General features: G+C 71.6%; 38 protein-coding genes, 1 tRNA gene and 1 pseudogene. 24 read left to right on the forward strand and 16 right to left on the reverse strand.

The window, feature by feature from the left end; genetic code table 11:
• Positions 1-562: 562 nt before the first annotated feature.
• The 5 genes from LUZ64_RS34655 to LUZ64_RS34675 all read right to left on the reverse strand — a co-directional run bounded on the left by LUZ64_RS34655 (position 563) and on the right by LUZ64_RS34675 (position 6718).
• A complete protein-coding gene (locus LUZ64_RS34655; RefSeq protein ID WP_232390530.1) occupies positions 563-2578 on the reverse strand; it encodes a PE-PGRS family protein in 2016 nt (671 codons plus the stop codon).
• A 472-nt stretch (positions 2579-3050) separates the two neighbouring features.
• Positions 3051-3488: a MarR family winged helix-turn-helix transcriptional regulator gene (locus LUZ64_RS34660; protein ID WP_095584999.1), complete on the reverse strand. Its 438-nt coding sequence runs from the start codon at positions 3486-3488 to the stop codon at positions 3051-3053.
• Positions 3489-4226: 738 nt separating this feature from the next.
• Positions 4227-4913, reverse strand: coding sequence for a mycothiol-dependent nitroreductase Rv2466c family protein (locus LUZ64_RS34665; protein WP_211305189.1), 687 nt, complete (start codon positions 4911-4913; stop codon positions 4227-4229).
• 48 nt (positions 4914-4961) lie between these two features.
• Positions 4962-5738: an ABC transporter permease gene (locus LUZ64_RS34670; protein ID WP_095584998.1), complete on the reverse strand. Its 777-nt coding sequence runs from the start codon at positions 5736-5738 to the stop codon at positions 4962-4964.
• Between the two features lie 2 nt (positions 5739-5740).
• On the reverse strand, positions 5741-6718 hold the full coding sequence (locus tag LUZ64_RS34675; RefSeq protein WP_095584997.1) for an ATP-binding cassette domain-containing protein: 978 nt from the start codon (positions 6716-6718) through the stop codon (positions 5741-5743).
• Between the two features lie 541 nt (positions 6719-7259).
• Here LUZ64_RS34675 and LUZ64_RS34680 point away from each other — a divergent pair.
• The 3 genes from LUZ64_RS34680 (at position 7260) to LUZ64_RS34690 (ending at position 8951) form a co-directional block, all read left to right on the forward strand.
• On the forward strand, positions 7260-7649 hold the full coding sequence (locus tag LUZ64_RS34680) for a hypothetical protein (protein WP_232390529.1): 390 nt from the start codon (positions 7260-7262) through the stop codon (positions 7647-7649).
• A 111-nt stretch (positions 7650-7760) separates the two neighbouring features.
• On the forward strand, positions 7761-8048 hold the full coding sequence (locus LUZ64_RS34685; protein ID WP_095584995.1) for a hypothetical protein: 288 nt from the start codon (positions 7761-7763) through the stop codon (positions 8046-8048).
• Positions 8049-8225: 177 nt separating this feature from the next.
• On the forward strand, positions 8226-8951 hold the full coding sequence (locus tag LUZ64_RS34690; RefSeq protein ID WP_095584994.1) for an SMI1/KNR4 family protein: 726 nt from the start codon (positions 8226-8228) through the stop codon (positions 8949-8951).
• Positions 8952-9244: 293 nt separating this feature from the next.
• On the opposite strand, the gene LUZ64_RS34695 is transcribed toward LUZ64_RS34690, so the two are convergent.
• Positions 9245-10138 carry an NADP-dependent oxidoreductase gene (locus LUZ64_RS34695; protein WP_095584993.1) on the reverse strand — a complete coding sequence of 298 codons (894 nt, stop codon included), beginning with the start codon at positions 10136-10138 and terminating at the stop codon, positions 9245-9247.
• A 70-nt stretch (positions 10139-10208) separates the two neighbouring features.
• Between LUZ64_RS34695 and LUZ64_RS34700 the strand changes: the two genes are divergently transcribed.
• Positions 10209-10784, forward strand: coding sequence for a TetR/AcrR family transcriptional regulator (locus LUZ64_RS34700; protein ID WP_095584992.1), 576 nt, complete (start codon positions 10209-10211; stop codon positions 10782-10784).
• Positions 10785-11073: 289 nt separating this feature from the next.
• Here the strand turns inward: LUZ64_RS34700 and LUZ64_RS34705 are convergent, their stop codons facing one another.
• The 4 genes from LUZ64_RS34705 to LUZ64_RS34720 all read right to left on the reverse strand — a co-directional run bounded on the left by LUZ64_RS34705 (position 11074) and on the right by LUZ64_RS34720 (position 14639).
• Complete coding sequence (locus LUZ64_RS34705; protein WP_095584991.1) at positions 11074-11646, reverse strand: GNAT family N-acetyltransferase; 573 nt, start codon at positions 11644-11646, stop codon at positions 11074-11076.
• A 281-nt stretch (positions 11647-11927) separates the two neighbouring features.
• Positions 11928-13124 carry a fatty acid desaturase family protein gene (locus LUZ64_RS34710; RefSeq protein ID WP_095584990.1) on the reverse strand — a complete coding sequence of 399 codons (1197 nt, stop codon included), beginning with the start codon at positions 13122-13124 and terminating at the stop codon, positions 11928-11930.
• 302 nt (positions 13125-13426) lie between these two features.
• A complete protein-coding gene (locus LUZ64_RS34715) occupies positions 13427-13573 on the reverse strand; it encodes a hypothetical protein (protein ID WP_170116960.1) in 147 nt (48 codons plus the stop codon).
• Positions 13574-13634: 61 nt separating this feature from the next.
• Positions 13635-14639: a DUF2156 domain-containing protein gene (locus LUZ64_RS34720; RefSeq protein WP_232390528.1), complete on the reverse strand. Its 1005-nt coding sequence runs from the start codon at positions 14637-14639 to the stop codon at positions 13635-13637.
• A gap of 320 nt (positions 14640-14959) precedes the next feature.
• Between LUZ64_RS34720 and LUZ64_RS34725 the strand changes: the two genes are divergently transcribed.
• The 4 genes from LUZ64_RS34725 to LUZ64_RS34740 all read left to right on the forward strand — a co-directional run bounded on the left by LUZ64_RS34725 (position 14960) and on the right by LUZ64_RS34740 (position 18509).
• Positions 14960-15043 (forward strand) — tRNA-His (locus LUZ64_RS34725).
• A gap of 129 nt (positions 15044-15172) precedes the next feature.
• Positions 15173-15898: a hypothetical protein gene (locus LUZ64_RS34730; protein ID WP_143593472.1), complete on the forward strand. Its 726-nt coding sequence runs from the start codon at positions 15173-15175 to the stop codon at positions 15896-15898.
• Positions 15899-16148: 250 nt separating this feature from the next.
• Positions 16149-17636, forward strand: coding sequence for a glycosyltransferase family 39 protein (locus LUZ64_RS34735; protein WP_232390527.1), 1488 nt, complete (start codon positions 16149-16151; stop codon positions 17634-17636).
• 405 nt (positions 17637-18041) lie between these two features.
• On the forward strand, positions 18042-18509 hold the full coding sequence (locus tag LUZ64_RS34740) for an NUDIX hydrolase (RefSeq protein ID WP_095585153.1): 468 nt from the start codon (positions 18042-18044) through the stop codon (positions 18507-18509).
• Between the two features lie 159 nt (positions 18510-18668).
• On the opposite strand, the gene LUZ64_RS34745 is transcribed toward LUZ64_RS34740, so the two are convergent.
• The 4 genes from LUZ64_RS34745 to LUZ64_RS34760 all read right to left on the reverse strand — a co-directional run bounded on the left by LUZ64_RS34745 (position 18669) and on the right by LUZ64_RS34760 (position 23929).
• Positions 18669-19889, reverse strand: coding sequence for a beta-ketoacyl-[acyl-carrier-protein] synthase family protein (locus tag LUZ64_RS34745; RefSeq protein ID WP_095585152.1), 1221 nt, complete (start codon positions 19887-19889; stop codon positions 18669-18671).
• Positions 19890-20186: 297 nt separating this feature from the next.
• Entirely contained in the window at positions 20187-21272 is a 1086-nt protein-coding gene (locus LUZ64_RS34750) for a beta-ketoacyl-ACP synthase III (protein WP_232390526.1), read from the reverse strand.
• On the reverse strand, positions 21269-22252 hold the full coding sequence (locus LUZ64_RS34755) for a ferritin family protein (protein ID WP_095579972.1): 984 nt from the start codon (positions 22250-22252) through the stop codon (positions 21269-21271). The genes LUZ64_RS34750 and LUZ64_RS34755 overlap by 4 nt, the downstream gene beginning before the upstream one ends.
• Positions 22253-22789: 537 nt before the next feature.
• Positions 22790-23929: an acyl-CoA dehydrogenase family protein gene (locus LUZ64_RS34760; protein ID WP_095579406.1), complete on the reverse strand. Its 1140-nt coding sequence runs from the start codon at positions 23927-23929 to the stop codon at positions 22790-22792.
• A gap of 462 nt (positions 23930-24391) precedes the next feature.
• Here LUZ64_RS34760 and LUZ64_RS34765 point away from each other — a divergent pair, with 462 nt between their 5' ends.
• From LUZ64_RS34765 to LUZ64_RS34795, 7 genes are all read left to right on the forward strand, one after another.
• Positions 24392-25237 (forward strand): hypothetical protein, encoded by an 846-nt coding sequence (locus tag LUZ64_RS34765; RefSeq protein ID WP_232390525.1) that lies wholly within the window; start codon positions 24392-24394, stop codon positions 25235-25237.
• A gap of 354 nt (positions 25238-25591) precedes the next feature.
• A complete protein-coding gene (locus tag LUZ64_RS34770) occupies positions 25592-27217 on the forward strand; it encodes a thiamine pyrophosphate-binding protein (RefSeq protein WP_232390524.1) in 1626 nt (541 codons plus the stop codon).
• 129 nt (positions 27218-27346) lie between these two features.
• A complete protein-coding gene (locus LUZ64_RS34775; protein ID WP_267897153.1) occupies positions 27347-27973 on the forward strand; it encodes a DUF6192 family protein in 627 nt (208 codons plus the stop codon).
• 603 nt (positions 27974-28576) lie between these two features.
• Positions 28577-29116, forward strand: a complete 540-nt coding sequence (locus LUZ64_RS34780) for a MoaF-related domain-containing protein (protein WP_232390522.1) — start codon at positions 28577-28579, stop codon at positions 29114-29116.
• Positions 29113-29721: an NADPH-dependent F420 reductase gene (locus LUZ64_RS34785; RefSeq protein ID WP_232390521.1), complete on the forward strand. Its 609-nt coding sequence runs from the start codon at positions 29113-29115 to the stop codon at positions 29719-29721. Before LUZ64_RS34780 ends, LUZ64_RS34785 begins: the two co-directional genes overlap by 4 nt.
• A 94-nt stretch (positions 29722-29815) precedes the next feature.
• Entirely contained in the window at positions 29816-30688 is an 873-nt protein-coding gene (locus tag LUZ64_RS34790) for a TIGR03620 family F420-dependent LLM class oxidoreductase (protein ID WP_232390520.1), read from the forward strand.
• A gap of 38 nt (positions 30689-30726) precedes the next feature.
• Positions 30727-30918: a helix-turn-helix domain-containing protein gene (locus LUZ64_RS34795; RefSeq protein WP_095578685.1), complete on the forward strand. Its 192-nt coding sequence runs from the start codon at positions 30727-30729 to the stop codon at positions 30916-30918.
• A gap of 25 nt (positions 30919-30943) precedes the next feature.
• Here LUZ64_RS34795 and LUZ64_RS34800 read toward each other — a convergent pair whose 3' ends face one another.
• Positions 30944-31408, reverse strand: a complete 465-nt coding sequence (locus LUZ64_RS34800) for a hypothetical protein (RefSeq protein ID WP_095578682.1) — start codon at positions 31406-31408, stop codon at positions 30944-30946.
• Positions 31409-31568: 160 nt separating this feature from the next.
• On the opposite strand from LUZ64_RS34800, the gene LUZ64_RS34805 reads away from it, so the two are divergent.
• The 3 genes and pseudogenes from LUZ64_RS34805 (at position 31569) to LUZ64_RS34815 (ending at position 33949) form a co-directional block, all read left to right on the forward strand.
• On the forward strand, positions 31569-32822 hold the full coding sequence (locus LUZ64_RS34805) for a sensor histidine kinase (protein ID WP_095578681.1): 1254 nt from the start codon (positions 31569-31571) through the stop codon (positions 32820-32822).
• Positions 32813-33460 carry a response regulator transcription factor gene (locus tag LUZ64_RS34810; RefSeq protein WP_095578680.1) on the forward strand — a complete coding sequence of 216 codons (648 nt, stop codon included), beginning with the start codon at positions 32813-32815 and terminating at the stop codon, positions 33458-33460. The genes LUZ64_RS34805 and LUZ64_RS34810 overlap by 10 nt, the downstream gene beginning before the upstream one ends.
• A 58-nt stretch (positions 33461-33518) precedes the next feature.
• Positions 33519-33949: pseudogene (locus tag LUZ64_RS34815) on the forward strand (phosphatase domain-containing protein).
• A 66-nt stretch (positions 33950-34015) separates the two neighbouring features.
• Here the strand turns inward: LUZ64_RS34815 and cynR are convergent.
• Entirely contained in the window at positions 34016-35143 is a 1128-nt protein-coding gene (cynR, locus tag LUZ64_RS34820; protein WP_232390519.1) for a transcriptional regulator CynR, read from the reverse strand.
• A 189-nt stretch (positions 35144-35332) separates the two neighbouring features.
• Here cynR and LUZ64_RS34825 point away from each other — a divergent pair, with 189 nt between their 5' ends.
• The 6 genes from LUZ64_RS34825 (at position 35333) to LUZ64_RS37395 (ending at position 40457) form a co-directional block, all read left to right on the forward strand.
• A complete protein-coding gene (locus LUZ64_RS34825; RefSeq protein ID WP_095581074.1) occupies positions 35333-35986 on the forward strand; it encodes a carbonic anhydrase in 654 nt (217 codons plus the stop codon).
• Between the two features lie 226 nt (positions 35987-36212).
• Positions 36213-36683, forward strand: coding sequence for a cyanase (gene cynS, locus LUZ64_RS34830; RefSeq protein WP_232390518.1), 471 nt, complete (start codon positions 36213-36215; stop codon positions 36681-36683).
• Positions 36684-36849: 166 nt separating this feature from the next.
• Positions 36850-37350 (forward strand): nucleoside deaminase, encoded by a 501-nt coding sequence (locus LUZ64_RS34835; RefSeq protein ID WP_095585015.1) that lies wholly within the window; start codon positions 36850-36852, stop codon positions 37348-37350.
• 85 nt (positions 37351-37435) lie between these two features.
• Complete coding sequence (locus LUZ64_RS34840; RefSeq protein ID WP_095585016.1) at positions 37436-37678, forward strand: type II toxin-antitoxin system Phd/YefM family antitoxin; 243 nt, start codon at positions 37436-37438, stop codon at positions 37676-37678.
• Positions 37675-38121: a PIN domain-containing protein gene (locus LUZ64_RS34845; RefSeq protein ID WP_095585017.1), complete on the forward strand. Its 447-nt coding sequence runs from the start codon at positions 37675-37677 to the stop codon at positions 38119-38121. The genes LUZ64_RS34840 and LUZ64_RS34845 overlap by 4 nt, the downstream gene beginning before the upstream one ends.
• A 356-nt stretch (positions 38122-38477) precedes the next feature.
• Complete coding sequence (locus LUZ64_RS37395) at positions 38478-40457, forward strand: FAD/NAD(P)-binding protein (RefSeq protein WP_308251463.1); 1980 nt, start codon at positions 38478-38480, stop codon at positions 40455-40457.
• Positions 40458-41017: the final 560 nt, after the last annotated feature.

Below are 41017 nucleotides of genomic sequence, written 5' to 3' on the forward strand. Positions count from 1 at the left end.
CATCGCCGCGTCCTGCAACTACGCGGCCGACAAGTACGGCTCGATGGACAACGTCAACTCGGCCTACTGAACCGGCCCAGCCCAACCCGCTCCTGCTGTACGAAAGGGGGCGGCGGCACCCCGCACAGGGGGTGCCGCCGCCCCCTTTCCCTATTCCCGAAGTGCCCCAGCCCCGGAACACAGGCCAGGTAAACGGCTCACCTCCGCGTGCGCGGAGCGGGCGGCTTCGGCCTGCGCCTCCGTTTCGGTCGGGTCCGGGCCCTGACCTGCGGAGACTTTGTTGGGAGTGAGGCAGGTTTCACCAGTCCGGGCGGCATTACGCCGCAGGGCGCACTCCGCGGACTGCCTCCGGTGCCCCGTCTCCACAGACCCAGCGAAGTCCAGCGCCAGGTCGCGGCGTACGGCGAGGGCGAACTCCCTAGCCAACCCGCTCGTCAACACGTTCGGACGCCTCAGGTCGGCCCCCGGCAGCAGGCCGTCGGCCATCTCGCGGCCGTGGCGTGAACGGGCGCTCACCGCCGCGGGTCGCGGGGCTGAGGACCGCGCCCCGGGCCCTCTCACTTCAAGCCGCGAGCAGCTGGAGCATTTCTCGCATGGCCCCGACCGGCAATGATGGATTCGCCGCCGCGGTCTCGGCTGTCTCGACGTCGCGCAGGAGCCGGATCAGGACCCGCGCGGGCGGGTGGGGATGCAGCATTGCCGCCCGGCGGACGGCCCCGCTCGGGTCGTCGAGCAGCCGCACCGCGGATGCGGTGGTCAGGCGCGGATCCTGCGCCGCCCGCAGCCGCACTTCCTCGTCCCTGTCACGGCTGAACCGCTCCACGAGCTCCACGCTCGACGCGGGGTCGTCGAGTGCCAGCCGGCGCATGCGCGGATCCGGGTCACCGGCGTAGCGGAGGAGGCCGTGGCGGGGGAAGTTGGGGTGACCGCGGGGCCGGTCGGGATGGGTGAGGCTGCCGGTCCACCACCGCCACACGCGCAGCAGCATGTCGGCGGGCGCGTCGTCGCAGGATTCGGCGAGGAAGAGCTGGACGACGCGGTCCTCGTCCTCGGCGAGCAGCGCCACGACATCCTCCGGGAGCCGCTCGGCACGAGCCACGCTTCTGCGCACCACCGGGTGGGAGGAGGCCGCCAGACGGCGCATCGCCCCTGGATCGGTGTGGAGCGTAACCACCCAGTCGAGGGGGAACGTGAGGGCACCCGGGTCGAAATCGATGCGGATGTCCGCTCGCTGCGCTTCGGTGAGGTCGGGGCGTAGGGACACTGTGTACCGGACGCCGTCGTCCGGGTCGCGGGCGAGGAGGGCGGTGATGTCCGGGGCAAGATCAGGGTTGCCCGCGAGCATGCGGCGTTGGTCCACGTTTCCCTGGTGGGCCAGGCTCCGGGCGAAGTCCCGGTCGAGGCGGCAGCTTTGCAGCGCCGAGACTTCGAGGCCTTCGGCTTCGAAGGCCGCCCGGGACAGGGGATGTTCCGCGTGGTGCCTCAGCATGGCCGCGGTGCGGACCTCGGGGGCGGTATCAGTCAGCAGTCGCTGTCGGGCCGGTCCGTCCAGGTGCGGCCATGCGGGCCGGCAAGCCGATGCCCGGACGGTGGGCTCGGGGTCCGCGGCCAGGGCTGCCAGCAGCGGGGCGGGCAGGGCCGTGAGGCGCGCGGCTTCTGCGCGGGTCCGCGCGGCGGGGTCCGTGGCGAGGCGCTCGTAGGCCGGGCCGGTGAGCTCTTCACGGCGGTCCCCGGCGAGCGTCGCGAGGATCCAGCGCTGCCGCGGGTTCTGTTCGGCGAGAACGAGGCGTGTCCACTGCTCGGGTGTGACGGTGGGCCGGGCCTCCGCGAACAGGCCGCGTACCCGCCACTCCGGGTGCGCGAGCCCGGCGTCCACGACCGACGGCGGCAGGTCCGAGCGCCAGGGCAGATAGTGCGAGTGGCCGAGCAGGCTCTTCAGGACGTCTTCGGTGGCGGCCGGGTTGTGGGCCAGTCCTGCCGCCCACTTCTCGCCCAGCGCCTTTATGAGCCCCGACGCCCGGAAGTCCACGGAACCCGGCCCCCGGAAGAACGACGCCCACGCCGCCTCCTGCCCCTGAGGGGTCTCCTGGGCCTCGGCTTGCGCGGCCGCTTCCCGCTGCCTGCCGAGCTCGGTCACGGCGACGATCCAGACCTCGTACTCCTTGGTCGTCACACCCAGCAGGGTGTCCCCGTCGGCAGACAGGGTGACGAACTCCGGCTGCCCGGGGCGCTCGCCCAGCACTCCGGCCAGATCCCACCGCGGGGCGAGCTGGACGCGCGTCCAGCCGCGGGCCGTGGGGTCCCACCGGCTCCCCGCCACGTTGATCAGGAACGCGCCGTCGGCGCCGATGAGCCCGTGCTCGCTCGCGAGCCGGTGCCAGTGTGTGTTGAGCTCAGCGACGAGGCCGGGGTGGTCCCGCCGGACGGTGACAGCCGGAACGGCGTCCGCCGCGATGACGGGCCGCCAGGCGGCCCGGGGCCGGAGAAGGGCGTCCTCGACGCCCCCGGCGTCCCCTGCTTCCAGACCGGCGCCGGCGAGTAACTGCGCGAACGCGGTGACTTCTCTTCCCCCTGACATGAGACGCATTCTGCCGGAGAGACAGGGACGCCGGACGGGCCTGTCCACTGAGGAAACCTCGGTCACGCGCGTACCCATCGATCCGGGAAGCGCCGTGCCTGGTCACGACGGCACTCCCGCCTGCGTGGCTCTGGTGTCAGAGCAGGTGAGATGCCTTGTGAGGAAGTCGGGGATCGCGTGACCTACGGGCCGTCAGGCTACCGGGCTTGTCGGCGTCGATGGCCTGGACCGGCGACGGGGTGTCGGCGGGCACCGGTTGGTCCCGGTCGCAGTCGGTCAGCGCCATCGTGCCTGCGTTGTCTCCCTCTCGGACGACCCGGAACGAGTACGGCTTGCCCTCGGCAGGCATGTAGACCGTGATGAGACCGCCCTAGTTCACCACGGGAACAGTCTTCTTCCCGCTGATCACGGCGACCTTGCCCTTGGTGAGCTTCCCGCCGGATGCCGAGCGGACGTTCTCCTGGAGCCTCTGTCAACGGGCGGGCAGCCATGCCTCGTCGTCGGTGGCATGGGCCAGGACGCGCTGCAGGAGGCTGCGCAGGGTTTCGGCCTCGTCAGGGGCGAGGCCGCCGAGCAGCTCCGCTTCCACCCGTTCCAGCGGCCCGTCGATCCGGGTCAGCAGGTAGTGCGCGGTGTCGGTGATCTCCAGTCGACGCGAGCGGTCGTCGGCGCCCGGTCGTCGGCGCACATGACCCGCTTCGACGAGTTCGCCGACGAGCTGGTGGACCGACTGCCGGGCTATGCCCAGCTGACGGGCCAGCTCCGCCATGGTCAGCTCGGGTTCGAGCGACAGCTGGGCGAGCAGGCCGTACTGGCGTACCGTCAGGTCGTACGCTGTCAGCCGCTCGTCCACCCGACGCGTCGCGACGGTACTCGCCACGGCTAAGAGATAGGGGATGTGCGTCCTCAAGGCGACTTCTCCTCAACCGTCGGAGACCGTGATCTTTCCGCTCCGACCGTATGTCATGTGCCGCTCCGGGGACCGTGACCGGTCACCGGCTGTTCGAGGACCGGAATGGTCCCGGCAGGCGTCGGTGTCCCGGGCGTTTCGGTGCGTACCCGTGCTGCCGCGTGCGCGAACTCAGGGTCCTGAAGCATCCGCGTCACCATCGCACGCAGTCGGCCGGTCGTGAGGGGCTCGGGTGGACACGGCGGGGCGACTCCGGCCGCCAGGGCCCGCTTGGCACGCGGGTGTCGCACCACAGCCGAGCCGGAACGACGATTTATGGCACCTCATGGGCCGGGGCGGTCAGGAAGGTGCCCACCCCGCCGTGGCAGTGATCGCCTCGCAGCGCGGCACCAGCTCGTGGGGCGGGACGAAGCTGACCGCCCGGACGTTCGGAGGCAGCGGGCCGAGGGCGTTGAGCTGCCCGGCGTTGAGAGCGTGGCCACGATCTGCCGTTCAAGTCGGCCCCGGTCTCCAGCGGCTCGCCGACCGACACCTGGTCTCACCGACCACCTCCCGGAAGGAGACGCCGAGGGGCGAAGCAGATCCGGCGCTGCCCGGTGGGCTCGTCCAGCCGGCCGGGCAGCGCCGGAACCCGGGCAAGAGGACCGGCAGGGCGAGGGAGGCGGGCGCTGGGTACGGCGGGTTCCTGGCAGATCCCCCCGGGCCGGTACACCATCCCTGAGGAGCTGGCGGGCCGGGTCAGGACGGATCGATGTCCTGTCCGGTCACGTCGGGGTCCGGGTCGGCGGGTCTCCCCTTGAGCTCGTGGAACCCGGGGGTGCCGGTCACCAGCAGTGTCCCGTCCCACAGCTGCCCGGCCTCCTCCCTTCTCGGTACGCGGGAGATGACCGGTCCGAAGAAGGCCGGCGGGGACCGGTGAGGCTCTTCCGGTTCCTCGACGGCGACCACTGGTGTTCCGGTCCGCGGGCCGAGAAGCCGCAGGGCCCGCGTGTGTGAGTCCCGCAGTTCCTCGTCGTAGACGGTGGAGGTCCCGACCTCCGCCAGCTCCGCCGGCAGCTCCGCGTCGGCCAAGGCCAGGGCCGGGTCGTTGATCCACTTCCCGGTGTTCCCGCCGTGCTCCCCGGGGGGCCCGAGGTCGGCCCACAGCGAGGCGTGGAACCGGGCCAGGGCCCGCTGTCCGTGGTGGTGCCGGACGGCGGTACCGATCCGCACCGGGACCATCAGATACCCCTCGGGGTCGTCGTCGCGGCCCTTGTTGAGGAGGGACAGGCTCATCAGGTGCCAGCGCAGCTCCAGCGGGCGGACCCGGGCGGCCTCCCGTAACCAGCAGACGGTCAGCCAGGTGTAGGGACAGGCGGGGTCGAACCAGACGTCCACGGCGCGGGGCCGGGGATACGGGGTGCTCCGGAAGGCTTCGGCTCTCACGGTGCGGTCCTCCTTCGCGTTCGGGCTGGGACGGCGCTGGGCGGCGCGTCACACGGAAGCGTTGCGCATGCCTCGGATGCCCGCGATGACCCCCAGCACCGCGACGGCCACCGCTGCGAGGACCCCGTACAGCACACCCGCCTCGGCGAACCGGCCGTCGAACAGGGCTCGTTCGGCCTCGACCACGTAGGTCGCGGGGTTGATCCGGCTCAGGACGTAGAGCCACGAGGGGGCCGAGGCCTCGGTGATGGGGAGCAGGACACCGGAGAGCAGCAACAGAGGGAAGAAGACCATCTGCTGCACCCCGTAGAACAAGGTCTGCTGCTTGCGGGAGTGGAGCGCCAGGGTGAAGGAGAGGGTGCCGATCCCGATCCCGAAGACGGTCAGCAGCGCCAGACCTGCCAGGGCGCCGAGCGGGCGGAGCCGGAAGTCGGTCGGTAGCAGCAGGGCGAGGATCAGCAGGGCCTGTGCCAGCAGGATCACGACCTCCTTCAACGCCCGCCCGACGATCATCGAGGCCCGGTTCAGCGGGGTCACTAACATGCGTTCGAAGGCCCCGGAGGGCATCTCGTTGAGCAAGGAGGCCCCGGCGCCGGCGGTGGCGGAGAGAGCCAGCAGGACGAGCGTGCCCGGCACGAACCACTGCCAGGGGGAATCCGTGTTCATGCCCCCGCCCGAAGGATGGGCCATGCCGGAGAGCAGGGGTGCGAAGAGGACGAGGAAGAGGAAGGGCAGCAGCATCGTGAAGAGGAGACCGGCCGGCTGGCGCAGTTCGGGCCCCAGCTCTCGGGCGAAGGCGGTTCGGGTGTCGTTGAACACCTTCATGGTTACGCTCCGTCGTGTGTGGTGGCGTCGGCGCTCTCCCGCAGCGTGCGGCCGGTCAGGCCGAGGAAGACGTCGTCGAGGGTGGGGCGAGTGAGCCGGGCGGTGACCGCCCGCACGCCGGCCACCTCCAGGTTCCGTAACAGGACCGGTAGCTGGGTGTCTCCGTGGGGGGTGCGTACCCGCACCTCCGTGTCGTCGGCGATGGCCTCGTGGACGGCGGGTAGGGCGCGGGCGAGCCCGGCGGCCCGCTCGGCGTCGGCGCGGTCGGCGGTCCCCAGGGTGATGCGGTCGCCGGCCAGGTCGGCCTTGAGCTTGTCGGGGGAGTCGTCGGCGATCACCCGGCCGTGGTCGACCACCATCACCCGTCGGGCCCAGAGATCGGCTTCCTCCAGGTAGTGGGTGGTGAAGACGATCGTGGTGCCGAGCTCCTTGTGCAGCCGCAGCACGTGCTTCCAGATACCGGCGCGGCTGTGCGGGTCGAGTCCGGTGGTGGGCTCGTCGAGGAAGAGTAGCTCCGGCTCGTGGACCAGGGCCATGGCGATGTCCAGGCGGCGGCGCTGGCCGCCCGAGAGGGTGCCCACCGTCCGCTTGGCCAGGCCCTCCAGTGCGAGCGCGGTCAGCAGGCGTTCCACCCGGGCGCGGGACTCCGTGCGGTTCAGACCGTACGCGCGGCCCTGGGTGATCAGCTCGTCGCTGACCCGGAAGTTGCTGCCGGCGCTGTTGCCCTGACCGAGATAGCCGATGCGCCGGCGGACGCCCGAGGGGTCGGTGAGCACGTTGTGACCGGCGACGACGGCGGTGCCCGAGGTCGGCGGGAGCAGGGTGGTCAGCATCCGCAGGCTGGTGGTCTTCCCGGCGCCGTTCGGGCCGAGGAAGGCGACTACGGAACCGGCCTCGATGTCGAGGTCCAGGCCGCGCACGGCCTCGACGGTCTCTCCTTTGACGTGGAAGCTGCGAGTGAGCCCGCGAGTGTGGATCATGGGTTCTCCCGTACGCGGTTCATGGGGGATGGAGCTGGGGCTTCTCGGCCCTGATCCGGACCGGCCGGCTCGGTTCCGGGGCAGAACAAAAGAAAGTCAGATGCTCTGGGCTCTTGACTTCTTCGAGCTTAGAAGCGCAAATAACGTCATTGTCAGCTTCCCTGACAGTCTCGGCCTGCCGCGCTGCACTGCTCTACGTACCGCCCGGTCCGGCTCCACCGCGCCGTTGGTATCGAGGCGTCGGAGTTCGTACGGACACTGCCGGCCTCGCCGGTCACCATGCAGGCAGTTCAGTCAAATCCCACGCGTCGTCGTGGAGCCTTCCGCCGTCAGGACCAGCTGGTGCAGTTCGGCCGCCGAGCATGACGGAGACCGCGCCGGCTCCGTTCCCTTGCTGTTTCTCGAACGCGGCACGCTCTACCTCGGCCTTTGCAGGCTGAAGCCTGTCCCGAATAGGCGCATGAGCTGGGGATTTGCCTGAGGGTATGGTCATCGGGTGGAGTCGGAAGAGCTGGGTGATTGCCCGTTGCACGGGGCCGGCGTGCACCCTGAGTACCTGGTCGGGCGGCGGCTTGAGCAGGTAGTCGCTTCGTGGCACCTGTACGGCTCAAAGGCCCCGTCCGGCCCGTTGGACGTGTGGCTGATCGACAGCGGGCAGGTCTCCACCCATGTGACGACCGGGTCGGACTGGTGCCTGACCGTGGAGAGGTCGGCCCCCTACGCGAGCTACGACATGGCGGAGTCGGGCCGCGTCGAGGTGGCCCCGGTCCGTGGCCGGACCCCGTTCGCGGACCATCTCGGCGAGACGGTGCGGGCGGTCAGCGAAGAGCGGGATCCGAACACCGGACGGGTCGCGCTGGAGATCGCCTTCGACTCCGGACGTGTCCGGTGCGATGCTCCGTCCGGGAACCTCCGCCTGTCCAGCAACTGACCTGCCGCATACGGCCCGATACCTGGCCCCGCAGCAGCCCGCGCACAGTGGCTGGGCGAGTTTCTCCAGGCGGAGTCGGACCGGCTCCCCGACGATCTCCCGGGCACGGGCTTGCGCGCAGGAGACGGCGAATCACCGGCCTGGTCCCGGACCGGCGCGGACAAGCGGCTACAGATCTGTACCGCGACCACGGAGCCGGGCCCGGACGCGAAGCTCGCCGGGCACTTCATCAGGGTCAGCGGACTTCCCCGACTGGAGGTCCTGTTCGACGGCATGACCGGCGAAGGCATACCCGCCACCGGCTGGCGAGACAAGACGGTACTCAGCGAGTCAACCGCCCTCGCGCGCACCGACCGCAGTGAGAACAAGGCCGTCTTCTTCCAGCACCTCACCGAATAACGTTTCCTCGCCATACCTCCCACTGGCTTCGTCGGTGTGAGGCGGGAACGGTCGATGCCGGGTTCGGGCAGCAGATGTTGATCAAGCGGGTCAAGAGTGTTGTCGAGTTCTAAGAACACTGTGTCGGCGTGTCGGAGCGTGGCGGGGCCTGATGAGCGGGACGGATATCGTCCTGGCATGAATCAGGAGTTCGAACTTGCTGCGTCTCTTGCCGGAGGCGTCGAAGGCCGTCGTGGTGCGTGGAGCTTCATCCAGGGCTTCGCTGCCCACTGGGCTGGTGTCCTGGAGAGCGGTGACGGGTGGGCGGAGGCCGATCTGGTCGCTGCCGAGGAGAGACTGGGGGTCCGGCTGCCGACGGCGTTGCGTGAGGCGTATCTGCTGTTCGGGCGCCGTCGAGACCTCACCAGCAACCACGATGTGCTGCTCAGCCCGGCCGAGCTGTATGTGGATGACGTCAAGGAAGCCCTGGTCTTCCGTCACGAGAACCAGGGAGCCGCATCCTGGGGCGTCCTCCTCGACAGCCTCCGAGATGACGACCCTGCGGTGTTCATACGACCTGACCTTGCCGACAAGAGCGCCGAGCGGTGGGAGGGCTGGCTGGAGCGTCTTTCCCTCTGCTTCGTCGAGATCGTGCTGTCCGAGTCCCTGCAGGCGGATCAAGAGCTTTGCGACTTCCTCGACCCGGACGATGACAGCATCGAGCTGCTGGAGGAGAACTTTGTCCGGCTGCCGTTCCCCGCGTACCCCGTCGGCGAGGAGGATCACGCGATCCGGTGGTTCCTGGGCCAGGACGTCCTGCTGCGCGACGACGGCATGGCCATTGGGGCCCGCGGCCGGACAGCAGGAGACCTCGACCGGGTTCGTGACCTGATCCCGGGTGACTGGCTCAACGACCATCGCTGACCACGTTCAAGGCTTCGGTCGACCGAGTCGCCCACATCGGAGTCAGCCCAGGGACTGTTCTTCGGCATGTGCGCGGGTGGTGGCCAGGCGGTAGGAGTCGGTGCCGGTCTCGACACCGCCGCCACCCGAGCGGGCTGCGCCCCGATGGCCTCACCCGCTGACCACCCGCGGCCCACGAGAGCGAGCTCCCCGTCTGGGGGTGCCGTTACCGGCCTTGGCAGCGTTGGCCTGGCTGCCGCGTCGCAGCAGTGACCAGATGCCCTAGTGACCCGCCGTTCAGCGCGGGCCGCGGCTCAGACGACCAGGACCCGGCGCCCCCGGGTGTGGCCGGCGCGGCTGTCGGTGTGCGCCGCCGCTGCCTCGGTGAGCGCGTACGCCTTCTCGACCGGGATGTGCAGCCTGCCCCGGGAGATGAGGTCGACGGCCTCGGTGAGCGCCTCCGGCACGCTCCCGGCCACGCCGGAGAACCGGACGCCCAGCCGCGGCGCACCGAGGTCGGCGATGGAGACGACCTTGCGCGGGTCCCCGGTCAGCTCGACGAGCTCGCGGATCACGCCCGAGCCGGCCAGGTCGAGGGCCGCGTCGACCCGGCCCAGGTGCCGCACCCGTTCGACCCAGCCCTCGTCGTAGGTCGTGGCGAGGGCGCCCAGGCCGCGCAGGTAGTCCTGGTTCGCGGCCCCGGCCGTGCCGATCACCGTGATGCCGCGCTCGCGGGCGATCTGCAGCACCGCCGACCCGACGCCGCCGGACGCGCCGCTGACCAGCAGCGTCTGCCCGGGCCGCACGCCGACCTCGCGGATGACGCGCAGCGCGGTCTCCACCACCGACGGGTACCCGGCCGCCTCCTCGAAGGACAGTCCCTCGGGCATCCGGGCCCAGGCCGACAGCACGGCGAATTCGGCGTACGTGTCAGCGCCTTCGCCGAAAACGCGGTCGCCGACCTCGACCCCCTCGACTCCCTCCCCGACCTCATCCACCACGCCGGCGGCGTCCAGTCCGACCCCTGCGGGCAGCTCGACCGGATGGGCTCCCAGGACCTGGCCCTCCCGGATCCTCCAGTCGACGGGGTTGACCCCCGCCGCCCGTACGGCGATGCGTATCCGGCCGGGGCTCGCGTGGGGCTCCTCGGCTTCCACCAGTCGCAGGACCTCGGGACCGCCGAACTCGGCGAATGCGATTTTCCTCATGCGGCCGAAGATAGCCCTAACCGTTAGGATTTCACAACGGTTAGGTATTCGTACCTGGTAGTGTCAGGGCATGATCGAGCAGTCCGGACGCCGCGAACGCAAGAAGGCCGCGACCCGTCAGAAGATCGCTGACACCGCGCTGCGGCTCTTCCTGGAGCGCGGGTACGACGCCGTGGGCATCCGTGATGTGGCAGCCGAGGCCGACGTGGCCGTCACCACCGTCTTCGCACACTTCGCCTCGAAGGAGGCCCTGGTGTTCGAGCGCGACCAGGACTTCGAGCAGCACCTCACGAGGGCGGTGACCGACCGGCCTCCACACGAGCCGCTCATCCCGGCCCTGCACCGCGAGGTCCAGGCCCTGGTGCGGCACTGCACGGCGGAGGGCAGCGCCCCCGTCCGACGCATGATCGAGGGATCACCCGCCCTGCGCGAATACGAGGAGTCGATGAGCCTGCGTCACGCGCAGGCGCTGGCAGCGGCACTGACCGCCGATCCCCACCTGTCCCGGAGCGCGACGGTCTGCCGGGCGACCGCGCGGTTCGTCATCGACGCCTACGCGCTGGCCTGCCGGGCGGACGACCCCGGGGCCACGGTGGACGAGGTCTTCCGGATGATCAAGGCGGCCTGGGAAGCCACCGCGCCCTGAGCCGGGGACGCCCGCGCGCTGCGGCCGGCGCCGGGGCCGGGGCACGACACGTGCGGGCTGCCCTGGGCGGCTCGTACCGGCCCCGTTCGCCCGGGCATGTGGCCACCGTCGGCCTGGGGCGCCGACTCAGGCATCGGATGGACTGCTGGACTGCAATCAGTTCGAGCTCGTGCTGGAGAGGATCCGCGTCCCACGTCCCGAGCCGGCCGACCCCGAAAGACGCCCGGCAGCCTGGCCGCCGACAAGGACCGCTGGCCTGTCGGCCGTTGAGGCCCCGAGGCGGGGTTCGTCAGCGCAGGTCGAGTCGTATCAGGACGCGGGGGTGGCCGGCCAGTACCGAGGTGGTGTCGGCGGCATGGGTGAACCCGGCGCGCTCGAAGTTCTTCCGGATCCCGGCGTACGCCATCGTCACGTCGACCTTGGCGCCACCGCTGTCGATCGGGTACGCCTCGATCGCCGGTGCACCGTGGGAGCGGGCGAACTCGACCGCACCGGCGATCAGCGCGTGCGAGATCCCCCTCTTGCGATGACCAGGGCGTACGCGGATGCACCACAGCGACCAGACCGGCAGGTCGTCGATGTGCGGGATCTTACGGCTGCGGGCGAAGGAGGTGTCCGAGCGCGGTGCCACGGCGGCCCAGCCGACCGGCTCGTCGCCGTCGTAGGCGAGTACCCCCGGAGGGGGGTCCGTACGGCACAGCTCGGCGACGTAGGCACCGCGGGCCGGCCCGCGGAGCTCGTTGTTGAGCTTGGACGGGATCCGGTAGCTCAGGCACCAGCAGACGTTGGCCCCAGGCGACTTCGGACCGACCAGGGTGCGGACGTCCTCGAAGGCTGACGCCGGGCGAATTGCGATGCTCATGGCATTACGATGCCACGACGTACGTGGTGACACCGCTCAGCCTTCGATGACACAGCACCACCACACCGGGACTACCCGTCTAGAGTCCCGGGGGCTGATGCGGTGCTGGTTCCCGGCCAGATCCTCATGCCCCGCGGTACCTCGTCGGCGGTCCGGCGGTCCTGGCGGTCCGGTGGCACGGCGGGGCGGGCTCTGGCCGCTCCCGGTCCTGGCCGTGCTCGCTCGCCCTGGCCGTGCTCGCTCACCCCGGGTCGTGCCCGACCTGCCCCAGGGGTGTTGTTCTACTGGCCTGGCAGGGGTGTGTCCGTCTTGTGGCTGCGGCGTATGGGTGCGCTGACTTTGTGGAGGTAGGCGGCTATCTCGCTGTAGGAGGACCACAGGCTCACTTCGTGGTAGGGCACGCCGCGTTGTGCGCAGTAGGCGCGGGTCAGCCGGCGGGCCCGGGGCAGGTTCTTGCGGGGCATGGCGGGGAACAGGTGGTGTTCGATCTGGTAGTTCAGGCCTCCGTAGAGGAAATCGGTGAGGGGGCCCGGGCGGATGTTGCGGGAGGTGAGGACCTGGCGCTCGAGCCAGTCCAGGGATTCCAGAGCGCCGCCGCGGATGCGCATGCCTTTGTGATTGGGGGCGAACAGCAGCCCGAAGTAGACGCCCAGGGTCGCCTGCTGCACCACCACGAACACCATCGCCAGGACGGGAGACAGGACGGTGAAGGCCGCCGCCAGGTACAAAGCCAGGCGGGTGAGGATCAGGGTGCACTCCAGGGCGGGCCGTCTGGTCAGGCCGCCGGCGATGGCTTTGACGGCTGTGCGCTGCATCTTGGCGGATTCCAGGACCAGCAGCACGAAGAACAGCACGCTCTGGTAGCGCACGATCAGCCGCTGGGTGCCCTGACGGGCCGGGTACTGGGAGAGGTCGAAGATCGCGGTGCGGCGGCCGATATCGGGGTCGAGTTGAAGGTGGTTGGGGTGGCTGTGGTGGCGGTTGTGGTGGTGGAGCCACCAGCCGTAGCTGACGCCGTTGACGAGATTGGCGTGGACGTAGCCGACGGCCGCTGAGGCTCGTTTGCCGCGGAACATCGCTTTGTGACCGGCGTCGTGCCACAGGAAGGAGCTCTGCGCTCCGCACAGTCCCATCCACAGGGCCACCGGGATCTGCCACCAGGAGTCGCCGATGAGGAAGAAGGCGGTCAGGCCTGCTGCCAGGAGGGTGGTGTTGAGGGTGAGGCGGCCCAGGTAGTAGGCGGGCCGCAGCTCCAGGAGTCCTTCGGCCTTCACTTGTCTGGCCAGTTCGGCGAACGTGGCGGAGGCCCCCGCCGCGGCGGGCGAGGCCCCCGCCTCGCCCCTGACCCCGGCTCCGGCCTCGGAGGCGGTCGTGGCCTCGGCCTCGGTTCCGGTGGTGGTGGCGGATCCGGCTTCGGCCCCGGTGGTGGTGACGATTCCGGCTTCGGCCCCGGTGGTGGTGTTGTGCGGAGTCTGCATGTGGTGCTCTCCTTCGGGGGCGCGAGGGGCCCGGCCCGCCCGGTGACCGGGGGCCGGCTGCCGCGGTTCGGCGGCGGACGGTTCCCGGGCCCGCCGCCGGCTTCCGGGCCCGGGTACCGGCCCGTGCCGGAACCGGATGCCGGGGCCCCGGGGCCGACGGGTATCCGGTAGGCAGGTTGCCGGGTGTGGTGTTGTGCCTCAGCTTCCCCCGCTGCGCTGATGCGGCGCTGACGCGCGCCTGACCATCCCGCCCTGCTTGTCGTCCTGCGGTCTGCCGTCCGGCTGCCCTGCCACCTGCCGGGTCAGTCCGGCGGGGGCGTGGTGGCCAGGTGGGCGTCCAGTGCGCGTAGTCCTTCATCGGCCTCCCGCGCCGCTTCCGTATCGTCCGGCTGTGCCACGACGCGCATCAGCCCTTCCACCAGCGCCTCCTGAAGCGCTTGGGTGCTCACCTCTTGCGACGGCTCCATACGACCCCTCCCCAGGGCAACGGCAACGGTGCTCTTCGATGGTTCACAAGGCGTTGCAGGCGCGGAAGATGTGGACGAAGGCGGCGAGGGAGGCGGGTCCGTCGAAGGCGACGTATTCCGGGATCATTTCTCGTGCCGCCCATTTGTGTTTGTAGGCGAGCTGGGTGCGGGCGGGGTAGAGGGCCTGGCCGTGTTCCCACAGGTAGTGCATCAGCCACTGGAACGCCGGGCTGTGGCCGGGAATCTCCGTCTGAGTGTCGAGGCCGGTGAAGGGGGTGAACCCGAAGTGCAGCCAGCGTGCTCCTTCGCCGCGGAAGACCTCGATCGCGTGGGCGTTGAGGGCTTCCATCAGCCCCGGTGAGCCACCGGGGATACGCCGGCTGAGGTCGTGCAGCCACCCTTGGCGGGTGCCGAAGACGGGGGAGTAGGAGAGGTAGGCGACCGCCTGCCCTTCGATCGTGCCCACGAACAGCCGACGGTGGGCTTGCGCGCTGCCACCCCTCTCGCCGACCAGGAATCGCAGTTCCCGTGCGTGGTCGCCCTTGGCGCCCAGCCATGCCTTATCGACGGCGGCGAGTGCTTCGTGCCACTGCTCGGGGCGGTCGGCTTCCTGGATCTGCAGGCCGTTGCGCAGCGCGCGGGAGATCTTGTTGCGCAGTTGCATGAAGGGGGTGCCGCGCAGCGTGAACTCCTGCAGGGGCAGGGCCCAGGAGGCGCCGATCTGGTTGACGGTGAAGCCGCGGCGGGCGTAGGCGAGGGCATCGGTGTGCTGGAGCTGCACGCCGACCAGGCTCAGACCCTCGCTCCGCAGGTGGGCGCGGAAGGCCTCAAGGAGGGGGACGTAGGTGTCCTCGGGGGCGAACGGCCCGGCGAACTGCACGGCGTAGCGGCCGGTTCGGCGGTAGACGATGACGCCGTCGGTGCGGGGGAGGGTGAAGGTGTGGTTGCCGCGGTTGAGGGCGAGGAAGGCGCTGGGGTTCTGCGCGCCGGTGTAGCGCGTGACCGCCTGGAGGATCTGTGCGCCGGTAGCGGTGGCGGTGGCGGACAACGTCGGGCCCCTCTCCTGCCGGTGTGGCCTGCTCCTGCCGGTGACACGTGCTCTCGCGGTGTGGCGTGTCCCTGTGGGGGGTGGCGTGTTCGTGCCGGTGGCATGCGCTCTCACCGGTGACATGTACTCGTGCCGGTGAGGTGTGCTTGTGCCGGTGGTGTGTGGTGGTGCACCGAGTAGAGCACCCCGCCTGCCGCGCCGGGAAGGGGGACGCGGGCCGGGGGGCGGGGGTGTCAGGCGGGTGTCAGGCGCGTATCAGGAGGGGCTGTCACTGTGGTCCGGGCGAGCGGCCCCCTCCTTGGGGCGAGGGGCGGTCCGCTGGAGAGGTGCCCGGAGTGGCTTATCGGGGACCGCGGTGCGCGGTCGGGCCCAGGCCCGCGCAGGTTCGAATCCTGCCCTCTCCGCCTCTGCCCTGCCCCTGTTCCCTCCCCACCCTGCCTCACGCCGTTTCCGCCCACCCCGCCCGTACTGTCCATTCCGGTGCCGGCTACCGCGTGTGAAGCCACGCCCGGCGCCTGGTGGATGATCAGTGGGTGAGCTTCTCTGTCTATGCCAGGCGTGTCCGTGACCGTGGTCTTCCTCTCGCCCGGCGCCACCGTGCCCTGCGGGACGCCGTGGGGCTCTACTGCCCGCTCGGCTTCCACGGCACCTGGGCCCATCTCGGCACGGCGGGGGACCTGCGTAACGACGAACGGGCGCTGCTGCGCGCCATGGAGATGCTGGAGGCCAGCCGGAGGGTACGGATGCGGGAGGCCGAGGCGTTCGCCGCGCACCGCCGCGCGGAGAAGGCCCGGCAACGGCGTACCCCGCCGCGGGCGCAGGTGCGCTACCTCTACGGGCCCCGGTGGCCCGGCCCGCAGGGTAAGCCCGTGATGCTCGCGGAGGTCGGGCGGCTGTGGGCCGAGTTCGCCCCGAGGCCGTTTCCCGACGTCCCGCGCGAGGACAAGAGCGCCCTGGCCTGGCTGGACGCGTCGCTGGCCGGGTGCGTCTCCGTGTATCTCGCGAACGGCGGGAGCCTGGACGCCGGCCGTCGGCGCGTTGTCACCGAGCAGGTGCCCGCACTGCGCCGGCAGTTGCCCCGGCTGGGCTACCGGTCGGGCTTTCCCGAGGCGTTCGGATACTTCCATGACCTGATCAAGATGACCGAACTGGTCGCCAACAGCCTGAGCGAGGGATTGGCCGGTGTGGAGCGGGAACGGCTGGGGCCGGGTCCGGCCGGTGCGGAGCCGGGTCGGAACCCCGCCATCAGCGGATCTTGAGCGGGGGAGGCCCCCTGGCCGGAGGGCGAGGGGGAGGATTCCGCTTCCTGTTCCGCCCGGGAGGCGCTGCCCGGAGCGATCGGGCCCGGGGCCGGTGAACGGGGGCTCGTCCTCCGAGGCGGCGTAGGCGCTCCCGCACCGGCCGGGTGGCTGCCCGGCGCCGGTGCCGAGCGGGGCGGGCCGGTCCTTCGAGAGAGTGCCCAGCCGGTGACGGCCGGGGCCCCACCCCGCCATCCCCGTCATACCCCGTGTGCCCGCCGGCCGTGCCCGCTGGACGCGCGCGGCCGGATGGGTGCCGCCGGCCGTCGCGCTCGGCCTGGGGGTATGGGGGAACACCGAGCCCTCCGCCTGGACGGATGAGATCGTCACCATCGACGTGGCACGCCGCTCCTGGCCGCAGCTGATGGAGCTCCTGGGGCGGGTCGACGCGGTGCACGGCCTGCACTACGTGCTGATGTACCTGGTCGGGCAGGTGAACGGCGGGCTCAACGAGTTCACGACGCGGGTGCCCTCCGCGGTGGCGGTGGCCGTCGCCGTCGCGGGCCTCACCTGGCTGGGGGGCCTCCTGGCGGGCCCGCGTCCGGGGCTGTGCGCGGGGATGTTGCTCGCCGTGCTGCCGACCGCCTCGCGCTACGCGCAGGAGGCCCGCTCGTTCGCCTTCGTCATGGCGGTGGCGGTACTGGCCACGGGCGCCCTGGTCAAGGCCCTCGCCCCCCACAGCCGGGCCCGCTGGCCGGCCCTGTACGCGGTACTGATCGCCCTGCTGGGCTGGTTCAACGTGATGGGACTGCTGCTGGTGGCCGCCCACGCGCTCACCGTGGCCCTGCGCCGCCCCGGCCGCCGCCTTACCGTACGCCTGCTGCTGGCCCAGGCCGCGGGCATCGCCGCGGTCGTCCCGCTGCTGGTCCTCGGCTCCGCCCAGAGCTCCGCCGTGGGCGAGGCCGCACCGGTCACCGCCAGCACACCCTTCAACTACTTCACCTGGCTCCTCACCCCCGGCCAGGACACCCTCCCCACCGCGCTGAAACTCCCGCTCACCCTCACGGCCCTCACCGCTCTGACCCTCCTCGTGGCCCGCCGCCACAAGGCCCCGCCCCTGGTCCTCGCCGTCGGCGTGCCCTGGCTGGCCGTCCCCCCGCTGCTCCTCGCGACCGCTTCCCTCGGCCATCCTCTCTTCGCCTACCGCTACCTGCTGTTCTGCCTGCCGGCCCTGGCCCTGCTCCTCGCGACCGCCGTCACCGTCGTTCCCGCGCGCGTGCGCCTGCTGCTCGTGCTTCTGGCGGCCGTTCCCCTGGCCGCGTCCCACTCGGCCATCCGCCAGGAGGACAGCCGCCAGTGGGACACCCGCGCGGTGATCCGGACCCTGCGTATCCACGACGCCCCCGGTGGCGCCGTCCTCTTCAGCGGCGCCCGGTGCGGCCTGATCGCCACCGCCTTCAAGGAGGCGTTCACCGGCCGCCCCGACCTGGGCGCGGCCCGGACGGCCGCCGGAATCGGCGCCCTGGACAACCTGCCCGCCGACCCGGACCTCCTGCAACAACGCCTGGCCGGCACGTCCCGCGTCTGGCACGTCACCTGCAACCACCTCTCCTCCGGCGCCCGCCAGGCCGCCACCCGCACCGCCGCGTCCCAGGAAGAGGCCCTCACCCGCGCGGGCTTCTCCCCGGCCTACCGCCATCGCGCCCGCGGCGTGGACATCACCCTCGAACAACGCCCCGCCGGCAGGTCCGCCCACTGAGGCCCCCTGGGCGGACACCCGCACTCCGGCGGCGCTGGGCGCGGATCACTGCTGTGGCCCGGGGCCGCGCCCCGGGGTTCGACGCGTACGCGCGACCCGGCGCCGTCACCCGAGCCGGGGGCGGCGCCCTCGTGGCGTACGGCGTCACTCCGCCTCGCCCGGCGTACCCCTGACGGGCCCTTCTGCGCGGGGGATTCCACCGCCCCCGTGGCCTGCTGTCCATGATGACGTTCAGGGGGGAGCGGGCGGGCCCTTGCGGTCGCGGGCGGCCACCAGCCCCCGGTGTGCGGCAGGTTGGCTACGGGCTACGGGCTACGGGCTACGGGCTTGATCTGTTTTCCTTCCGCGTGGCGGTGCGTAGATCCTGGGCGGTTGGATAGGGTCCGGCGGGGAGGTGCGGGGGATTTGAGTTTCCGGTTGGCGGCGTACGCCGTGTGTATCCAGGGCGAGCGGGTGCTGCTCGCCCGTCACGTGCCGCCGGAGGGCGGGAGCGTCTGGACCCTGCCGGGCGGCCGGGTCGAGCACGGGGAGGATCCGTTCGACGCGGTGATCCGGGAGGTCGCCGAGGAGACCGGGTGTGCCGCGGTGGTGGAGCGCCTGCTGGGAGTGGACTCACGGGTGATCCCCGCCGCTGCCGCGCGTGCGGGAGCCGAGCACCAGAACGTCGGCATCTTCTACCGGGCCCGGATCACTGGCGGCCGGTTGCGCCCTGAGCCGGACGGTGACATCGCCGAGTCGGTCTGGACTCCCCTCTCCGGCGTCGTCGGTCTGCGCCGGTCCTCGCTGGTCGACATCGGCCTCGCCCTGGCCGAGGCCCTTCCGGCGACCGGCCACGTCGCTCCCGTCCCGGTCGGCGGCCTGATCCAGCACTGAGGTCCCCACCCGTATCGGCCCGGCCCGCTTGCCCCGGCGACGTTCGTGAGCAAGGCCGACCCGGACCAGGTTCCGTGATGTGCCTTCCTTGGGGTGAACGCACGGTCGCGGCCCACCTGGGAGGGTTCGGGTTCAGGGTTCAGACCGGGGCAGGGGAATTCAGGCGGGGGCGAGGGCGAGGACCGCGTTCTGGCCGCCGAAGCCGCAGGAGTGGCTCAGGATGAGCCCGTCCGGCAGGGGAGCGGGGCGGGCGGCGACGTCGATGTTCATCCGCGGGTCGAGGGTGGTGAGGTTCGCGGTGGGCGGTACCAGGCGGCGCTCGGCGGTCAGGACCGCGAAGACCGCCTCCACCGCCCCCGCCGCCCCGAGCAGATGCCCGGTGACCCCTTTGGTGGAGGTGACCAGCGGACGCCCCGTCAGCACCCGGTCGATCACCCGCGCCTCCGCCAGGTCGTTGAGCGGGGTGGAGGTGCCGTGCGCGTTGACGTGTCCCACCTCACCCGGGCCGGCGCCGGCATCCGCCAGTGCCTCCCGGATCGCGGCCTCCAGACCACGCCCGCCCGGGTGCGGGGACGTCAGGTGATGGGCGTCGGCGGACGCCCCGTACCCTACGATCCGTCCCCGCACCCGCGCCCGCCGGGCGAGGGCGTCCGGCATCCGTTCCAGGACCAGGACCCCCGCACCCTCACCGGCCACGAACCCGTCCCGCCCCGCGTCGAAGGGCCGCGACGCACCTGGGGGGTCGTCCTCGCGCTGCGAGAGCGCCCCCATCTGCGCGAAGCCGGCCATCACCAGCGGGGTCAGCATCGCCTCGCTCCCGCCCGTCAGCACGATGTCGCACCGGCCGAGCGCGAGCAGGTCACGCGCGGTGCCCACCGCGCTCGCCCCGGACGCGCACGCGGTCGCCACCACCAGGTTCGGGCCCCGCGCACCGAACTCCAGAGCCGTCTGACCGGCCAGCATGTTCGGCAACTGCATCGGCAGCAGCAACGGCGACACCCGCCCGGGCCCCTCACCGAGCAGCACCCGGTGCTGCTCCTCCACGCTCACCGGCCCGCCGTCCGCGCAGCCCAGCACCACCCCCACCCGGGCGCCGTCCCAGGTCGCCGGGTCCAGTCCGGCGTCCGCGACCGCTTCCCTCGCCGCGACCAGGGCGAACCGCACGAAAGGGTCCAGACGGTGGGCGCGGCGCGCCCCCAGCAGTTCGGCGGCGTCGAAGCCCGGCACCCGGGAAGAGAGACGGACGCGGTGGTGCGTCAGGAGGGGGTCGAGGGCGGTGGTGGGCCGGCCCTCGCTCACCGCACGCCAGCTGGGCCCGGTCCCGATCCCGCCCGGGGTGACCAGCCCCACCCCCGTGACCGCGGCCTCGAACCCGTTCATGAGACCTCCGCCCTGCGCCCGCGTACCCGGGCCGCCACACGCATCCCACCACCGCCACCGCTACCACCGTCACGGCCGCCACCACCGTCACGGCCACCGCCACCGACACGGCCGCCGTCACTGCGGTCATGGTGGTCGTAGCGGCGGCCGGTGCCGGTGGCCGGGCCCGCCCGCCTCTCCGGAGCGGGGAGGTCTCTCGCCTGTCCGCACATCATGGGGTCGTCCTCATCCGGGTCCGGCCGGTACGCGCGCACGCGCACGGCACACGGCAGGGGCTCAAGGGAAGGGTGGGAGGGGTCAGGGTGGTGGGGGAAGGGCGGGCCAGGTCATCGTGGTGGCCCCCCAGGTGAGGCCGCCGCCGAACGCGGTCAGTAGCACCCGCTCACCCTCCCGCAGGACTCCCCGCGCACAGGAGTGGGCCAGCAGCAGGGGGATGGAGGCGGCCCCGGTGTTGCCGACCTCCTCGATGTTCGACAGGCACCGCCCTGGTGGGATACCGATCCGGTCCCCGACCGCGGCCAGGATCCGGGCGTTGGCCTGGTGCGCGGCCAGGTGGTCGACGTCCCCCGTCTTCCACCCGGCCCCCTCAAGGGCGGTGTGCGCGGCGGCGGCCATCCGCTCGACCGCGTGGCGGAACGTCTCCCGCCCCCGCATCCGGAAGAACTCCTCACCCGCCCCGGCCGGCCGCCCCGAGGACCTTTGCCGCGACCCGCCCGCCGGTACCTCGATGAGATCGCCCAGCTCCCCGTCACTGCCCAGCACCACCGGCCCCACAGCCCCCGCCTCCTCTTCCCGCCCGCTCCGCAGCACCACCGCGCCCGCGCCGTCGGCGAAGATCACGGCGGTGGCCCGGTCGCCGGGGTCGATCAGCGTGGTGAAGGCGTCCGCGGCGATCAGCAGCACCCGCCCCGCCCCGCCGGAGGCGATCAAGCCGGCCGCGGTGGCCAGCCCGTAGAGGAAACCCGTGCACACCGCGGCGATGTCGAACGCCGCGACACCGGCCAGCCCCAGCCGGGAGGCGACCTCCGGGGCGGTGGCCGGGCACGGCCGGTCCGGGGTCGTCGTCGCCAGCACCACCGCATCCACCCGTCCCGCCCCCGCGCTCTCCAGAGCCCGCCGCCCGGCCGCCACCGCCAGGTCGGAGGTGGCCGTCCCCGGTGCGATCACATGCCGTGCCCGGATACCGGTGCGGGCACGGATCCACTCCTCGGACGTGGCCAGCCGGCGCGTCAGCTCCGCGTTGGTCACCACGTCCGGCGGTACGTACCCCCCGACGCCCGCCACCACCGCCGCCCGCCCCCCGGCACCCGTGCCCGTGCCCGTGCCCGTGCCCGTGCCCGTGTCCGTGCCCGTGTCCGTGCCCGTGCGGGTGCCGGTGTTCATGCCAGGCCCCCGGGCGGTGCGCCGACGGTGGCCGGCACCTGCGGCGGCAGTCCGATGTAGGCCATGCGGGAGTCGGACATCTCCCGCGTCCACCGCTCCGCCATCGCGTACCGCTGCGCGGGAGTGGTGTCCACCATCCGCACCCCCGGCCACAGTTCGTACTCCCCGATCAGGCGGGCGTGCGCGCGCATGCCCTCCTGGAACAGCTCCTCCCGGTGCATCACGTACTCCCGGTCCGGGACCTCCTCCCACAGCCGCACCCCCGCCTGGAGGATCTCCAGCAGCCGCGGCCGGTAGCCGGGGTGGGCGGCCAGGTGGTCGCGCAGGATGGTCGCGGCCACCGTCAGATGACGGACCTCATCGATCGCCGCCCCCCGGGAGATCTCCCCCGTCGCCGGGGACAACGGGGCCCACTTACGCTCGCTCAGCTCCGCCGCCGGCGCCAGCACGCCCTCGATGACGATCGCGAACACCGCCACCCCGCCGGCGAAGTCGCCCTGGTCGCGGACGATGTCCAAGGTGAAGTCCACCACCGGCTCCAGCACCTCGCGCCGGTAACCGGCCCCCCACTCCTCCAGGTCCCGCAGCAGGGTGCGCGCCGGGTGGCCGAGCTCGACCAGATGCTCACGGAAGACCCGGGCGTGCCGCGCCTCGTCGATCAGCTGGGTCGCGTAGAACTCCATCTCCGCCACCCCCGGGGCCAGCGGAACATAGTGCCCCAGCAGCCGGGTCGCGGCCTCCTCGGCCAGCGCCCGGAACCCGAACTCCAGGACCAGGGCCTCGCGCAGCGGCCCGTCCTGTTTCAGGAAGTCCGGCACCACCGCCTCCGGCCGGTGCCCGGTGACAGCCCTGCCGCGCAGTGTGCCCTGGGCGACGGAGGCGAGCCAGTAGGCGAGATTGCACTCCTGGGGCCCCAGGGACAGCTCCTTGGCGCCCTCAAGCAGGCCGGGGGCCCGGTCCCAGTCGGCCTCGGGCGCCACTGCCCCGCCCGTATCCGTGGCAGAGGGGGGAGGAGAGGGAGTGGGGACAGCTGAAGAGGCCGCAGAGGCGGGAAAGGCGGGAGAAGTGGGAGAAGTGGGAGAGGTGGAAGAGGTGGAAGAGGTGGAAGAGGTGGAAGAGGTCATCGTGTCACGCTCCTTGTCCGCGGGCAGGGCTCCTGAACAAACGGCACCGTCCCGCCCGCCCGTACAATCCACGGCCCGGGCCCCGTACCGGAGGAGGACCCCCGCACCCCCCGGGCCCCCGGCCCCCGGCTCCCGCCTCCGGCCCGGCGCCTGCGGTCGGTCCGGCTCCCGCCGCCGCTCCGGTACCGGCCGCTGGTCCGCTGCCGCTGCCCGTCGTCGCCGGGACGGTGCCCGCCCGCCTCACGTACGGACCCGGGCAGCCCCTGCCACCGTCCTTCCGGGCCGGGAACATCCCCGTACCGGCCGCGGCGGCCGACAAGGTCACGGGCGGTAACTCCCCTCCCGGCAAAGACGCGTATGGGACGTGCCCGGGTCGGTGCGGCCAGGTGTCGTTCACGCCAGCTCCAGGGGGCCGCCGCCGAAGTACCGCAGCAGCGGCTCCGCGGCACCGGCCCGGGACGGCGGGTGGAAGGCCAGCGCGCGCACGACCCCGGCCATGCGGGCATGGCCGGGAGCGCGGATGAAGTCCAGCCCGCCCAAAAGCTCCAGCGCCTGAGCGGCCACCGCCGGCAACGCCTCCTGCACCGCGTACCGGGCGACCAGCACGGCCGCGACCGCCGCCTCTCCCGCCAGCCCCTCCCGTACCGCCCGCGCAGCCCCCTCCAGCACCGCGAGGGCGGCCTCCAGGCGCAACGCCAGCCGCGCCCGCTCACCGGCCGTACCCCGCTCACCGTCCACCACGGCCTCCACCAGGGCCCCGGCCGCCCCGGTGTACCCGGCCGAGATCAGCAACTCGAACCAGACGAACCCGGCCGACTGCAGGTCGTCCAGCCGCCCGGGGTCCGTGGCGGTGGTGCGTACCACCAGCTCCCGGGGGACGAACACGTCCTGGAGGACCACCTCGTCGCTCTCCGCCCCGGCCAGCAGATCACTGCCCCAGAACGGGCGCACCTCCATCCCCTCGGAGCCCGCCGGTACCAGTGCCAGTGCCAGCTCCGCCCGCCCGTCCGGGCCTGGTACCGCCACGCTCGCGGTGAGCCAGTCCATCGACGCCGACAGGCTGCACGGCTTCTTCGCCCCTGTCAGCACGAAGCCGCCCTCCACCGGCCGGGCCGTCACCGAGGGGGTGAGGATGTTCGCCTGGGTGCGGCCCTCCGCCCACCCCGAGGCCATCAGCTGCCGCTTGGGCACCACCTCGTGCAGTACCGCGAGCTGCGCGGAGGTCAGCCGCCCGCCGCGCCCGGCCAGGGAGTAGAGCATCGCGGCCGTGAAGTGATGCATCGTCACCGCCGCCGCCAGCGACGGCGACAGCGCCCCCAGGGCGCGCTGCACCGCGACGGCCTGCACCGCGTCCGCGCCGTGCCCGCCGAACGCGGCCGGCACCAGCATCCCCACCCCGCCGTGCGCGCGGAACATACCGATCACCGGCCCGCCCGGCCGCTCCCGCTCCGCGTACGGAACACCGGCCAGTGCCTTGAGCAGGCCCGGGTGGTAACGCTCGCACACCTCACGGGCCAGATCGAGGGAACGCAACGGGGAACCTCCGCTCGTCAAAGGGGGCCACGGCAGCACGCACGGACGTACCGGACGGGTGGGTCGGGCGGGGCGGAGGCGAAGGGCCGGGTGCAGGAAGGCGGGACAGGGCTTGCGGGGGAGGGGTACGTTCGTCCGAAGCGAGACCGATCGTGACAGGCGCCCCTGACCTGTCGCTGACGCGGACCTGATGCCGGTGCGCCAGGTGCGACACACGGATGCTTTTCGACGCGCACGGCCGAAGGGCGGGACCTGCCGCCGGGTGGTCCGTAACCCCGTTGCTCCCCGCAGGAGTTGGCGCGCCAGAGTGCGTACGGGCCGGCCGGTACCCTCGCGGTTCTGCTGCGGCGTGCCGCCCCCGGCACTGCGTGGGCGTGCGGTGACCGACCCCCGCCCACCCCGTACGTGACGTAGAGTCACCTTCTTCGGCCTTCACGGGCCGGAGTCCTGACGGGACGCCCGTTGAACCACCGCACCGCCACCACCCCGGATGCCACCACCCCGGGCAATTCCGCCATCCCGGACGCCATCACCCCCATTCATGTCCCCACCCCGGGCCTCGCCGCCCTCCCGGACGAGGTCCCCGACCTGCGCACCGCCGTCGCCCGCCTCACCGAGGCCCTCGCCGGTCAGGCGGGCGACCCGGGGCAGGGCTGCCTCTCCTGCTACGGCGAGGAGGAGGTCGCCGAGCTGCGCGACCCCCATGCCCCGCTCGCCGACGACCTGGTGCAGTACACCGCCCGGGACCTCACCCACTGGCCCCGCCCCGCACAGGCGGCCCGCCGCGTCCTGCCGCGCCTGGCCGCCCTGGCCGCACAAGGGGAGTACGTAGGAGAACTCGAAGGCACCGCGCTGCACCGGGCGGGCTGGCAGGACTGGCCCGAGGACCAGGCCGGGGCCGTCCGCGCCTTCCTCGACACCTACTGGACCGCAGCCCTGCGCCGGCGGGACCCCGGTCGCCCCCTCGACGATGTCTTCACGTTCTGCTCCACCGCCCACGGCACCCCCGCCCCTTGCCTGGCCCGCTGGGAACGGGAGCGGCACCCGGCCGCCGACGCCCACCTCGCCGACACCGCCCACGGGTGGATCGAGGACCTCCTGCTGGACGCCGCCGACCCCGCCCACCCCCTCTGGTTCACGGATCCGGCCCCCGACGCAGGCCCCGCATCCCAGTTGCGCACCTGGCTCCTGACCCACGCGGCCCCCCGCCTGCGCCGCCGCACCACCGCCCCTGCCCTCCGCCAGGCCCTGGACCGCCTCCACGCCCTCGGCCTGCCCATGGGTCACGGCAACGAGGAAGCCCCGTAACCAGCCGCGGGCCCTGCGGGAGGGGGGCTTTCAGTAGGTCGGGAACACGGACGTGTCGATGCTGTACGCGCTGAGGGGGACGGTCTCACCGAACCGGAACTCGCGGCGCGTGCTGTAGCGGGGCCCCTCCGGGGCTGCCTGTGGCGCGGACCAACGGAGTCCTGTCCGGTTGCGGGGTCCTCGGAAACCTGCCTGATCCGCTCCCGTCGCGCGGCTACCGAGGCTCCCGCCTCGTCCACAGTCCCCCGACTCACCCACCCAGGGGCACCAGGAAGTCCTCCCGCCGCGCACCCGACAATGGGCACCGGCCCGTAACCCGCCCAGCACCCACCCCACCCCCGGAGAGGCACCACCATGAGCACAGCGCAGCGCCCCCGCACCGGAGGCGATCTGGTCCTCGAATCGCTGACCGCGCTCGGCGCGGACACCGTTTTCGGGCTGCCCGGCCAGCATGCCCTCGGCCTCTTCGACGCGCTGCGCCGCTCCGCCGTGCGTTACGTGGGCCTGCGTACGGAGAACAACGCGGGTTTCGCCGCGGATGCCCGTGCCCGCCTGACCGGTACGGTCACCCCGCTGCTGGTCTCCACCGGCCCCGGCGCCCTGATGACGCTTCCCGCCCTGCAGGAGGCGGCCGCCGCGAGTGCGCCCGTGCTGGGTATCTCCAGCCAGATCCCCACACCGGGGCTCGGCGGCGGCCGCAAGGGCTATCTGCACGAACTGCGCGACCAGCAGGCCTCGTTCCGTGACATCGTCAAGAGCACGTACACCGTCCGCACCGCCTCCCAGATCCCCTCCGCGCTCGCCGCCGCCTGGCGCGAGGCCCTCCAGGTACCGGCCGGGCCGGTGTGGGTGGAGATCCCGCAGGACGTCCTCCTCGACGTCACCGCCGTACCGCCCGTACGCGCCCTCGACGCCACCCCCGCACCGCTCGCCCCCCGTCCGGAGCTGATCGAGGAGGCGGCCGCCGCCCTGGACGGGGCCGCCCGCCCCGTCCTCCTCGCCGGCGGCGGCGTCGTGCGCGCCGGGGCCCAGGAGGCGCTGCGCGCGCTGGCGGAGAAGCTGGATGCCCCGGTGGCCTGCACGTTCGGCGGCAAGGGCGCCTTCCCGTGGGAGCACCCGCTCTCCGTGGGTTCCTGGCTGGAGGACCGGCATACCACCGGCTTCCTCGAGGACGCCGACGTCCTTCTCGTCGCCGGGTCCGGCCTGGGTGAACTCTCCTCGAATTACCACACCTTCCGTCCGCGCGGCCAGGTGATCCAGATCGAGGCGGACCTGGGCAAGCTGGAGTCCAACCACCCCGCCCTGGCCCTCCACGCGGATGCCGCTCCCGCCCTTGCCGCCCTGGCCGACGCCGTCACCGCCCGGCCGGCCGGCGGGGGAGCGGTACGGGCCCATTCTCTGCTGGAGAAGGTCCGCGCTCGCATCGCCGCACAGGACCTGGACACCGAGCGGCACGTCCTGGCCGCCGTCCGCGAGGCACTGCCTGATGATGCCCCCAGTTTCTGGGACATGACGATCCTGGGCTACTGGGCCTGGTCCGCCTTCGACCCCCGCACCGGCCCCTTCCACTCCGCTCAAGGGGCCGGCGGCCTGGGCTACGCCTTCCCCGCCGCCCTCGGCGCCGCCACCACCGACCCCGCCCGCCCGGTCCTGGCCGTCTCCGGCGACGGCGGCGCGATGTACTCGATCGCGGAGCTGGCCACCGCCCGCCAGTACGACCTGCCCGTCACCTGGCTCATCGTCGACGACGGCGGCTACGGCATCCTGCGCGAGTACATGACCGACGCCTTCGGCCAGGCCACCGCCACCGAACTCGCCCGCCCCGACTTCACCGCCCTGGCCGCTTCCTTCAACGTTCCCGCCACCCGCACCACCCCCGCCCGCCTGGGCGAGGACCTGGCCAAGGCCCTCGCCACCCCGGGCCCCTCCGTCGTCGTCCTCCCAGCTGTGCTGAAGATGTTCGCCCCCACCCACCTGTGACCCGCCGGCGGCGGGGTGAGCTCGTGCGACGGCCCCCGTGCCCCCGGCTGGGCGCCGGGGGCCTGGACCCTGGCTTGCGACGATCCCCTTGGGTGAAGGCGGAAGGAGATACCCGGATATGACGAGATCCTGGCGTCGGCCGAGGACCCGTTCGAGGTGATCGCGCATCCGCCGCTGAATGAGCGGACGGGGCGTCGGGCGTGGGATGGGGAGGCCGCGAAGAGGGAGGTGGGCTGGAAGACGTCGGCGCCGGTCACGGTGGAGGAGAAGGTCGACGCCGTGGCCGAGCTGGTGCGGGACGAGACGGTGGCCGGCCGGGTGGCGGTCAACCTTCTACGGCGCCGGGAGGTGGCGTTCGTGGCCATGCGGGACTCGGATGCTCGCTACATGGTCAACGAGATCCAGTTCGAGCAGGCCGACGACGAGGATGAACTCGATGAGGGGTTCCAGGACGTCCTGGCCCGCGAAGGCGAAGACGGCGAGGACGAGCGGTTCGATGACCCGGCCACCGTGGTGCGGCGGTGGCACCGGCAGATGGAGTTCGCCGACCTGATGGCGGTCTGCCAGGGTTTCATCGCGGGTGCCACCCGGCTGGTGCCGAAGCTGCGGGGGCACGAGTTCACCGACCGGCAGCACGAGCAGGTCGCAGACGCTCTGGAGAAGTTACGGGCCACGGCCGACTGGATTGAAACGGCGGTCGCAACCGGCCGCACCGATCTGGACGAAGCCCTCGCCCAGCTGCTGCGGGGCCAGTAGCCATGCGGGGCCTGCCCGCCCATGTCCATGGCGAAGCCGTACGCAAGGCGCTGGTCGAGGCGAGGCCGGCCGGGGCCAGTCTGGCCCAGCTGTGCCACTCGACCCGCCTCACCCCCTCCCAGTCTGCGTCGGCACCAAGTTCCTCAGGACGAGGGATCGCCGGAATTGTCGTGACTGTGAGTGTTTGACCCAACACGCCGAAGCGCACTTGGCCTGGACCGTCATGACGCTGATGACACGGCGGCTGACCAAACCGGTGGCTTCCTGGCGTGAACCCAAACCGCCGCCCGCACCGCCCACCCCGCCGCCACCACGGATCCGTCTGCGTCCCTGGACCGTCCGCCTCGCCCCAGTACCCCTGTGACCGCGTGGCTTCGCCCGGCAGGGACCATCGGATGGCAGTGCTACGGGCCTCGGCAGTCCATCCGGACAGCAATCGCCCGCGCCGGGTGCCGCCCACGGTGGCCATGCACGGGGTCCGGTGGGATGTTCACCTTGGTGGACCGTGCGGGTCGCCGGGGGCAGGGGGGCGTGCTGGACTGCTGGAGACAGCCGGTCCGGAGCGCGACTCCGTGGCCGGGAGGGCAGTCGAAGGAGCTGGTGATGAAGTTCTCCCGTCTGGCGTACACGGCCGTGCCGCTCGTCCTGGCCGCCTCCGTCGCCGGAGCCACCGCCGTGGAAGCCCGGCCGCCGTCCAGGCCGAACGAGTGCCGCGACCGGGGGCCGGGATACACGGACGCGACCGTGCCCGCGGTGGGGCAGACGTGGACGGCGGACTTCGGGGTGGACACCCCGATCGGCAAGGGCCCGTTCCTGACGACGATCACGTTCCGCTCGGCCACGGCGGCGACGATCAAGGTGATCAAGGGCCCGGGGACACTGACGGGCCTGACCCAGCAGATCACCTACTCCACGACCCGGCTGCGGGCCTGCCAGTACGCCGTGGCCTGGCACGAACCCATCAGCGGCGTGTACGTCACCCAGGTGGAGGACTACGCCCGGCACCGCACGTTCGACACCATCCTCAACGGCACCCAGTTCTTCCACATGACCGGCAAGTTCTACCCCGGCACCCCCTCGGCCTCCTCCGCCTCCCGCACGGGAAGCGCCAAGCACAAGAGCGCGGGAGGGTTGAGGCCGTGAAGGTAGGAATCATCGGTGCCGGCCGTCTGGGCACCGCCCTGGCCCGGCACTTCACCCGGGCCGGGCACCAGGTGAAACTGTCCAGCTCTCGCGGCCCGGACGCCCTGACCGGGCTCGTCGGCGAGCTCGGCGGGAACGCCTCGGCCGGGACGGCCCAGGAGGCCGCCGACTTCGGTGACGTCGTGGTCCTGGCCGTGCAGTGGGACCAGAAAGAGAGCGCGGTCGCCTCGGTCTCCTCCTGGCAGGACCGCACCGTCCTCGTCCCCATCAACCCGCTGCGCGAGACCGAAGGCCGCCTGGAGCACGCCGACACCGGCGGCCGTCCGCCCACCGAGGTCGTCGCCTCGCTCATCCCCGGCGCTCAGGTCGTCAAGGGCTTCAACACCTACCCCGCTCAGGTTCTCGCCGAGGATCCCGCTGTCGACGGCGGGCGCCGTATCGTCCTGCTCGCCGGGGACGACGCCGGCGCCAAGCGGAAGGTGGCCGACCTGACCGACAGTGCCGGCTTCCAGGCCGTCGACACCGGCACCCTCGCCGAAGGCGGCCCCTTGTTCGACAGCGGCGGCCCCCTCGGCGGCCCCCGTAAGGACATCCTCGCTCTCTGACCCCCCACCGCCTCCAGCCCTAATGCGGGGACGACGGCAGCACCCTCCCTGGGGACTCGGCGCGACCGGCACCGTACGTGGCAGGTGATAAACCGTGGCATCCCTCCCCGGCCTCGGCCCCATCGGCATCTGGAGCAACAAACTCCAGACGGACGACCCCGACGACCTCGGCCGGCTCCGTGACGCCGCGGCGGAGCTGGAAGAGCTCGGCTACGCGGCCCTGTGGATCGGCGGCAGCCCCAGCCTCGCTCACGCCGCCCACCTGCTGGCCGCGACGAACCACATCACGGTGGGCACCAGCATCCTGAGCATCTGGCAGCACCAAGCAGCCGATGTCACCCGGCAGCGCGCCGCCCTCGACCCCGCCGACCGCGAACGCCTCCTCCTCGGCCTGGGCGTCAGCCACGCCCGCTTCGCCGCCCAGTACAACCGCCCGTACTCCGCCATGCAGGACTACCTCACCGCCCTGGACACCGCTCCCGAGCCGGTACCTGCTGACCGGCGCGTGCTCGCCGCGATCGGCCCCAAGATGCTCCGCCTGGCCGGCGACCGCGCGGCCGGCGCCATCCCCTACCTCGTCACACCCGAGTTCACCGCCCAGGCCCGCACGGCCCTGGGAGACCAGCCCTTCCTCGGCCCGGAAATGAAAGCCGTCCTCGACACCGACGAGGCCCGCGCCCGCACCACCGCCCGCGACTACCTCACCAACTACCTGACCCTGCCCAACTACACCAACAACCTCCAGCGCGTCGGCTACACCGAGGACGACATCACCGGCGGCGGCAGCAACCGCCTCGTCGACGCCCTCGTCGCATGCGGCGACGCCGAACAGGTCCGCACCCGTATCGAGGAGTTCCAGAAGGCAGGAGCCGACCACGTCGCCGTGCAGATCGTCCTACCCCCGGGACAGAGCTACCCCGAACTGCTGCGGCAGTACCGCGAACTGGCACAGGCCCTGCCCCTGTGACCAGGCAGCCCCCGGCCCCCAGCAGCACAAGGGCCCGCGTGCGCTTCGTACCGGCAGTTGAACGAGGCCGGGTCGGCCAGCGATTCCACCTGGCCGCGCGCGCCGGCACCGGCCAGGCGTTCGTCTCCCGTGTCGAGTCGGGCAAGATCATTCCGACTCTTCCCGTCCTTCAGTGCCTGGCGACGGCACTGGAGTGCGACGTGTCCTTGGACTTCCTGCCGCACCGGTGAACGCCTCCGGTGGCGGCAAATGCCTTCACCTCCGTGAAGCCGGGAAACCTTTGGTGAAGACGCCTCGCAGCACCGCTCCGCGCACGGCGAACGCCGTCCGCACGACGGGCACCATGCACACGACCTGCATCGCCGCGTACCACAGGGGGCAGACGCCCGGGATCAGGTCCACGCCGATGATGGCGACCGGCATGATGACGGTGAGGGCGCTCACCCGCTCGTAGGCCCGCTTCGATCCCCGGGAGGCGGAGACGGTCATCCGGTGGAGCAGCACCGCGACCACGGGCAGCAGCACGGCCCGCACCCACATGAACGTGTTCACCGTATGCCCGCTGACCGCCACCGCGACGACCGTCACCAAGGCGGCGGCGCTCAGCGCCCCGTAGACCTTCAGGGCGCTCCTCGCCCTGCCGAAGGCCTCCTGGGTACGGGGGGAGGCGAGGAGCGCCGCTGCTGCCGCGGGAGTGGTGCTGTGCGTGTTGGTATCCATACCGACGACGCTACGAAGCGCGGGGACCCGGCCGGTATCGGTCTGGGCCCCCGGCGGGGTGGGGCTAGGCCCACTCTCCGCCTGACCAGGGCCGCAGCACCCCGGCGCCCGGTGCACAGTGGTGGGGCACCGGACCAAAAGGGGTGGGGGAAGAAGCGTGATGAGACAGCTGGGTTCGTGGGTGGCGCGCGTCGGCGTGGGGTTCGTGCGGTCATGCGTCGTGGGATCGTTGAGCATGCTGGTCCCCCTGGTGTGGGCGGGTGCCGTGGCTCTGGGGATCCGGTGGGGGGCGGCGAACCCGTGGTCGTGGCTCGCGCCGCTCGTGCTGGTGTGCACGGGCACGCTCGCCCTGTGCCGCACGGTCTGCAGGGCGGTACGTTTCCTGGTGGGGAAGTGGACGGACACCGCTGTCCCCGCCGGGTACCGGCAGGCCCCCGCGGTATCGCAGCTGTCCACCGGGCACTGGTGGAACGGTTTCTCCTACGAGCGCACCCGTCGCGACGCCCTGCGCGACCAGAAGTGGCGCCTGTGGTGGTACGACCCCGCCACCTGGCGCGACCTGCGTTTCACCGCGCTCCTGCCGTTCACCGCGGGCGCACTCGCCTGCTTCCCGCCGGCTGCCGTCGCCGCAGGACTCCTTACCCTCGCCCGCCCGGAACCCGCTGCACGTCTGGTCGGGATCCTCGCCTTGGCCGCGGCCCTGGCCACCGCCCCGTACGCCTGGCGGGCCGTCCGCCCGGTGGCCGTCCGCTTCCTGCGCCCCTCGCCCGCGATGGTGCTGGCGGACCGGGTGGAGGAACTGACCGCGCAGCGCGCGGATGTCACCGTCGCGCAGGCCGCCGAGATCCGCCGGATCGAACGGGACCTGCACGACGGGGCCCAGGCCCGCCTGGTCGGCCTTGGCCTGTCCCTGGCCACTGCGGAGCGGCTGATGGAAACCGACCCCGGCCGGGCCAGGGCGCTGATGCGCGACGCGCGGGCCGGTGCCGCGACGTCCCTGTCCGAACTGCGCGAACTGGTCAGGGGGATCAACCCGCCGGTCCTCAGCGACCGCGGGCTCGTGGACGCCGTGCGCGCCCTCGCCCTGGACAGCCCCCTCGAAACCACCGTCAGTGCCGGTGCCGAGGTGCGCCTGGAGGTGCCGGTGGAGTCCGCTTTGTACTTCGCTGTCGCCGAACTGCTCACCAACGCGGCCAAGCACGCCCATGCCACCCGGGCGGCCGTCTCCCTGGTCTGGGGCGGTACCGGCGTCGTCGTCGCCGTGGAGGACGACGGCCGTGGCGGGGCCGCCGAGCGGGATGGGGGAGGGCTCGCGGGGCTGCGTCGCCGTCTTTCGGTCTTCGACGGCACTCTGGAGATCACCAGCCCGGTGGGCGGTCCGACCCGGGTGAGGATGATGGTGCCATGCGAATAGTCGTAGCCGAAGACCTCTACCTCCTGCGTGACGGCATGGTCCGTCTCCTGGAGGCGTACGGCCACCAGGTGGTGGCGACCTCCACCACCGGGCCCGAGACCCTTGACGCGCTGCGCAGATGGCGGCCCGACGTCGCGGTCGTCGACGTGCGCATGCCTCCCACGCAGACGGACGAGGGGTTGCGCGCGGCGCTGGCCGCCCGCGGTGAACTCCCCGGCCTGCCTGTGCTGATCCTTTCCCAGTACGTCGAACAGCTCTACGCCCGTGAGCTCCTGGCCGACGGCGCCGGCGGCATCGGCTACTTCCTCAAGGAAAGCGTCTTCGATGCCGACCAGTTCATCGACGCCCTCGAACGCGTCGCCGCCGGCGGCACCGCCATGGACCCGGCCGTCATCGCCAAACTGCTCGGCAGCGGCACCTCCCACCGGCGCCTGGGACAGCTCACCGAACGCGAGCACTCCGTCCTCGCCCTCATGGCCGAAGGGCTGTCCAACCAGGCCATCGGCCGGAAGCTCTTCCTCAGCGAGAGCGCCATCAGCAAATACACCACCTCGATGTTCGGCAAACTCGGCATCACCGACGACGACCACAGCAACCGCCGCGTCCTGGCCGTCCTCACCTACCTCAACACCCCCTGACCGCCCGGCCCCGGCACCTACTCCGGGCAGGGGGCAGCCTGCCCGTTACCGTGGGTGGATGACCGATCTGTGGAACCCCGACGCCCCGGGCGTCCTGCGTTTGCCCTCCGGCCGCCTGATCCGCGGCCGGGCGCTGCGCCGTCCCCTGCCGGATGGTCCTGTCCCCGTCTACGCCGTTCACTTGCTCGGTACGCCTCCTCCCAGCGTTCCCTGGAGGCGAGGTGGCTGCGCTGGCCGGACTTCCGGCTTCCCGCCGATCCCGCTGACGCCCGCAGCGTGTTGCGCGAGGTGTGGGAGCGGGCGGTGGGGGAGCGGGTGGAGGTTGGTTGTGGTGGTGGTCGTGGTCGTACGGGTACCGCTCTGGCTTGTCTCGCTGTTCTTGATGGTGTCCCGCCTGCCCGGGCGGTCGCGTTCGTACGCCGCTACTACGACCGCCACGCCGTCGAGACGCCGTGGCAGAGACGCTACGTTCGCCGTTTCACCCACTGACCTCCGGGGGTGTCACGGCTGCCCTCCTCTTCGCGCCGCCGGCACTTCTGGCGCTGCCGTCGGGCCTCAGGCCCTGTCTCGCTCCTCGCCCCGTGCGTTCTCCGGTCCTGGTTGTGTCCATCCTGTTTGCTGTAGCCATTGGTGGGTGAGTGTGGTGAATGCGGTGTTTGCGGCGCTGCGGTAGGCGTTTTGTCGGTGGAGGAGTGTGACTGTTCGGGTGGGGAGGGGTGGCGTGAGGGGGATGGGGTGGAGGTGGGGGTGGTGGTGGGTGATGGCGTCGGGTAGGACGGTGGCGAGGGTGGTGCGCTGGACGATTTCGGTGAGTGCGTTGAGGGAGTTGGCCTCGACCGCGATGTGTGGTTGTACGTTCTGCCTGGTGAAGTAGGCGTCGATGTGTCCGCGGGTGGCGAAGTCTCCGCTGAGCAGTGCGAGTGGGTGACCGGCGAGTTCCCGTACCGGCAGCTCCTCCACCCGCTCCCGCTCCTTCGCCGGTGGTTTCACTGTCTCCGCCTCTGCTTCCGCCTCCGGCCGGGTTGCCTCCGGCGGGGTTGTCTCTGTTCCGGTTGCTGTCTCTGTCCCGGTTGTCGTTCTGGTTGTCTCCGTCTGCTTCGTGCCGGCTGTCTGTTTCGGCTCGGTCGTCTGGTTCCCGGCTGCCTTCGTCCGGTCTGCTTGTGGGTGGTGGGGTCCGACGACCAGGGTGAGTGTTTCGGTGAACAGTGGTGTTGCTTCGATTCCTGGTAGGTGTGTGCCGCTGAAGGCGATTCCCAGGTCTGTTTCGTCGGCCAGGAGTGCGGCTTCGATGCGGTCTTGTGTCAGTTCTCTTACTTCCAGGGTGATGCCTGGGTGGCGGGTGTGGAAGGCGGCTGTGAGGGGGCCGATGAGGTAGGCGGTGAAGGTGGGGGTCATCGCGAGCCGCAGTGTTCCTGTGGTGAGGTCTTGTACGTCCAGGACGGCGCGTTCGGCGGCGGCGAGGTCCTGGAGTGCGGCCCGGGCGTAGTGGGTGTAGGCGCGGCCTGCGTCGGTCAGGCGTACGGTGCGTCCGGTGCGGTCCAGCAGTTGTGTTTTGAGGGCTTTCTCGAGTTGTTTGACTTGCTGGGAGAGGGTGGGCTGGGAGATGTGCAGGGCTTCGGCGGCCCGGGTGAAGCTCGCGTGTTCGGCGACCGCGAGGAGGTAGCGCAGATGACGCAGTTCCATGACCTTGACCTCACACCCCGAGTACCCGCGCGGGCCGGGCTTCCGTTTCCGGCCCGCGTTTACCAGACCTACCTATAGACACGACCAATACAAGTCATGCTTTTCACGACTTGGACACTATAAGCACAGGTCATGCACAGTGGATGACGTCGGCCCCCCCGGCCGGCACAGACCACCAAGGGAGTGACCATGCGCCACCTCGCCGAGGGAGTTCACGGCTTCCAGCGGGATGTCTTCCCCGCCCGCGCGGAGCTTTTCGCGCACCTTGCCACCACGCACCGTCCGGGCACCTTGTTCATCAGCTGTTCCGATGCCCGTGTCGTGCCCGAGCTGATCACCCAGCGTGAGCCGGGTGAGCTGTTCGTCATCCGTACCGCCGGCAACCTGGTGCCCGCTCATACCCCGGCCGTCGATGCGGTCGCGGCGAGCATCGAGTACGCGGTGGCCGTCCTGGGTGTCGGTGACGTCATCGTGTGCGGGCATTCCGCGTGCGGGGCCATGACCGCTCTCGCCGAGGGTCATGACCTCACGGCCGTGCCCGCGGTCGCCGGCTGGCTGCGCCACGCCGATGCCGCCCGCGCCCGCACCACCCCTGCCCAGGACGTCCCGGCCACCCCGGCCATCCCGGCCACCCGGGGCGCCGAGGGCGCTGGTGGCAGGGTCGCCGCGCTGGTCCGTGACAATGTCCTGGCCCAGCTGGCGAATCTCGTCACCCATCCCAGCGTCGCCCGTGCTCTGGCCCGGGGCACGCTGAGCCTGCACGGGTGGGTCTACGACATCGGTTCCGGCACCGTCGAGGAACTCGACGCCGCGAGCGGCCGCTTCACCGCCCTCGCCGCCTGACTCCACGCCCTCCTGACCCCACGCCCGCCTGGCCTGATCCCCCCGGCCTTCCGCTTGGCCCGGCCCCCGCCTGGTCTGGTCCTCCGCCTGAACCCCCAGCGCTTTACCCCCCTTGTACCGGTGCCCCCTGTGTGCCCTGGTATCCCGCCGGGTCGGGGAGGCGCCCGTACCCCCACCCCCACCCCCGCTCCAACCTCTCACCCGTATCTGAAAGGACGTTTTTCTCATGATTCATGCACAGTTCGATGCCACCGCCCGTGAGCGGCTCGCCGCGCAGGCTGTTGCCGCTAAGACCGCTAAGGATCTTTCCTGGCAGGAGGTGGCGGATGCCGCGGGTCTGTCTGTCGCTTTCGTCACTGCCGCTGTCCTGGGTCAGCATCCGCTGCCGGAGGCTTCCGCGAAGGCGGTGGCCGCGCTGCTGGGCCTGGACGACGACGCGGCGGTGCTGCTGCAGACCATCCCCACCCGCGGTTCGATTCCCGGCGGTGTCCCCACCGATCCGACCATCTACCGCTTCTACGAGATGCTCCAGGTCTACGGCACCACTCTCAAGGCTCTGGTCCACGAGCAGTTCGGTGACGGCATCATCAGCGCGATCAATTTCCGGCTGGATGTGAAGAAGGTCGCCGACCCCGAGGGCGGTGAGCGCGCGGTGATCACCCTGGACGGCAAGTACCTGCCCACCAAGCCCTTCTGACCCCGTCCCGCACCAGCCGCACCGCAACAACAAGGGGGCGGGCCACCGGACACCGGCCCGCCCCCTGCCCACCCACCCCGCACCACCCCGTCCCGCCCCGTCCTATCCCGTTCTGTCCCCTCCGCACCGCACGCCACACCACGCCACATCATCCCGGGGAGCCTTTATGGACTTCATCCAGCGCACTATCGATCTTGCCCGCCGTAACGTCGAAGAGGGCGGCCGTCCCTTCGCGACCGTCATCGTCAAGGACGGTCGGGTCCTTGCCGAGAGCCCTAACCTCGTTGCCCAGACCAGTGACCCCACCGCGCACGCCGAGATCCTCGCGATCCGCGAGGCCTGTACCCGCCTGGGTACCGAGCACCTGACCGGTACCACCATCTACGTCCTGGCCCACCCTTGCCCGATGTGCCTGGGCTCTCTCTACTACGCCAGCCCCGACGAGGTCGTCTTCCTCACCAACCGTGACGACTACGCCCCTCACTATGTGGACGATCGTAAGTACTTCGAGCTCGGTACGTTCTACGCCGAGTTCGCTAAGGACTACAGCGACCGGCGCCTGCCCATGCGTCATGAGCCCCGTACCGCCGCCACCGATGTCTACCGGGCCTGGCAGCAGCGCAACAACGGCGAGCGCCGCGTCGCCGGCGCCCCCACCGCCGGCTGAGCCCCGCAGCTCGCGGGAGGGCTCCCGCCCTGTGACGGACACGTCGGGAGCCCTCAGGAACCCGCGAAGTAGTAACATGTAGTACATGGAAGCTACGGCTCGTGAGTTCAATCAGAACTCCTCGCAGATCCTCGCCGCCGCCGAACGCGGCGATACGGTCACCGTGACCAAGAACGGCCGCCCCGTGGCCCGCCTCGTCCCCATCGACGCACATGAGGTCCCGCCCTACCCGACCGACCCCATGGGCGACATCGACCTGCCCCAGCTCGGCCTCCCGGACCTCACCGATGACGAGATCGAGGACACGCTGCGAGGAATGGGCTCGTGAGCCGCGTCGCCATCGCCGACACCAACGCGCTCTACCGGCTGCTGGACCAGAACATCACCGGGCACGAAGCCCACCGGAAAGCGCTGGCCGCCATCAGCCACCTGGTGATCTCCCCCCTGGTCCTGGCCGAGCTGGACTACCTCATCACGAGCAGGAAAGGCGCACGGGCGGCGATCACGGCCGCACGTTTCATCGAGACCAACACCGCCACCCGGCGATTCGAAGTCCCGCCGGTCGGGCCGCATCTGAGCACGGCGATCGCCGTGGCGCAGGGATACACGGACGCCGACGGCGGCAAGGGCATCGGGCTGGCCGACGCCATGAACGTGGCCCTCGCCGCCGTGTACGCCACCGACCTCATCTTCACCACGGACCGGCACTTCCGCATGGTGCGCCCCCTGACCGGCCACCAGTCATTCCGTCTCCTGCCCGACGACCTGTAAGGCGGAGTCCTGGGCCCGGTTGCCGGGCGGCAGCGCGGGCGGAACGCGGCGGCTTCCATCCCGTCACCTGATCACACCGCCCGTCCCGCCCGGTACCGGTTTCCCGGGTAACCCCACCCCACCCCACCCGCCCCACTCGCCCCGCCCTCACCCGTCCCCGCCCGACCATCCGCTGGTGGTCTCTTCCTGGGTGTCTCGCGGGTGCTGATTCTCTCGTTCTGCCGTTTCCCGGTGAGTTCTTCTTCTAGAGTCCACGCCATGCCCGGCATACCCCGGCCGCTGTACGGGTCAGGCGGCGGCCGGAGGGGAGGACGGGTGGGGCGGGTGGGGTGGGGGAGAGGAGGGAGCGGAGCGCGGTGCTCAGGATCGGTATAGTCGGTGTAGGCCCTCGCGGGTTGTCCGTGCTGGAGCGTCTCGTCGCTAACGCCCGCGCGCACCCCGGTCCTCCGGCCGTTGTCGAGCTGTTCGAGCCCTGGGGTTTCGGTTCCGGTGAGGTCTGGCGTACCGATCAGCCACCCCATCTGATCATGAACATCGTGGCCTGTCAGATCACCGCGTTCGCTGACCGTTCTGTGCGTATGTCCGGCCCCTTGTACGCGGGGCCGAGTCTGTACGGGTGGGCCGTGGCTCTGGCGGCCGGCCGTATACCCGGCGCTTACCCGGCCGGGGTCCTCGACCAGGCCCGTTCCGCCCGCCCGGGCAGTTACTGCCGCCGTTCCTTCTACGGTCACTATCTGCAATGGGCCCACCGTGAGATCCTTCTGCGTGCTCCCGCTCGTCTGACCGTGCGCGGCCATCACACCCGTATCGTCGCCGTTACCGACACTCCCGCCGGGCGTCAGCGCCTGACCTGTGAGAGGGGCCGGGTCTTCGAGGTCGACCAGCTGGTCCTGGCCACCGGTCACACCCCCGTTCGCCCCACCGGTGAGGAAGCAGCCCTGGCCCGTTTCGCGGCCCGTACCGGCGGGTGCTACCAGCGGCCCGCCAGCCCCGCCGATACCGATCTGGGTCCCCGTGTCCTCCCGCCGGGCCGGCCGCTGATCGTCCGCGGGCTGGGTCTGTCCTTCTTCGATCACATGGCCCTGCTCACCACCGGCCGGGGCGGCACCTTCACCCGGGAGGCCAGCGGCCGCCTGCGCTACCTTCCCTCCGGCGGCGAACCCCATCTGATCTGCGGGTCACGCCGGGGTGTCCCCCTGCACGCGCGGGCGGACAACGAGAAGGGCGACGGCCGCCACGAACCGGTCTTCCTCACCCAGGCCGCCGCCCGGGCCCTGCGGGAACGGGCGGGCCCGGGCGGGGGAGCGGACTTCCGCCGCGATTGCTGGCCGCTGATCGCCAAAGAAGTCGAGACCGTCTACTACACCCGCCTGGTGGCCGAAGCCGCCTCACCCGCCACCGCCCGCGAGTTCCACGCCCTCTACGTCACCGCTCCCTGGTCCTCGGGCGCCGAGCAGCAGATCCTGCGTAAGTTCCGCCTCCCCGGACATCTCCGCTGGGACTGGGCGAGGATCGCCCGCCCCTGGGACACCACCGCCACCTCCTCCCCGGCCGCCTGGCGCGCTTTCCTGCGTGCCCATCTCCTCGCGGACGTCGCCCAGGCCCGCCGGGGCAATCTCACCAGCGCCCTGAAATCCGCGCTGGACGTCCTGCGCGACATCCGCAACGAGATACGCGCGGTGATCAACGACGGCGGCGTCGGGGCGGAGTCCTACCGCACCGACGTACGGGGCTGGTTCACCCCGCTGCACGCCTACCTGTCCCTGGGACCGCCCTGGTCCCGTGTCGAGGAACTGGTGGCCCTCCTCGACGCCGGCGTCGCCGAGATCGCCGGCCCCCGCTTCACCGTCACCCCCGACCCCCGCAACAACCGCTTCACCGCGGCCTCCGCCGTCCCCGGCCGCACCTGGCACGCCACCGCCCTCCTCGATGCCCGCCTGCCCGCCGTGGACCTCACCCGCACCACCAGCCCCGTCCTGGCCCACCTGAGGGACCACCACCAGCTGACCCCCTACATCCTCCCCACCACCCCCGCCCCCGCCACCCGCGCCCGGCCGGCGTCGGGGCGGGGTTTTGCCGCTGGGGCCGCGGGTCCCGTCGCAGGCGCCGCCCCTTCCGCCGCGGGGGCGTACGTCACCGGGGGAGTGGCGGTCACCGCCCGCCCCTTCCGTACTATCGGTGTGGATGGTGCGGTCCACCCCCGTCGGTACGTGTACGGGGTGCCGACCGAAGGGGCGAACTGGGTGACCGAGACCGGTATCCGCCCCTGCGTCAACTCCGCTACCGCCGGCGACAGCGACGCCATCGCCCGCAGCGTCCTGGGCCTGCCCACCTGACCCTGCCCTGCCCCCGCGCCTGACCCTGCCCTGCGGCCTGGTCCGTGCCCGCGGCCCTGCCCGTGCTGCGGCCCGGCCCGTACCTGCGCCCCTGCCCGTGCCCCGGCCTGCACTCGCGGTCCGGCTCCTGCCTGCAGCGTTGCACTCGCGGCCGGGCCCTGGCCCGTCCCCCGTCGCACTCGCGGCCCGGCCCCGGCCTGCATGCCGCCGCCCTGCCCCTGCCCGTACCTGTCGCACTCCTTGCCCGGTCTCAGCCTGTACCCGCCGCCCTGAGCCCAGCCCGTACACCCCGCCCGCCCGTACACCCCGCGCCCACCGCATCCGCACCCCCACCGCATCCCCTCACCCCCTTCGCATCCCCTCACCCCCGCCGCGCCTCCGCGCCCGCCGCACCCCCGCCTCCGCCTCCGCGCCCGCCGCACCCCCTCCGTGTCTCCGGGGTGTTCCCTGGATGGTGTAGAGGTCGGCAAGCGCTCGTGCTTCCTACCCATCACTGTGGAGGATGTGACGGACGATGAACCGATGACGCTCTTTCCTGAGAGCCCCGAGGACCCGTTCTC

Source organism: Streptomyces albireticuli (assembly GCF_021228125.1).
In the GTDB taxonomy this organism is placed as follows: Bacteria; Actinomycetota; Actinomycetes; order Streptomycetales; family Streptomycetaceae; genus Streptomyces; species Streptomyces albireticuli.

Excerpts from the sequence above, each read along its gene's own strand:
- LUZ64_RS34655 (WP_232390530.1), bottom strand. The coding sequence starts at position 2,578 with ATGTCAGGGGGAAGAGAAGTCACCGCGTTCGCGCAGTTACTCGCCGGC.
- LUZ64_RS34670 (WP_095584998.1), bottom strand. The coding sequence starts at position 5,738 with ATGAAGGTGTTCAACGACACCCGAACCGCCTTCGCCCGAGAGCTGGGG.
- LUZ64_RS34675 (WP_095584997.1), bottom strand. The coding sequence starts at position 6,718 with ATGATCCACACTCGCGGGCTCACTCGCAGCTTCCACGTCAAAGGAGAG.
- LUZ64_RS34690 (WP_095584994.1), top strand. The coding sequence starts at position 8,226 with ATGAATCAGGAGTTCGAACTTGCTGCGTCTCTTGCCGGAGGCGTCGAA.
- LUZ64_RS34695 (WP_095584993.1), bottom strand. The coding sequence starts at position 10,138 with ATGAGGAAAATCGCATTCGCCGAGTTCGGCGGTCCCGAGGTCCTGCGA.
- LUZ64_RS34700 (WP_095584992.1), top strand. The coding sequence starts at position 10,209 with ATGATCGAGCAGTCCGGACGCCGCGAACGCAAGAAGGCCGCGACCCGT.
- LUZ64_RS34705 (WP_095584991.1), bottom strand. The coding sequence starts at position 11,646 with ATGAGCATCGCAATTCGCCCGGCGTCAGCCTTCGAGGACGTCCGCACC.
- LUZ64_RS34710 (WP_095584990.1), bottom strand. The coding sequence starts at position 13,124 with ATGCAGACTCCGCACAACACCACCACCGGGGCCGAAGCCGGAATCGTC.
- LUZ64_RS34745 (WP_095585152.1), bottom strand. The coding sequence starts at position 19,889 with ATGAACGGGTTCGAGGCCGCGGTCACGGGGGTGGGGCTGGTCACCCCG.
- LUZ64_RS34750 (WP_232390526.1), bottom strand. The coding sequence starts at position 21,272 with ATGAACACCGGCACCCGCACGGGCACGGACACGGGCACGGACACGGGC.
- LUZ64_RS34770 (WP_232390524.1), top strand. The coding sequence starts at position 25,592 with ATGAGCACAGCGCAGCGCCCCCGCACCGGAGGCGATCTGGTCCTCGAA.
- LUZ64_RS34780 (WP_232390522.1), top strand. The coding sequence starts at position 28,577 with ATGAAGTTCTCCCGTCTGGCGTACACGGCCGTGCCGCTCGTCCTGGCC.
- LUZ64_RS34800 (WP_095578682.1), bottom strand. The coding sequence starts at position 31,408 with ATGGATACCAACACGCACAGCACCACTCCCGCGGCAGCAGCGGCGCTC.
- LUZ64_RS34805 (WP_095578681.1), top strand. The coding sequence starts at position 31,569 with ATGAGACAGCTGGGTTCGTGGGTGGCGCGCGTCGGCGTGGGGTTCGTG.
- LUZ64_RS34810 (WP_095578680.1), top strand. The coding sequence starts at position 32,813 with ATGCGAATAGTCGTAGCCGAAGACCTCTACCTCCTGCGTGACGGCATG.
- cynR (WP_232390519.1), bottom strand. The coding sequence starts at position 35,143 with ATGGAACTGCGTCATCTGCGCTACCTCCTCGCGGTCGCCGAACACGCG.
- LUZ64_RS34825 (WP_095581074.1), top strand. The coding sequence starts at position 35,333 with ATGCGCCACCTCGCCGAGGGAGTTCACGGCTTCCAGCGGGATGTCTTC.
- cynS (WP_232390518.1), top strand. The coding sequence starts at position 36,213 with ATGATTCATGCACAGTTCGATGCCACCGCCCGTGAGCGGCTCGCCGCG.
- LUZ64_RS34835 (WP_095585015.1), top strand. The coding sequence starts at position 36,850 with ATGGACTTCATCCAGCGCACTATCGATCTTGCCCGCCGTAACGTCGAA.
- LUZ64_RS34840 (WP_095585016.1), top strand. The coding sequence starts at position 37,436 with ATGGAAGCTACGGCTCGTGAGTTCAATCAGAACTCCTCGCAGATCCTC.